Source organism: Cryobacterium frigoriphilum, from assembly GCF_004403305.1.
Classification (GTDB): Bacteria; Actinomycetota; Actinomycetes; order Actinomycetales; family Microbacteriaceae; genus Cryobacterium; species Cryobacterium frigoriphilum.
In genome coordinates this window covers 1-56,683 of the sequence record NZ_SOHE01000046.1, presented here as the reverse complement: position 1 = coordinate 56,683, position 56,683 = coordinate 1, and the positions used below count along the sequence as shown (strand labels likewise).

Sequence of the window (56,683 nt, the reverse complement as noted above, 5' to 3'; positions counted from 1 at the left end):
GCCGATGCGCGGTAGCTGCGCCGGGCTGACGCGGCGGGCGGATGCGCGCGTTGCGAGCTGCGCGGTACCTGCGCCGCTGCGCTATGGGCGTGCCACCCGCGCAGCGGCGCAGTACCCGCGCTCGACCCGGTGCCCGCGTAAAACGCACCACTCGCCGTGCGCTGCGCGGGTGCTGCGCCGCTGCGCGGTAGTTGCGCCGCCGCGCTGGTGCTGCGCCACGGTTGTGCGGCGAGCGGATGCCGCACCCGGCCACCGCTCTCCACCCGCGAACCCGGCCGGCGGCATCCGTCAGTCGGAGTCCGATCTGACCGCGCGCCCGGAGAGCTTGCCCGGCAGGATCGGCACGATCCACGAGATGGATTCAGTCATCGCTCTCCCGTTTCTGCACGTGGCCGGTGCCATTGTGCAGCCGACATTTTATTCCTCCTGCTGCCCGCGGCCAGGCGTGGTGCCAGCGCCGGGCTAGACAGTCAGACTAACTAGTGTCACTATGTAGTGACGCAGACAACGAAGGGCCGGCGGGATGAGTGCGAAGCAGTGGCCGAGCGACTGGATGCGCGCCGCCCTCGGGCTGTGTGTGCTGCGCACCCTCGCCGCCGGTCCCACCTACGGCTACGCCATCGCGGCCGCGCTCGAAGAAAACGGGTTCGGTCAGGTCAAAGGGGGCACGCTGTATCCGCTGCTGACCCGCTTCGAAGCGGCCGGCTGGATCGCCGTCGACTGGCGGGTGGGCGCCGGCGGCCCGGAGCGCAAATACCTGTCACTGACGGATGCCGGACGCCGCGAACTCGAGGCCCAAACCGCCGCCTGGCGCGACTTCACCGGCACGGTCTTCGCGCACCTCGACAGCGCTGATCTGCCCAGCACCGCAGCACCGAAGGGGACGGACGCATCATGACCACCAACATCCGCGAGAACGAGAAGTGGCTCGAGAACCTCACCATGGAGTTGCGCCTGCTCGACGTCAACGGCACCCGCATCGGCGATGCCGTCGCGACGGCCCGGGAGTTTCTCGACGACTCGGGGGAGCTCGCCGAAGACTCCTTCGGCAGCCCGCAGCACTACGCCGCCGAGCTGAACCTGCCCGCAATACCGGAGGCCGCGCAGGGTGTGCGTCTGGCCGTCGTGCGCGGCGGGTTAGGAGTGCTTGGCATGTTCGCGCTGGTCGAGGCGGTCGTTCCGCTCCTGAACGATGAACCGGTCATCTTGGGCCCCGTGGTGCTCGCCATCTATCTGTTCACGCTGATCATGATCGCGCTCCTGCCGACCCTCGTCCCCGTCATGGTAAGGATGCGGCGGCGCGGCGCGATCATCGGAATCGTCACTGCGGCGCTGCTGGGCGGCACGATCCCCGCCCTGCTGGCGCTCTGGGCGGGCGATCTGGTGCTGCTCAGCCTGCCCGCCCTGCCGGTGGCGATCGTCGGCGCCGTGCTGCTGCTCGCGCCGGCCCTCTGGAGCCAGCTGCGGCACTCTCTCACCGATGACCCGATCATCGCCCCGGGCCACACGCCGTCGCCACGCGCCGCGTTTCGCGCGCGGCTTTTTCTCGTCGTCACCAACTGGCTTCTCGTGTTCGGCGCCATCGGCCTCTGTGCCATGAGGCTCCTGCTGGAGTCACTGACCCGCTGAGCCCACACCTGAAGAGCACCGTATTACCGAAGGGGACGGACGAATCATGACCACCAACATCCGCACAGCAGCGAACGAGCAGTGGCTGGAGAGCCTGATCATCGAGCTGCGTCTGCAGGGCGTCAACGGCACCCGCATCGGCGACGCGATCGCGAGTGCGCGAGAGTTTCTCGTCGACTCCGGGGCGGCCGCCGAAGACTCCTTCGGTAGTCCGAGGCAGTACGCCGCTGAGTTGAACCTTCCCGTCGAACCCGATGCCCGCCAGGGCGGGCCTGGCACCCTCGTGCGCGGCGCCATCGGCATGCTGGGCATGTTCTCGGTGGTCCAGGCGGTGGTTCCGCTCGTCTACGGCGAATCGCTGACGGTCGTTGCGCCGGTGCTCGCCATTATGGTCGTCGCGTTCATCGCCATCGCGTGCCTGCCGAGACTCATGCCCGCCATGGTGCGGATGCGGAAGCGAAGCGTCCTGGTGACCTTCCTGCTGGGGGCGGCGCTCGGCCTGGTCGTCACCGTTCCCGGTGTCCTGTTGGTGGTGTGGGCGGGCGACCGAATGGCCCTCAGCCTGCCGGCGCTTCCGGTCTTCATCGTCGGCGCCGTGTGCCTGATCGCCCCGGCGCTGTGGGGTCAGCTGCGGCACTCCATCACGGACGACCCGATCGTCGTGCCTGGTGTCACGCCGTCCGCCCGCAGCGCGCGCCGCACTCGCCTGTTCCTGGTCGCCATCAACTGGCTACTCGTGCCCTTTACCGTCGCCCTCTGCGGGGTGAGCCTGTTGATGGACTCGTTCTCGCGGTAACGTACCGCTTCAGCAGCAGCGGCCCTGCGGGTTCTTGTCCTGGCGGTCGGTCTGGTCGCGCCAGAACTCCCGCTCGGTCATGACCTCGTGCGCCGCGCAGGACGGGTCTGACGCGCGGGCCGCGTGGTGGGCGGCGTACTTCTCGTACGCGTCCTCCCCGAGCATGGCCTTCAGATACCAGGCCACGCCCCGGGCGCCGCGCTTGACCGCACCCACCACGCCGCCACTCATCAGTGCCCGGTCCGGGTGTATTTCTTGTCGGCCGGCAGGGCGTCCCACTCGGCCTGCAGCTTCTTCTCCGGCGGCGTCACGATGAGCCCGGCCGGCGCGAAGATCTGCGACTGCACGGCGGGGTCCTCGCTCGACGAGTTCGCCTTGGTGCGATATGCCTTCCAGGTCGCCTGAATCGCCGTGAAGATCACGATGATCGCGAGCGTCACGAACACGATCGACAGCACGCCCTGCACCATCGTGTTGCGCACCACGGCTTCCATCGCCAAGACGGATGTCGCGGTACCGAAGCTCGTCTCGCCCGCCTCGAGCGCCCCCGAGAAGGCCCGGTTCTGGGCGAAGTAGCCGACCGCCGGCACCGTGGAGAAGATCTTCATGAACGACGCCGCGATCGTGACGACGGCCGCGAACGAGAGCGGCAGCGCGACCACCCAGAGGTACTTGAACAGTCCGCGCTTGGCGACGATCGCCATGCACACGGCGAGGGCGATCGCGGCGAGCAGCTGGTTGGCGATGCCGAACAGCGGGAAGAGCGTGTTGATGCCGCCGAGCGGGTCGGTGACGCCCATCAGCAGCACGGCGCCCCAGGCCGCGACCATGATCGCGGTGGCCGCCCAGGCGCCGGGGCGCCAACCGGTGTTCTTGAACTTCGGGAAGAAGTTACCGAGGCTGTCCTGCAGCATGAAGCGCGCGACGCGGGTGCCGGCATCCACTGCCGTGAGAATGAACAGCGCCTCGAACATGATCGCGAAGTGGTACCAGAAGCTCATCATCGAGGTGCCGCCGATGAGCTGCTGCATGATGTGCGCGAGGCCAACAGCGAGGGTCGGGGCGCCGCCGGTGCGGCTCACGATCGACTCTTCGCCGACGTTCTTCGCGGTCTCGGCGAGCAGGTCGGGCGTGATGTTGACGCCCGTCATGCCGAGCCCGTTGACGAAGGCCACGGCCCCTTCGATGGTGCCGCCGGTGAGGGCGGGCGAGGAGTTCATGGCGAAGTACAGGCCACGGTCGATCGACAGCGCGGCGACGAGCGCCATGATCGCCACGAAGCTCTCCATGAGCATGCCGCCGTAGCCGATGAAGCGGGTCTGGCGCTCTTTCTCGATGAGCTTCGGCGTGGTGCCCGAGGCGATCAGCGCGTGGAAGCCCGAGAGGGCGCCGCAGGCGATGGTCACGAACAGGAACGGGAAGAGGGTTCCGCTGACGACCGGTCCGGTACCGCTCGAGGCGAACTCGCTCACGGCGGGAGCGCTGATTTCTGGGCGGATGATGATGATCGCGACCGCGAGCATGCCGATCGTGCCGATCTTCATGAAGGTCGAGAGGTAGTCGCGCGGGGCGAGCAGCAGCCAGACCGGCAGGATCGCGGCGATGAAGCCGTAGATGATGATGCCCCAGGCGATGGTCACCTTGTCGAGCAGAAAGAATGTCGAGCCCCACTCGGTGTCTGCGATCATGCCGCCGCCGATGATCGCGGCGATCAGCAGCACGAAGCCGATGATCGAGATCTCGGTGATCTTGCCCGGGCGGAAGAAGCGCAGGTAGCACCCCATGAACAGGGCGATCGGGATGGTCATGCCGACGGAGAAGACGCCCCACGGGCTCTCGGCGAGGGCGTTGACGACGACGAGGGCGAGGATCGCGACGATGATGATCATGATCACGAGGGTCGCGATGAGGGCGGCGGTGCCGCCGACCACGCCGAGCTCGTCGCGGGCCATCTGGCCCAGCGATCGGCCGCCGCGGCGCATCGAGAAGTACAGCACGAGGTAGTCCTGCACGGCGCCGGCGAGCACGACGCCGACGATGATCCAGATCGTGCCGGGCAGGTAGCCCATCTGGGCGGCGAGCACGGGGCCGACGAGGGGGCCGGCGCCGGCGATGGCCGCGAAGTGGTGGCCGAAGAGCACCCGACGGTCGGTCGCGGCGAAGTCCTTGCCGTCGGCCTTGTACTCGGCGGGCGTGGCGCGGCGGTCATCGGGCTTCAGCAGGTGCTTCTCGATGTAGTTCGAGTAGAAGCGGTAGCCGATCAGATAGGTGCAGATCGCGGCGAACACGAACCAGATCGCGTTGACGGTTTCACCGCGCACCACGGCGAGCATGACCCAGCTGAGGCCACCGAGCAGCGAGATACCGGCCCAGATCGCGATCTTCAACGGGGTCCACTTGCGGTCGTGGGCCTCGGTCTCGGCGGGGTCGACGGCCACCGCCAACTCGTGCGGAATCTGCTGCAATACCAGTGAATCGCCGGTCGAACCTGTCGACCGATTGGACGTGACGCCCATGTCTCCCCCTTGAGTGACCACGCATTGTGGCCCTGTTCCTGAAGCAACGTTAACACCGTGGCGTGGCATCCGTGCCTGACGCGCGCGAAAACGCGACCGCCCGAGCGCGTAAAATGGCTAAATCGCCATCTGGGCACTCGCCCTTCTCCCTCTTCGACCATTGGAGCCACCGTGGCCGCGCCCACTCATCTTGATTCCGTCATCGCCCTCGCCCGCCACCGCGGCTTCGTCTTTCAGGCCGGTGAGATCTACGGCGGCTCCCGCTCCGCGTGGGACTACGGGCCCCTCGGCGTCGAACTCAAAGAGAACATCAAGAAGCAGTGGTGGCGCTCGATGGTCACCGGCCGCGACGACGTCGTGGGCCTCGACTCGAGCGTGATTCTGCCCCGCCAGGTCTGGGAAGCATCCGGTCACGTCGAGGTTTTCAGCGACCCGCTGATCGAGTGCACCAGCTGCCACAAGCGTTTTCGCGCCGATCACCTCGAAGAAGAGTACGAGGAGAAGAAGGGCCGTGCGCCCGAGAACGGCCTCGACGACATCGCCTGCCCCAACTGCGGCAACCGTCACACCTGGACCGAGCCGCGCGCCTTCTCCGGCCTGCTGAAGACTTTCCTCGGCCCGGTCGATGACGAGGCCGGCATGCACTACCTGCGCCCCGAGACCGCGCAGGGCATCTTCGTGAACTTCGCCAACGTGCTGCAGGCATCGCGCTCGAAGCCCCCGTTCGGCATCGGCCAGATCGGCAAGAGCTTTCGCAACGAGATCACCCCCGGAAACTTCATTTTTCGCACCCGCGAGTTCGAACAGATGGAGATGGAATTCTTCGTCGAACCGGGAACGGATGAGACGTGGCACCAGTACTGGATCGACACGCGCCTGGCGTGGTACACCGACCTCGGCATCAACCCCGAGAACCTGCGCCTGTTCGAGCACCCGAAAGAGAAGCTCTCGCACTACTCCAAGCGCACCGTCGACATCGAGTACCGTTTCGGCTTCGCCGGCGGAGCCTTCGGCGAGCTCGAGGGTGTGGCCAACCGAGGCGACTTCGACCTGTCGACGCACGCCAAGGCATCCGGTAAGGACCTGTCCTACTTCGACCAGACCAAGAACGAGCGGTGGGTTCCGTGGGTCATTGAGCCCGCGGCCGGCCTCACCCGCTCGCTGATGGCGTTCCTGGTCGACGCGTACCACGAAGAAGAAGTGCCCAACGCGAAGGGCGGCGTGGACAAGCGCACGGTGCTGAAGCTCGACCCGCGGCTCGCTCCGGTCAAGGCCGCGATTCTGCCGCTGTCGCGCAACGAGAAGCTCTCGCCGATGGCCCGCGAGCTCGCGGCCCGCCTGCGCCAGTCGTGGAACGTGGACTTCGACGACGCCGGCGCGATCGGTCGCCGCTACCGCCGCCAGGATGAAATCGGCACCCCGTACTGCATCACGGTCGACTTCGACTCGCTCGACGACCAGGCGGTCACCGTGCGTGACCGCGACACGATGCTGCAGGAGCGCGTGCCGCTCGCCGAGCTCGACGCGTATCTCGCGGTGCGTCTGCGCGGCGCGTAACCAGCCTCGCGCGCTCGCCCCGCTCGCGCGGGGGCCCGGCGCTGAGTCGCGGACTTCGCACCCTTCTTGGGCAGAGAAGGGTGCGTTCTCCGCGACTCAGCCCCGCTCCCCGCTCAGAGCGTCAGGTCGATCAGGGTCACTCCGCTTGCGGGCACCGCGGCACTCATCTCGGCCAGGGCTGCGGGTGCGTCTTCGAGACGGATGCGCCGGGTCACCAGATCCTGCGGCCGCAGCGCCCCGCTTTCCACCAGCGCGAGAAGTTCGGGGTAGTCGTGTGCGGGCATCCCGTGACTGCCGAGAATGGCCAGCTCGCCGGCGATGACCGTGCCGAGCGGCACCCGCGGGTCCTCGGCCAGTAGCCCGATCTGCACGTGGCGACCCCGGGTCGCGAGCGACCTGATCGCGATCGCGACCGTGTTCTCCCGGCCGAGCGCCTCGACGCTCACCTGCGCTCCCGAACCGTCCGGTGTCAGCGCCCGGATGCGCGCGACGACCTCGGCGTCGGTCAGGCCGGCCGAGTTGACCGTGTGCACCGCCCCGACCCTGGCCGCGGTCGCCAGGGCCGAATCGCTGATGTCGACGCCAATGACGCTCGCGCCGAGGGCCGCACCGATCATCACCGCGCTCAGCCCGACCCCGCCGCAGCCGATCACCACGAGGGCCTCGCCGGCCAGCAGGTGCGCCTGGTGCACGAGTCCGCGGTACGACGTCGCGAACCGGCAGCCGAGCAGCGCGGCCGCACCGGCGTCGAGGTCGTCGCTGATCGCGATCAGGTTCACGTCGGCATTGTGCAGCGCGACCCGCTCGGCATAGGAGCCCCAGTGAGTGAAACCGGGCTGGGTCTGATTGCGGCAGACCTGCCCGTTTCCGGCGTCGCACTCCGGGCAGGAGCCACACGCGCAGACGAACGGAACGGTCACCCGCTGCCCGACGGCGAATCGGCGAACGGATGCCCCCACCGACTCGATCACGCCGACCAACTCGTGCCCGGGCACGTGCGGCAGGCCGATGTCGGAGTCGTGACCCATCCAGCCGTGCCAGTCGCTGCGGCAGAGGCCGGTGGCCTCGACGCGCACCACGACGCCCGCGTCACTCGCGACCGGGTCGGCGACCTCTCGTACGACGGGGAGCACACCAAATTCGTCAAACCAGACAGCCTTCATGCTGCCAGTCTGCCCGATCCGCGGGCCGGCTCGCCGCGGGGCCGTGGCCGCGTTCAGGGGCCGCAGATGTTGAGTCGCGGACTTCGTGCCTTCGTTCAGCTCGAGAAGGTGCGTTCTCCGCGACTCAGCCCCGAGCGGCCCGCTGCGGCAGCGGATGTGCGAAGTGATCTAGGGTGCAACCCTCGACAAACCCCGCGTATCTGAATCAGGAGGCGGCGGAACCGGTCCGGCCCGCGGCATCCGCTGACGCAGACGAGGAGGCAGCAGCCGACGCAGTGCCGACCGCGGGAAGCTCCACGTCGAGGTCGAACAGGGCCGACAGCCCGGTCAAGAAGTCGTCCTGATCGCCGGCGCGGGCGAGTTCGCGGGCGCGCACCATGGGAGTGTGCAGCAGCACGCCGGTCAGGTGCCGCAGGGCCGACTCGGTGGCCTCGCTCGAGTCGCCGCGGCTGCGGGCCCGGGCGATCTCGGCGTCGCGCAGCTCGAACATGTAGTTGCGTAGGGCGACGACGGCCGGCGCGAGGCTCTGCTCCTCGGCGACGGCGCTGAACTTGCGGGCTGCCTTTCCCACGATTTCGCGAGCCTCGTCGTGCGCGTTCAACTCTTCGAGCGGCGCGTGGATGCTGATGGTTTCGAGGTCGAGCAGTTCGACGCCGGGTACGTCGATCACGTCGGGCGCCACGTTGCGGGGCAAGCCGAGGTCGATGATGAGCTGCGGCGGGGCCTCGGGGGAGACGTCCGCGGGGCACAGCTTCACGGCGGCGAGGCCGAGCGCGGTCTCGGGGGCATCGGGGTTCACCCCGACGAGAGCGCGACCGGCGCGAATAATGGACGCGTCGATCACATGGTCTTCGCGCAGCGTGCACGTGACGACGACGTTCGCGGTCGCCACGGCGGCGGCGAATCCGTCGACGGATACGGCCTGAATGCCGTGCGAGGCGGCGAAGCCGAGGGCGCGCCCCGAGGGGGAGTAGACCCGCACGTTCTCGGCACCGCGGTCGCGCAGGGCGGCGAGTGAGGCTCCCGCGTAGCGGCCGGTGCCGACGAGCAGGATTTCGGCCTTGGACCAGTCGATGACGCGGCTTTCGGCCAGTTCGAGGGCGAGGCGCACAATCGAGCGCCCGGCCGAGCCGATGCCGGTGCGGTTCTTCACTCCGCGGGAGGTCTGTGAGGCCCGCTGAAAGAGGCGCTCCAGCTCGGGGCTCGTGGTGCCGTCGGAGCGGGCCTGTTCGAGGGCGCGGCGTACCTGGCCGGCGATTTCGCCCTCACCGACGACGACGGATTCGAGGCCGCTCGTCACGGCGAACAGATGTTCGGCGACGAGGTTGCCGTGCACGAGTTCGAGGTTGTCGCGCAGGGTGTCGGCGCCGACACCGGTGTTCGCGCTGACGGCGTCGATCGCGGCGTAGACGGCCGGCAGCGGCGAGACGCCGAAGGGCTCATCGAGGTCGAGGTAGGCCTCGAAACGGTTGCAGGTGGCGACGATCACGGCGCCGCTCAGGCGGGGGTGTTCCTCGACCATGCGCGAGGCTGTGGCGCCAGCGCCCACAGAAAGCTTCTCCAGCACATCGAAGGTGGAGTTCTTGTGGCTCGCGGACAGACAAATCAGCACCATTTGATTCTACGACCCGTAGAGGCCTCGTTCTACTCAGTGCATCGGTGAGCGTCGATGCAGGGCGTGCGAATCGTCACATTCAGGGAAGTTTGGCAGAATCGACAGCGTGAACCTTGATGCGCAACACCCACTCAACACCGGCCTGACCGCCGACTCCCGCCTCATTCAGGCCTACCAGGGCACGCGCCCCGCGGTCACCCCGGTCTGGTTCATGCGCCAGGCCGGTCGCAGCCTGCCCGAATACCGCGACCTGCGCGTCGGTACGCGCATGCTCGACGTCTGCCTCGATCCCGAACTGGCGAGCGAAATCACCCTGCAGCCCGTGCGTCGCCACAGCGTCGACGCCGGCATTTTCTTCAGCGACATCGTCGTTCCCCTCAAGCTTGTCGGCGTCGACGTGGAGATCGTGCCCGGCAAGGGCCCCGTGCTCGGCAAGGCCGTGCGCACCGCGGCGGATGTCGCCGAACTCACCGCCCTCGACCCGGCCCAGCTCGACACCGCCCTCGCCCCGATCACGCTCGCGGTCAAGCGCGCGGTCGCCGAACTCGGCACGACCCCGTTGATCGGGTTCGCCGGCGCTCCCTTCACCCTGGCCGCGTACCTCGTCGAGGGCGGCCCGTCGAAGGACCACATCCACGCCCGCACGCTCATGCAGTCCGACCCCGACGCCTGGGACGCCCTGATGACCTGGACCGCCGACGTCACCGGCCGCTTTCTGCGCGCCCAGGTGATGGCCGGCGCGAGCGCCGCCCAGCTCTTCGACTCCTGGGCCGGCGCCCTGTCGCTGCAGGACTACTCCCGCTTCGTCGCCCCCGCCTCGACCAAGGCCATCGCCCACGTGCGCGACCTCAGCTACGCCCTCGCTCCGGCCGCCGACGCGGCAACGGATGCCCCCCTCACCCACCGCAACGTGCCCATCGTGCACTTCGGCGTGGGCACCGGCGAACTGCTGAAAGAGATGCACAACATCGGCGCCGACGTCGTCGGTGTCGACTACCGCGTGCCCCTCGACGAGGCCAACCGTCGCCTCGGCGGCACCGTGCCCATTCAGGGCAACGTCGACCCGGCCCTGCTCGCGGCCCCGTGGCCCGTGCTCGAAGCGCACGTGCGCGACGTCATGAAGCGCGGCGAGTCCGCGCCCTCCCACGTGGTCAACCTCGGCCACGGCGTGCCGCCCGACACCGATCCCGACGTTCTCGGCCGCATCGTCGAGCTCGTGCACACGGTCAGCGCCGGCGAATAGCCCATGCTGCCCTCCCGGCCGACGAACACACCAGTCGACGTCATCGTGATCGGCGGCGGCGTCGCCGGCCTCGTTGCGGCCCGCGAATGCGCGCACGTCGGCCTGCGCGTCACCGTCGTTGAAGCCACGGATGCCCTTGGCGGCCCCGTCGCCGGCCACGAACTGGCCGGACTCCACCTCGACAGCGGTGCCGAGAGCTTCGCCGTGCGCGGCGGAACCGTGAGCGCCTTCGTCGAGGGCCTCGGCCTGACCGACCAGATCGTCTCGCCGAACCCGGTCGGCGCCTGGCTGCACCTGCCCTCCACCCCCTACTGCAAGGGCCCGGCCGCGGGGCCGGCCGCCGGATCGGTGAGCGTGCCGCTGCCCAAGGCCGGCGTGCTCGGCATTCCCGGATCGCCGCTCGCCGACGACGTGCGCCGGGTGATCGGCTGGCGCGGAGCCCTCACGGCCTACCTCGACCGCCTCAAGCCGGTGCTGACGATCGGCCGGGAGCACAGCCTCGGCGAACTCGTGCTCAAACGCATGGGGCCCCGCGTGCTCGAGCGCCTCGTCGAACCCGTCGCCTCCGGCGTGTACACCGCCTCCTCGAACGACCTCGACATCGACGTCGTCGCGCCCGGCCTCAACAACGCGCTCACCACGACCGGATCGCTCTCCGGCGCCGTCTCGATGCTCCGCGGCGGCGCGGCCGCGGGATCCTCGGTCGGCGGCCTGCTCGGCGGCATGTCGACCCTCGTCGCCGCGCTGCGCGCCGATCTCGAGCTCTACGAGGTCGAGATCCTCACCGGCACCCGGGTCGAGTCCCTCTCCCGCGTTCAGCCCGCACCCCAGGCAGCGGATGCGGCGTCGCCCGCCGCCTGGACCGTCGCGCTCGCAGCACCGGCCGCGTCCGGGGAGTCGGCCGGGGCATCCGCCGCCGTCGACGACGACCCGACCGTGACCGACCCGCCGGCCCCGCTCACCGCCCGCTTCGTGATCGTGGCGACCCAGGGCGCCCAGGCGCTCAGCCTGATCGCTCCGCTCGACGCCGCGCATGCCGCGCTCAGCGACCTCGACTGGCCTGCCCCGACCGCCGTCACGCTCACGAGCCTCGTGCTCGACGCGCCCGTGCTCGACGTGCATCCGCGCGGCACCGGCGTGCTCGTCGCCGCCGACGCACCGGGAGTCACGGCCAAGGCCCTGACCCACGTCACCGCGAAGTGGCCCTGGGTCGCCGCGGCGGCCGGCCCCGGCGTGCACGTCGTGCGTCTGTCATACGGACGGGCCGACGAGCCCAATCCCACCGACGACCTCGACGACACGGCCCTGCAGGCCCTCGCGCTGAAGGATGCGGCGACCCTGCTGGGCGTCACCCTCGAGGCCGGCCAGGTGCGCGGATTCGCCCGCACCGAGTGGCGCGACGCGCTCTCGCCCGCCACGATCGGCGCGCGCGAGCGGGCCTTCCGGGTGCGGGAGGTCGTCAACGCGGCCCCCGACCTCGCGATCGCCGGTGCCTGGCTGTCGGGCACCGGGCTGGCCTCGGTGATCCCGGATGCGATGGCCGCGGCCGCGCGCATCCGTCACGCCGCCCTCGGGCTCGTCTGACCGCTGACCTCGTTCGGTGCCCGAGCCGGCACAAGGGCTGATCGGGGCGCATGCCGCATAGCGCATATTCATGAAGGTTCGGTCGTGCACCTTCAGGGTGTTCGGGGTTACTCTGTGGAGACGTGAACTCGAGGAATGGAGTGACAATGCGGGGAAAGCTTCTCTTTATCACCGGCGGACTTGTCGGCTACGTGCTCGGTGCTCGCGCCGGACGCAAACGCTACGAGCAGATCGCCTCCACCGCCAACAGCGTCTGGAACGCCCAGCCCGTGCAGCGCCGGGTCAACGAGGTGCGAGACTTCGCCCTCGAACTGGTCGGCGACGTGCCCTCCGTGCTGTTCGAAGCCGGCAAGAAGGTCGTCAACAAGGCCACCGCCACCAAGACCCCCAAGCCCGGTGCGCCGAAGTCGCGGCCCACGCCCGACAAGGCGCCGCGCCCGACCCCAACGACCTCGTTTCCGGCGGCGCAATTTCCGCCCGATGAGGCCGACCTGCCCAGCACGAACTAGCTCCGCAGTCTGATCCACCCGACACCGTACCGACGACACCGGAAGGGGAATCCGTGACTGGATTCAACCCCAAGAGCAGGCAATCCCTGTTTACCCTGATCGGGGAGTTGCCCGGCCAGATCAGCGACCTGGTCAAGGCCGAACTCGACGCCTTCAAGGCCGAGTTTGCCAGCAAGGCGAAGAACATTGGGCTCGGCGCCGGCCTGTTCATCGTGGCGGGCGTCTTCGCGTTCTTCGCGACCGGCGTTCTCGTCGCCCTCGCGGTCATTTTGCTCGCGCTCGTGCTGCCGCTCTGGCTCGCCACGCTCATCGTGGCGGTGGTGCTGCTGCTGCTCGCGGCGGTTCTCGTACTGATCGGGGTCAACCGGGTGAAGGCGGCGACCGCACCCGACCCCGGCGGCGTGCACGCCAGCATCCGTCACGATGTTGATGCTTTCAAGGGAGTGGGCGAATATGAAAAATAACACAGAGGTAACGCGCCGCACCGACGGCGTCAATCAGGTGCAGGGCTACACGAGCGGCGACGAGTCGCACTCGAGCAAGGCCGAGCTGCGCGCCAAGGCGGCAGACGCCCGGGCCGCCCTCGCGAGCACCCTCGACGCGATCGAGTACAAGTTCAACATTCCCAAGCAGCTGCGCATCACGCGTCGCCGCCTGAGTCGGGCGCTGCACGAGCTGGGCGAAGAGAACGGTCTGGCACTGATCGGCATCGCGCTCGGCGCGGCGACGGTCGTCGGCACGGTCGTCTGGTTCGGGGCGAACGCCATCGTGCAGGCCCGGGAAAAATAGACTGCGAAGTTGCCGCAGAAATAGCATCGTTTCACCCCCGGACGGGTCGATTCCCCACGCGCATTTTGGTGCGCGGGCCAAATCGGAGCAGACTAGGGATTATGACTCACCCGGCTGCCGGAGAGGCAGTAAACACCAGCCAGCCCGCCACTCCCATCGATAGCGAAACCCCCGAGGTTTCGCCGCAGGGTTTCACCCTGTTCACCGTGTTACGTAAGGATCCGCGCAATCCCGACGACCTGGATGGCCGGGATGTGCCGCACGCGGTCAACGAACTCGACGACGTCATCGCGCTCATCGAGGCCGAGGGCGTCACCGTCCGTGGCTTCTATGACGTGTCCGGCCTGAAGGCCGACGCCGACGTCATGATCTGGACCCACGCCGACGAGGCCGATACCCTGCAGTGGGCCAACCGCGAGCTGCGCCGCAGCCGCCTGCTCAAGAGCCTGCTGCCGACCTGGAACGCCATGGGCGTGCACCGCGAGGCCGAGTTCAACAAGCACCACGTTCCCGGATTTCTGCGCGGCGTCGAGCCCAAGGCCTGGATGACCATCTATCCCTTTGTGCGCAGCTATGAGTGGTATCTGCTGCCCGACGCCGAGCGCAGCACCATGCTCGCCGACCACGGCCGCAAGGGCGCCGCGTACAAGGGCGCCATCGCGAACACGGTCTCGGCCTTCGCCCTCGGCGACTACGAGTGGCTGCTGCCGATCGAGAGTGACGAACTCACCGAACTCGTCGACCTGATGCGGGGCCTGCGCGACACCGAGGCTCGCCGCCACGTGCGCGAAGAGGTCCCGTTCTACACCGGTCGTCGCATCTCGACCGCCGAACTCGTCGAGGTTCTGCAGTAATGACCGACTACGACGCAATTCTGCTCGCCGGCTTCGGCGGCCCAGAGGGCCAGGACGACGTCATCCCGTTTCTGCGCAACGTGACCGGTGGCCGCGGAATCCCCGAGGCCCGCCTCGAAGAGGTCGCGACCCACTACCGCCACTTCGGCGGCATCAGCCCGATCAACGACCAGAACCGGGTGCTGAAGGCCGCGCTGCAGGTCGAAATCGACCGCCGCGGCATCAACCTGCCCGTGATCTGGGGCAACCGCAACTGGGCGCCGTACCTGAAAGACACCATCAGCGAGGCCCACGAGGCCGGCCAGGACCGCCTGCTCGCGATCGCGACGAGCGCCTACAGCTCATACAGCGGATGCCGCCAGTACCGCGAAGACTTCGCCGCGGCCCTGACCGAGAAGGGTCTGAACGATGTGGTGCACATCGACAAGATCCGCCAGTTCTTCGACCACCCCGGCTTCGTCACCCCCTTCATCACCGGGGTCACCCAGGGGCTGAAAGATGTCGCCGCGGCCATCCCCGGCATCGACGTCGACACCGAGGTCGAGATCCTGTTCTCGACCCACTCGATCCCGATGACCGACGCCAACAAGAGCGGCCCCGCCGAGCGCGGCTTCGGCGAGGGTGGCGCCTACGAGGCGCAGCACCGCGCCGTCGCCCAGGTCGTCATGGACGCCCTGGTCGAGCCCTCTGCGCTGGTCGAACCCCCTGCGCTGGTCGAACCCCCTGCGCTGGTCGAACCCCCTGCGCTGGTCGAACCCTCTGCGCTGGTCGAGCCTGTCGAGACCAAGCTCAAGACGCAGTGGCAGCTGGTGTACCAGTCCCGCAGCGGACCCCCGAGCATGCCGTGGCTCGAGCCCGACATCAACGATGCGATCGCCCTGCTGCCGGCCCGCGGCATCCGTGCGATCATCATCGTTCCGCTCGGCTTCGTGAGCGATCACATGGAGGTCATGTGGGACCTCGACAACGAGGCGATGGAGACGAGTGAGAAGTTCGGCATTCACGCCGTGCGCGTGCCGACCCCCGGCGTCTCGCCCGACTTCGTGAACGGCCTCGTCGACCTGATCGAAGAACGCCTCAGCGACACTCCGGTCGAGGATCGCCCGCGGGCGACCAACCTCGGTCCCTGGTACGACGTGTGCCGCCCGGGTTGTTGCGAGAACGTGCGCCTCGGGTTCAAGCCCGCCGTCGCGGGGATGGCTCCGTGAGCGCAATTCGAGTGGGCACGCGCGGAAGCGCCCTCGCCCTCGCCCAGACCCAGACGATCGCCAACCGAATTGCCGCTTCCGCCGGCGTCGAAGTCGAGATCGTGCCGATCGAAACCCACGGCGACGTCTCGACCGAGTCGCTCGCGAGCCTCGGCGGCACCGGCGTCTTCGCCAGCGCGCTGCGCGAGGCCCTCGTGCGCGGCGACTGCGATGTCGTCGTGCACTCCCTGAAAGACCTGCCGACCGACCCGTTTCCGGGCCTCGTCATCGGCGCCACCCCCAAGCGAGCGGATGCCCGCGACGCGCTCTGCGCGCGCGCCGGCTTCACCCTCGACTCGCTCCCCGAGGGAGCCCGCGTGGGCACCGGCTCGCCCCGCCGTATGGCGCAGCTGCGCAAGGCTCGCCCCGACCTCACGGTCGTCGACCTGCGAGGCAACATCGACACCCGCCTGGGTCGGGTCGCCGAAGGCGATCTCGACGCGGTCGTGCTCGCCGCAGCCGGCCTCGGCCGGCTCGGGCGTCTCGACGATGCCTCCACCGAGCTGCTCTCGCTCTCGGACTGGCCGACCGCGCCCGGGCAGGGCGCCCTCGCCCTCGAGGTGCGCGACGAGAAGCTTGACCATCTGCTGCACACGGCCCTCGCCGCGATCAACCACGGCTCGACCGAGGGAACCACGACCGCCGAGCGCCTGGTGCTCGCGCACCTCGAAGCCGGCTGCGCCGCTCCCATCGGCGCGACCGCGGTCATCGACGACGGCCTGCTCTTTCTCACGGCCACGGTCTACAGCCCCGACGGGCTGCGCTCCGTCACGAGTTCGCACGCCGCGACACCCGATTCCCACTCCGCACTCCATCTCGTTGAGGCCGCGCGCGACGTGGCTGGGCGGGTCGCCACCGATCTTCTGGCCGGTGGCGCCGCCGACTTCGCACCGCTGAAGGTAAGTAAGTGACCGCTCAATTGCATCAGCCCAAAACGACTGTCGCCAAGCCGCTCGCCGGCTGGAAGGTGCTCGTGCCGCGCGGCGGCCCCTGGGGCGACCAGGTCGCCGCCAACCTGCGCGCCCGCGGCGCGCAGCCGATCGTGGCGCCCATGATCAATTTCGCTCCGACGGATGACGCCCCCGCGCTCGAGGCGGCGCTCGCCCGCCTCGCGGCCGGCGACTTCGACTGGATGACCGTCACGAGCGCGACCACGGTCGACGTGCTGCAGTCGCACCGCGCGGTCGTCGCCCCCGGCACCCGCATCGCCGCGGTCGGCGAGACCACCGCCGCCGCGCTGATCGCGGCCGGCTACCACGTGGACATCGTGCCCTCCGAGGACAACTCCGCCCGCGGCCTGCTGCTCGAGTGGGAGAACGCCACCCAGGGCGTCATTCCGCTGCGCGTGCTGACCCTGCGGAGCGAGATCGCCAAGCCGCTCTTGACCGAGGGCCTGCGCCGCGTCGGCCACGACGTGGAATCCGTCGTCGCCTACCGCACCGTGGGCGTCGCCGTCAGCGACACCGTGATCGCCAACGTGAAGGCCGGCCTCGTGCAGGCCGTGCTCGTCACCTCCGGCAGCGTGGCGCAGCAGGTCTTCGACCAGCTCGGCCCGATTCCGGAGCAGACCCTGGTGGCCTGTATCGGCCCGCGTACCGCGAAGGACGCGACCGCGATCGGCCTGCGCGTCGACGTGATCGCCGACGAACGCAGCGCCGAGTCGCTCATCGAGTCGCTCGTGAGTGCCGCCGAGGCTCGCGCGCTCGCCGCCCAGCAGTAGCGTCGCCCAGCAGTAGCGTCGGCGAGCATCCGCCCCCGTCGCGGCACTCCTAACGTGACCCTGCGCCACCGGCCGCGCTCTGCGCCCTCGAGGAGCCCTGCGCCCTCGAGGAGCCCTGCGCCCGCTAGACCACCTCAGCCCGGGCGGCCCACTCGACCCGCACGGCCAGGATCGCGTCGTCGAGGGTCAGCCCGGACACTGCCGCCACGTAGCGGCGGGCCGCCTCTCGCGCCTGGCTCGGCAGCGGCTCGACGGCGCGCACACGGGTGCCCAACCGGGTGGACTCGAGCAGCCCGTTGCCCTCCAGTGCAGAATACGCGCGGGCCACGGTGCCCGCCGCGATCCGCAGGTCACCGGCCAGCTGGCGCACCGACGGCAGCCGGTCGCCGGGGGCCAGATTGCCGGAGCGGATCTCGTCGGTGAGCTGCTGGCGAATCTGCTCGAACGCCGGGGTCGGATCAGCGTCGTCGATCGTGATCATGCGGCATCCGCTTCAGGTCGGCCCGAGACGATCGAGGCGTCCCCGGCCGTGAACGGCGGCTTCAGGGCGTCGATCGCGGCGAGCACGAGCAGCACGCAGCCGACCACGAGCAGGAGCAGCCCCGTGATCAACCCCACGGGCGCGAGGGTATACCACGGTTCGATGTGCACGTAGACGGTGTTCTGCCACTGGTTGGACGCCGACATCATGGCCTTGCTGCCGAGGAGGAGGAGACCCCCCAGGTAGGCGACGAATGTCCCGGACGTGAGTTTCATGATGATGCGGGTGGCGAGCACCCGCATCACCCGGTCGACCTGCCGGAGCGATTCGTCGGTCGGGCGAGAGGATGCCGCCACGCGCGCCAGCGCGACGGCCGCCGCGATCGTGATCAGCGCCACCAGAAGAGCCAGGGGGAGCCCGTAGTACCAGCCCGGGTAGGGACCGGCCGTATTGCTGTACGGGGAGTCGGTGAGTGTGAGGGATCGGTCTAGGCCGTCCTCCTGCGGCGATGACGTCACGCCGAACGCGACGATCGCGGCGAGCAGCAGTAAGCCGCTCGCGGCCGGCAGCACCAGCGCCCAGGCCGGCGCGTAGCTCCAGGGTCGGCGCCGCGCCAGATCAGCGCTGCGCTTCGCGCCCACCTCGGGGACGAGTACCTTCGGCAGGGCGGCGACGACGACCAGAAAGAAGCCGGTCATCAGGCCCGGGGTGAGCAACCAGGTCAGCCCGTAGCCGTTTCCGATCGTGGTGTGGACGATGTTCATGGCGCTGAAGGCAACCGCTGAGGCCGCGAACGCAATCCCGATGCGGCCCGCGAACGACTTCCTCGCGTCACGGACCGCGCCGGCAAGGTTCGCGGGCACGGTGACGCGGCGAAAGGCTTCGGAGGCGCGGCCGCGCACGACGGCGGCCCAGATCAGCCCGATCGTCGCGGCCAGTATCGCGATCAGAAGGAATATCACCATGGTCAGGTCCTCTCTTCGCTGACGGACTGTATCAACTTATAGACACAGTAACACCTGTATCACTCGACTGATACAGCCGAGCCGAGCCGACGCGGGCCGGGCGCACAGCCGCGCGGCGTAGGCTCTGACCGTGACGAATCCCGTAATCCGCCCGCGACGCCTGCGCACCACACCCGCGCTGCGTCGCCTGGCGAGCGAAACCCGTGTCCACCCGTCCGAGCTGGTTCTGCCGATGTTCGTGCGGGAGGGCAGCGAGAGCGTCGCGATCAGCTCCATGCCCGGGGTCGTGCAGCACAGCATCGACAGCGCCCGCCGCGCGGTCGTCGAAGCGGCCGAAGCCGGCATCGGCGGCGTCATGCTCTTCGGCGTGCCCGACGTGCGCGACGCCATCGGCTCCGGCGCGACCGACCCCAACGGCATCCTGAACCTCGCCACCCGGGCCCTCGTCGACGAGGTCGGCGGAGCCCTCACCGTGCAGACCGACCTGTGCCTCGACGAATTCACCGACCACGGCCACTGCGGCGTGCTCGCCGCCGACGGCCGCATCGATAACGATGCCACCCTCATCCGCTACCAGGACATGGCCCTCGCCCAGGCGCGCGCCGGCAGCGACCTGCTCGGCCTGAGCGGCATGATGGACGGCCAGGTCGCCGCCGTGCGCAGCGCCCTCGACGCCGAAGGCCTGCAGGACACCGCCGTGCTGAGCTACTCCGCCAAGTACGCCTCCGCGTTCTACGGCCCGTTCCGCGAGGCCGTCGCCAGCACCCTCGTCGGTAACCGCCGCACCTACCAGCTCGACCCTGCCAACGGCCGCGAAGGCGTGCGCGAGAGTCGCCTCGACATCGCCGAGGGCGCCGACATCGTCATGGTTAAGCCCGCCGGCAGCTACCTCGACGTGCTCGCCGCGGTTGCGAGCATGAGCGAGGTTCCCGTCTGGGCCTACCAGGTCAGCGGCGAGTACGCCATGATCGAGGCCGCCGCCGCCCAGGGCTGGATCGACCGCCGCCGTGCCGTCGAGGAGTCGGTTCTCGGCATCCGTCGCGCCGGCGCCGACGCCGTGCTCACCTACTGGGCCGTTGAGCTCGCCACCTGGCTGAAAGAAGACCGCGCATGACTCACACGCTCACCCACAACGACGAACTCTTCGACCGCGCGCAGCGCTCGATTCCGGGCGGTGTGAACTCGCCCGTGCGCGCGTTTCGCTCGGTCGGCGGCACGCCGCTGTTCCTCGTGAAGGCCCAGGGCGCCTACGTGACGGATGCCGACGGTCGCGACTACGTGGACCTCGTCAGCTCCTGGGGCCCCGCGATCCTCGGCCACGCGCACCCCGGTGTCGTGAAGGCCGTGCAGGACGCCGCCGCCCTCGGACTGTCGTTCGGCGCCTCGACGCCCGGCGAGACCGAACTGGCCGAGCTCGTCAAGGGCCGGGTCAGCGCCGTCGAGAAGCTGCGGCTCGTCTCGACCGGCACCGAGGCGACCATGACCGCCATCCGGCTCGCCCGCGGCTTCACCGGCCGTGAGCTGCTGATCAAGTTCGCCGGCCACTATCACGGCCACTCCGACGGGCTTCTGGCCCAGGCCGGCTCCGGCCTCGCGACCCTCGCCCTGCCCGGATCGGCCGGCGTCACCGCCGCGACCGCCGCGCAGACCCTCGTGCTGCCCTACAACGACCTCGAAGCCGTGCAGGCCGCGTTCGACGCGCACCCCGGTCAGATTGCCGCGGTCATCACCGAGGCCGCCGCCGCCAACATGGGTGTCGTCGCGCCCGACCCCGGCTTCAACGCCGGGCTCGCCGCGATCGTGCACGCCGAGGGCGCGCTGCTCATCATGGACGAGGTACTGACCGGATTCCGCGTCAACCCGGCCGGCTACTGGGGCCTCGAAACGGATGCGTCCACGACCGCCCCCGAGACCGCCTACCGCCCCGACCTGCTCACCTACGGCAAGATCATCGGCGGTGGCCTGCCCGTCGCCGCCCTCGGCGGCCGAGCCGACGTGATGGACTTTCTGGCCCCGACCGGCCCGGTCTACCAGGCCGGAACCCTCTCGGGCAACCCGGTCGCCGTGGCCGCGGGCATCGCGACGCTGAACGCACTCGACGCGGCCGTGTACGCGCACGTTGACGCGACATCCGCTCTGCTGTCGAACGCCGTGTCGGAAGCGCTGACGGCCGAGGGCGTCGCGCACAGCGTGCAGCGCGCCGGCAGCCTGTTCAGCTTCGTCTTCGGTGCGGAAGCGGCCGCCCAGGCGCCCCGCACCTACGCCGAAGTGCAGCGTCAGGAGGCCTTTCGTTACGGACCGTTCTTTCACGCCATGCTCGACGCCGGAGTGTCGCTGCCGCCGTCGGTGTTCGAGGCCTGGTTCGTCAGTAACGCACACGACGAACAGGCCGTCGGCCGCATTCTCGAGGCGCTTCCGGCCGCGGCCAGGGCGGCCGCGCAGGCCACGAACGACTGAGTTCACTGACTGCCCACTCGTTTGAACCGGAGCACTGCACGACTTCCACACTCGGGTCGTTACTGCTTTGTGAGGTTCCGACGAGCGGAATGTCGGGCGACCGGGCAGACTAGGGGAATGGCTTCCCTGAGCGTGCACTCCGATCGGCTCGAGATCCGCCTGACGCGCGCCGAAAGGGCGTTATCGCGTCGCAAAGACGACATCGTCGTCAAACGCGAGAACATCCGCACGGTCATCATCACGGAGGATCCGTGGATCTGGCTGCGCGGCATCCGTGCCCCCGGATCGATCGTGCCGGGCGTCGTCGCGGCCGGAACCTGGTCGTTTCACGGCGGCAAGGACTTCGTGGCGATCAAGCGCCAGCGCATGGCGGTCGTGATCGACCTCGCCGACGAAGAGTTCTCGCGGGTCATTCTGACCAGCCAGTTCGCGCCCGACCTGATCGCGTCGCTCAAGCTCGAACCCCGCGAAACCGCCTGACGATCCGCGCCGTCGTGCGGCAGGGACACGACGATGCCGGCGCGAGCGATCAGGGCGACCGCTACCCGCGCACGTCGACGACCGTGCGGCCGTGGTGCCGGCCGGCCAGAATCTGCTCGGCCGCGAGCAGCGAATCGCCCAGCGGAATGATCGTGGTCAGGCCGTCGAGCGCCTCGAGGTCGAGGTCGCTGGCCAGCCGTGCCCAGGCCCGTTCGCGCTGCTCGCGGGAGGCGTCGACCGAGTTGATGCCGATCAGGCTGACCCCACGCAAGATGAACGGCATGACGGTCGTCGGCAGGTCCGCGCCCTGGGCCAGACCGCAGGCGGCGACCACGCCGTTGGCGTGCATCTGCGCGAGAACGGATGCGAGGGAGCTGCTGCCCAGGGAATCGATCGCGCCGGCCCAGCGCTGCTTCTGCAGCGGCCGTCCGGTGCTGGCGAGCACTCGGCGCTCCACGATTTCGGTCGCGCCGAGGTCGCGCAGGTAGGCGCCCAGGGCCTCGGGCCGACCGGTCGTGGCGTGCACCTCGTAGCCGAGCCGGGCGAGCAGACTGATCGCGATGCTGCCGACACCGCCGGTGCCGCCGGTGACGAGCACCGGGCCGCTCGCGGGGGTGAGGCCGCCATGTTCGAGGGCGAGCACCGCGAGCTGAGCCGTGAACCCGGCGGTGCCGATCGCGGCGGCCTGCGCGGCGCTGACGTTCGGCGGCAGGCGCACGAGCGGGTCGCCGGCGACCCTGGCGCGCTCGGCGAGACCGCCGTGGTGGTTCTCGCCGCTGCCGGCACCGGTGAGAATCACGCGGTCGCCCGGGTTCCACCGCACGTCGGCGCTCGCCTCGACCGTGCCGACCAGGTCGACGCCGGCGATGAGCGGCCAGACCCGGGCGACCCCGGGGCGACCCAGCAGCGCGAGGGCGTCTTTGTAGTTCAGGCTGGAATACTCCACGGCGATGGTCACGTCACCCGGCATCAGAAAACCGTCATCGACCACGCGCAGCGCGGCCCTCTGCCGGGCGTTGCCCTCGGCATCCGCTGCCTTATCGACGACGATGGCCCTGAATTGCGTCTCTGCACCCATGCCCGTAGCCTACGGGCTGTTCGAGTGGGCGGCTCAGGTCACGTCACGTTTCCAGCTGACGGCATAGCCGCCGACGGTGGCCGCGAGGGCGTAGGCGAGCAGCACGAGGCCGCCCTGCCACCAGTCAAGGGCCTCGGCGGCCCCGCCGGTCGGCGACGCCATGGTGAAGACGCTCGCGCCGACGAGGGCATCGCTCGCCGCGCCCGGCAGGAAGTTGCCGATGCGGGCCGTCACCTCGAGAAAGCTCGCCGCGAGCCGCAACAGCGGTTCGACGAACTGGGTGAAGGCGAGCACGATCACGATCGACGCCACCTGATTGGGCACGAGCACTCCGAGGCCGACGCCGATGATCGCCCACAGCCCCATCGCGAGCACGATGCGGCCGATCAGCCACCAGGTGGCGGCGTCGCTGAGCATCGGGTCGACGTCGAACGCGTTCATCACCGGTGCGCCGATGCCGACGGATGCGGCCAGCGCCACCACTCCGAACACCGCGCCCACCACGAACAACGCGATCACCTTCGCGCCGAGCACCTGACCGCGCCGAGGCGAGGCGAGGAACGTGGGCGTGAGGGTCTGGTGACGAAACTCGCCGGTGGTGGCGAGGGCACCGATCAGCACGGGAAACACGTAGCCGACCGAGCTCGCGAAGCTGTAGACGAGCGGGGGCAGGGTGCCGAAATCGGGGATGCCGCCGCTCGAGGTTCCGGCAGCGTCGGGGCTGATCGCGCCGGACTGGATTCCCGCGAACAGCGCGGCGAGGCCGCCGGCGAGCAGGCCGATGTAGCCAAAGAGCACGAGGGCGAGAATCCACCACAGGCGGGTCGTGAGAATCTTGGCGAATTCGGCGCCGATGGCGTTCAACAGCGAGCTCACAGCGTGTGTCCTTCCCCGACGAGGGCGAGGAACGAGTCTTCCAGACCCGCCTTCTGTCGGTGCAGCGAACTGATTTCGACTCCGGCGGCGAAGGCGAGGTGCCCGACCAGGGCGGGGTCGGGTGTGGCCACGAGCAGGCCGGTGCGGCCGACGCTGAACGTGAGGCCGGCCTGACGCAGCGCGGCGCCGAGGGCCTCGCGGTCGGGGGAGTCCACGACGATCTGGGGGGCGGCATCCGTTTCGAGGCTGGACAGCGGGCCGAGGTGCACGAGGGCGCCGCGGGCGATGATGACGACGTCGTCGACGCTCTGCTGCACCTCACTCAGCAGGTGCGAGCTGACGAGCACGGTGCGACCCTCGGCGGCCATGGCCCGCAGAAAGCCGCGGATCCACTTGATGCCCTCCGGATCGAGGCCGTTGATCGGTTCATCGAGCACGAGCACACCGGGGTCGCCGAGCAGCGCGTAGGCGAGGCCCAGGCGCTGGCGCATGCCGAGCGAGTAGCCGCCGACACGCTGCTCGGCGTGCGCGCCGAGTCCGACCTGTTCGAGTACCGCCGTGACGCGGGTGCGGGGCAGGCCCGCGGCCCTCGTGTAGACGCCGAGGTGGTTGGCCGCCGAACGGCCGGGGTGAAAACTCGCCGCTTCGAGCGCGGCGCCCACGGTGTGCAGCGGCTGCGGCAGGTCACGGTAGCGGATGCCGCCAAACGTCGCGGTTCCGCTCGTCGGCGCCACGAGACCGAGCAGCATGCGCAGGCTCGTGGTCTTGCCGGCGCCGTTCGGGCCGAGGAACCCGGTCACCCGGCCCGGCTCAACCGTGAAGGACAGATCGTTGACGGCGGTGGTGGCGCCGAAGCTCTTGTGAATGTGGCTGAACTCGATGGTTGTGCCGATCGGCATGCGGTCCCCTCTCGCAGAACCCCAGCCTATTGCTGGCCGTGTCGGTGGCGCGAACTTCTCGGCGGCACGTCACGCGAACAAACATGGGCCGCCGTTCTCTTACGCCATGTTGCGGCGCCTCTGGCCGCCACCCCGACAACGCCCTAGCGTCTAGGAATGACGACCCAGACATCCGCCTCGTGGAACAAGCACGACGGCCAACCTGCCCGGCTTGACGGCGGCGAGGATTGTCCGCTCGTGCCCGTGGTGGGCGGCGACGTACGCGTGCCGCTCGTCGGCGGCGGTGAGACCCGCTACATCAACCTCGACTACGCGGCGTCGGCGCCCGCGCTCGAGGTCGTCGCCGCGCACATTGCCGAGGTGCTGCCGCTCTACGCGAGCGTGCACCGCGGCGCCGGCTATGCCTCCCAGATCAGTACCGCCGTGTATGAGAACGCCCGTGTCGTGGTCGGCGATTTCGTCGGGGCGCGTCCCAAAGACAGCGTCATCTTCACCCGCAACACCACCGATTCGCTTAACCTGCTCGCCTCGGTCGTGCCGGGGGAGACCGTCGTTCTCGACCTCGAACACCACGCCAACCTGCTGCCGTGGATCGGCGGGGCATCCGGTGCCCGGGTGCTGCGCTCGGCCGCGACGCTCGACGAAACGCTGCGGCTGCTCGAGGCCGAGCTGACCGCCCGCCCCGCCGCGCTGCTCGCCGTGACCGGTGCCTCCAACGTCACTGGAGAGGTGCTGCCGCTGCGCCGCCTCGCGACCCTCGCTCACCGCCGCGGAACCCGTATCGCCGTCGACGGCGCCCAGCTCGTGCCGCACCGCCGGGTCGATATCGCCGCCCTCGGCATCGACTACCTGGCCTTCTCCGGCCACAAGACCTATGCGCCCTTCGGCGCCGGGGTGCTGGTCGGGCGCAGCGACTGGCTCGATGCCGGCCCCCCGTACCTGCTCGGCGGCGGCGCCGTCATCTCGGTCACGCTCGACGCGACGCAGTGGCGCGTCGGCCCTGCCCGCCACGAGGCCGGCTCGCCCAACGTGCTCGGCGTCGCGGCCCTCGCGCGTGCACTGCAGGAGCTCGACACCCTTGACCCGGTTGCCTGGACCGCTCATGAGAACCGGCTGCGCGCCCGCCTGGTGAGCGGCCTCGAAGCCCTGCCCGGCGTGACCAGCTACCGAATCTTTCCCGACCTCGACGATGCCGTCGGTGTCGTCAGCTTCAGCGTGGCCGGGCTCGACAGCCGCCTGGTCGCCGTCGTGCTCTCGGCCGAGTGGGGAATCGGTGTGCGCGATGGAAAATTCTGTGCGCATCCGCTTCTGGAACGCCTCGGCGTGGCCGGCTCGGCCCTGCGCGCGAGCGTTGGCGTGGGTTCTCGGCAAGCGGATGTCGACGCCCTGCTGACCGCTCTCGCCGGCATCCTGACCGAGGGCCCGCGGGGCGAGTATGAACTTGAAGCCGGCCACTGGCAGGTCGTGGGCGACACCCGCCCGCGCCCCGACTGGGCGCCCGAACTCGCCCCCGCCGCCGGCTACTACGGCTGCGCCGGCTGACCCGCTTTTCGCGCGTACCATTCGACGGAGTTCGGGCCCGAGAACGCGCGTGTCACGCCGGAATCATGCCCAGCGGCGTTGAACACCGTCGAATGGTACGCGGCGGCCAGCGTCGAGGGTCAGTCGGCGCCGACCTCGAGGGGTGCGTCGGCATCCGCTGCCCATTCATTGAGGGAGCCGTCGTAGATGGCGACGTTGTCGTGGCCGGCGAGGGTGAGGGCAAGGGCGCTCGCCGCGGAGGCGATGCCGCCCGAACAATAGGCGACAACCCGCGCGCTGCCGACGACCGGAGCCATGCGGGTGGTGAGTTCTTCGCCGCGGTGGAACGTGTTCGTGGCGCGGTCGATCAGGCGGCCGGCGGGAATGCTGATGCTGCCCGGAATGTGTCCGCGGCGGGCCCGGTCGCCGGTCTCGCCGGAGTAGTCCTTGGCCGGGAGCGCGCAGACGAGTGCGGCATCCGTCTCGCCGGCGACGATGCTGGCGATGAAGTCCTTGTCGACCCAGAGTTCGGGCCGCGGGGCGGCGGTGAATCCGGCGACCTCGCGGGGTTCGTTGTAGCCGGTTTCGGTCTCACGGCCCTCGGTGCGCCATTTGGTGAGGCCACCGTCGAGCACGTGCACGTTGTCGTAGCCCGCCGCGCGAAACTGCCACCAAATGCGGGCCGCCCACTGATTGAGCGAGCTGTCGTAGACGACGACCGTGGTGTTGTTGTCGATGCCGACGGATGCCGCCCCCTGCGCGAACAGGTCGTCATCGGGTCGCGCAAACCCGAACGATCCCGACGGGTCCGAGAAGACCTCGAACAGTTCGGCGAAGATCGCGCCCGGAATGTGGCCGTCGATGAGGTGCTCGTCGAGGCCGCTGAGGTAGCGCGCCTTGCCGCTCGGAGTGCCGATCAGTACGACCGTGGCGTCGAGCACCACGAGCGACTCCGCGCCGAGGTGGTCGGCCAGCCACTGCGTCGACACCAGCGGCTCCGGCACGGGCGTCGCGGGCGCGTTGGCCGCAGCCGTGGCCAGGGGAGCGGTGGTCGCGGGCTTCGTGAGCGGAGGAGTCATGCCGCCACGCTAGTCGCGCGGTCGTTTCGCCACGCGTCGCTCCGCAACGCGAGGTAATACACTCCGCCCTCGTCGTCTCGGCACGCGTCGGCAAGTCCGTGTGCTCAGCCGTTTCCAGCCCGCCAGGGGCGTTCCGTGACACTTCGTGACGCGGGAACCACACGATCGGGTGGGGCTCAGAGGCTCGAATACTCAAAACCGTGTGACGAGCCTCATCGAGCTCGGCGAGAGCACAAGCCGGGTCGCCGACCTCGCGGCTCTTGCGCCCAAAGACGTGAAGCGGATGCGCAGCATCGCAGCTCCGACCCCACCGAAGCCTGCCAATTTCTAGAACTCGTACCTATCTCCGCTGCTCAGTCGTGCAAAAGTCCATACCGATGATTCCTTCAAAGCCCACTGCGACGTACCTCTTTCAGGAGCTCTTAAGTCAGGTCTGATCCGAGCATTTTCCTCGAATCCGGATGTCTCCGAGTATTTCTTGTTGAAGCCGCGAGCCATTTAGGCCATTCTCGGTTTCACGCGATAATCGATTCGTGAACTACTTGGGGGAAAATTGACTGATGCGACAGAGCCGTGGTATCACCTCGACATGCTCCGCGAGATAGCTGCTGAATTAAGGCATCTGGCCTCGTACGTTCTCCTCTCACGCGCCTAAGCCGACCCGACCGTTGAACTTACGGGGTCAGAAAATTCAATGGAAGTCCTCGCAGCTCCTATCGGCATCAATCGTCCTCGCAGCGCCCCTTCTCCTGTCCGGCTGTATGCCGGCACACAACACTGTGTCCATTCAAAAAAGTGTCAAGATCGCGATAGTTGATAGCGGCCTCAATGATGGCTCTGCCGACTTCAGCTGTTTCGACGTCGTGGACAGCGACGACGACGTCCAGGGTCACGGAACGATTGTCGCCTCTGTCGCGGTGGGACTTGTCGACGATGAGTGTCCGTTGTGGGCCGACAAAGTCAGCATAATCACATACTCCGTTTTTGGGGATGAAACTGCCTCGCCAAATGAAATGGCGACTGCAATACACACAGCCATCGAGGACAAAGTGGATCTCATCAATATCAGTATTGCTATTGGGACAGACGTCAAGGCCCTTCGTGTCGCGGTCAGACGTGCCATCGATTCAGGAATCATTGTTATAGCAGCTTCAGGAAACAATCTTGGAATGCGAGCGGGGTACCCTGCCCGCTACCCAGACGTCATATCCGTCGGCTCGCTGGATACCGAAGGCCGACCATCGAGTTTCTCTGCGATCGCTGACGTGGACTATTTCATTGTCGGCACGGATGTCCCTTCTGTCGACCGTGCAGGGATTCAACAGTTTTCCACTGGCACCTCAATAGCTGCAGCAAACACATCCAACCAAGTATTGAAAGCCCTTCTCGGTGTAGTCAAACTTGACTCCACGCTGGCCGAATTGATCGCAGACCAACGAAAGCAGAGCACTAGATGAAAAAAGTCACTATTGGACTCGTTACAGCGCTACTGCTGTCCGGGCTGACCTACTCACCGGCATTCGCAGAATCAGACTCCTACCCGGGCACGACATCCGCGGAACTCGTGAACGAGGAAGAGCTGCAGATCGCTCTTGAGGACGAAGGAATTTCCCTGTCAGACTTGGAGGCAACCGCAGACGAAATCTCAGTCGAAACTACTTCAGACCTTGGCTCTGGTGAGATCGTTCGCTCGACGACAACGCTGTCTCTTGAGGACAACAACGGTCTGTTTTCTCTGACGAGCGAGAACGCTGCCTACAGTGCCAGCTACTCCATGGAAATCCAAGAGATGAGCGACAGCGCCGTCGCTTTCACCATGACGGATTTGGAAACCGGAGAGTCCGAGTCCTACGCGGACGACGTCGGGTATGCCTCCGTAGTGCCAGTCCTAGTTCTCGGCATTCCGATTGCTCTGGAAGTACTAAAAGCGCTCGTTGTGTCGACAGGGGTAGTTATTCTTGCTGGCGTTACGTGGATTGCTGCGACAAGCGCAATCGATGCGCTGACCAAGAAAGGCTCAACACATCAACACTTTCGTGCCTTGATTTTCAACGGGAAGCTTGTTCTAGGGAGTGGTATGACCCTCAACTCCGCGGTCACGTGGGGACGGGGAGGTAGTAATACCTGGTCGCGCACTCAAGCAGGTGCACAGGCAGTCGCCAAAGGAGTGAAAAATGGACTGACCCCAGTCGGACCGGAGCGGGACGCGGGCGGCCGGGGGAAGTTCGCGCATTATCACCCGAGTAACCGCTCGCCTGCAATGCACGCTTTCTTTGGCATGCCCAATTGAACGACATGGTTGAAGGCGACGATCCGAAAAACCGTCTCACTCGATGGAAGAAGGCCAAACCCCAACCTTTGAGGATTGGGTCAATGGAAAATCTACTGGCACAGGAATTCCGTGCATATGAAATTCCCTTGGCAGCGATTACCCCGACTGACTATCTAAACGATGAAGAGGTCCGTGAAGACCTCATCTACAAACTTTTGACAATCACACATCCCGACGTTCTAGCTCGCATTTATAGCGCAGAAGAGCAGGAGATGAAAGACATTGGTGCGGAAGCGTATGAACAGAGCTGGCGGAGTCTTTTTCTGGGAGAAGACACGAGCTTGGGCTCTCCGCAGAAAGACGTCTCAACTTTGGACGACGCATCATGGCTCGCCTACAACCTGCTGAACATTCAGCACTCAACAGGCCAACGCACGTCCATCGTCCTCGAACAAGAGGACGGAGACGTAACGGGCGCCAAGGTGTACGGCATATCTGACTACCTCAGCACATTCATGGTTGCGGTCACGGGCTACCGAGAGTCAAGAAGCGCCGACGAGCGCAACTACTACTCGATGGCCACAGGAGATCTGAACAACGAAGCATTCAGCTATTACCTTGAGTGTTTAGATCGTCATGGATTAATTTAGCCTGGCTTGCGGGGATTCTCATCGTGTCGGAGACAAAACGCCCCTTGAGGCTCGGTTCAGCACCGTGAGGTGGCACAGATGGCCCCTTGAATCCGCCGCCCGCGAAGGGGCGTTCTTCGACACTTCACGGCTGCCTCGACGTGGCCATGGGGCGTTCTCTGACACTTCGTGCACGAGGTGTCAGAGATGGCCCCTTGGCAGGAACTGGCCCCGCAATACCCTGGCCGGGGACGCTGCCCGGGGGTGGGCGGTCAGGCGTGGGCGGGGCAGGCGGGCGCGACGCGATCGACGCACGCCGGGCACACGACGAGCTGCTCGCGGCAGGCCAGGTCGCGACAGTTCACCATGTGCTTGGTCGCCTCGCCGCAGTTGCGGCAGCGGCCGAGCACGGCCGTGTGGTCGCTGAAGTCGAGCGACATCCGCTGATCGAAGACGTACAGCGAACCGTCCCAGAGGCCGTCGTCGCCGTAGGCCTCGCCGTAGCGAACCACTCCGCCCTCGAGCTGGTAGACCTCGTCGAATCCGCGCGCCTTCATCAGGCCGCTCAGTACCTCGCAGCGGATGCCCCCGGTGCAGTACGTCACGACCGGTTTGCCCTTGAGATGGTCATACTTGCCGCTGTCGAGTTCGGCGACGAACTGCCGGGTGTTGCTCACGTCGGGCACGACCGCGCCGCGAAACCGGCCGATGTCGGCCTCGAAGGCATTGCGGCCGTCGAAGAAGACGACCTCGTCGCCGCGCTCGGCGACCAGCTCGTGCAGCTGCGCGGGGGCGAGGCGCGTGCCGCCGCCGACAACACCCGACGCTTCCACGGTCAGCTCACCGGGGGCGCCGAAGCTCACGATTTCCTCGCGTACCTTCACGACCAGGCGGGGAAAGTCCAGGCTCCGGCCGGCCGGATCGAGTCCAGAGCCCTCGCTCCACTTGAAGTCGATCGTCTTGAAGGCCGGGTAGTCGCGGGTCTTGCGGATGTAGCGCTTCAACGCGGGCAGGTCGCCGCCGAGGGTGCCGTTGAGGCCGTCGGCCGAGATCAGGATGCGCCCGCGCAGCCCGAGCGACTCGCACAGGTCGCGCTGCCAGAGGCGCACGGCGTCGGGGTCGGCGAGCGGCGTGAAGACGTAATAGAGAAGAATCTTCGGAATGGCCACCAATCGAGTGTAGGCCTGGCCCGGGTGAGCGGATGCCCGCGGCGCCCTTCTCAGCAAGGCTGTCAGACCCTGAGGCTAGGCTTTTCGCAGGCCGGTTCATCCCGATTCACCCCGATCCGCAATCGAAAGGAACCCGATGACTACACCAGACCCGCTCGCCCGCTTCGGCGCGGTGCCGCAGTTCACCCTCACGAGCACCGACATGACCGACGAAGAACCGCTGGCCGCCGCCCAGTACGGCGTCGACGTCGGCGGTGCCGGGCAGTCCCCGCAACTGTCCTGGTCGGGGTTTCCACCCGAAACCCAGAGCTTCGCGATCACCGTCTTCGACCCCGATGCCCCGACCGGCTCGGGCTTCTGGCACTGGGCCGTCGGCAATCTGCCCGTCACGGTCACGAGCCTGCCGACGGATGCCGGATCGCCCGGCAGCGGCGCCCTGCCCGCCGAGGCCCTCGTCTTGCCCAACGAAACCCGCCAGGCTTCGTTTGCCGGGGCTGGCCCACCCGAGGGCACCGGAACCCACCGCTACCAGTTCATCGTGCACGCCGTCGATGTGCCCGTACTCGCCATCGACCCGCAGTCGACGCCGGCGGTTCTCGGCTTCAACCTGCACTTTCACACCCTCGCCCGCGCCGTGCTCGAGGCGACCGGAACCTTCGGCGGTGCCAACTGACCCGGCACCGGTTCACCCCCAAACTGAGGTGCTCTCAGCTTGCTCACGGCCGCACGACCTAGGGTCGGCAGGTGATCCAGAACCGCAGCACCAGCACCAGCACCAACACCAGCCTCGGCACCAACCGCAGCACGCCATGATCGGCCACTCCATCGGCGGCGGCACCCTGCACTCCTACAAAGAGACCATCCTCTCCCGCATCCCGGTCTGGTTTTGGCGCGCCATCATGCTGCGCGTCAGCACCGAGGTACACAAGTACAACCTCGAACCGATCGGCACCGTCGACTACCACCACGACTTCGACTACGTGGGTGACGGCATCCGCGACCACCGTCTGGACGTGCTCGTACCGCGGGGCGCTTCCTCGGCCGCGCCGCTGCCGGTCTACGTCTACTTTCACGGCGGCGGCTGGACCAGCGGTGACAAAGACCCGCTGACCAAGTACTGCGCGAGCCAGGCCTCAGAGGGGATGGTCGTCGTCAACGCGAACTACCGCATGGCCACACGGTTTCAGCTGAGCCACATGATGCATGACGGCAACGCCGTACTCGACTGGGTCGTCGACAACATCGCCGACTTCGGCGGCGATGCGAGCCGCATCGTGCTCGGCGGCGACTCCGCCGGGGGACACATCGCCGCCCTGCTGACGGCGGCCACGTACGACTCCGACCTCGCCGAGCACTACGGCATCCGCCCGCGAATCGGTCCGACAGACCTGCGCGGCCTCGTTCAGCACTGCAGCATCGCCGATGTCTCGGTCATGTTCGAGCGCGGTTTTGTGCTCAGCCTCAATTTTCTGCGGATGCTGTTGCCCGAGCGCGGGCGCGGGCTGCACCTGCGCACGGCGGCGCGATTCATGTCCCCGATCGAGTGGCTCGGCAAGGGCTTTCCGCCGGTGTTCGTGAGCACCTCGGAGCGCGACTACTTCTACCGCGCCAACCTCAACTTCATCGCCGCCCTGCGGCGCAAGAGCATCAGGGTCGACACCGTGATCTACGCCCGCAACCGGGTGAATACCCGCCATACCTGGCAGCAGGACTCAAAGCATCCCGAATCACAGGAGGTCTACCGCCGACTCGCCGCCTTCGTGCGTCGAGTCGCGGCCGCGCCGACAGCGAAAGCCGCGCCGACAGCGCCCGCCGCGCAGGCCTCGGCCGTCGCACCGCTGACGATCGTCGTCGCCGTGCCCTGACGGGCGCCCGAACCGACGCCACGAACCCGCACCGGGGCTGACGAACCGGGGCTGGTGACTACGAGGTCGCGCCGGTCGCCGCGAGGGCGCCCCCGAGGCCGATCATCATCACGCCGCCGGTCGCGCCGAGGCGCTCCACCCGTTTCGGCGACGACGCAAACCAGTCCCGGGCCGTGCCGGCCGCGAGGGCCCAGGTGCTGTCGCCGATCAGGGCGAGCACGACGAAGACCAGGCCGAGGGTGGCCAGCTGCAGGGGCACGGCCCCGGCCGAATAGTTCACGAACTGTGGCAGCACGGCCACGAAGAACACGATCGACTTCGGGTTGCTGATGCCTACGAGAAAACCCTCGCGCAGCAGTCGCCAGGGCGACTTGGGCAGCAGGGCCGCGCCGCTGATGCCCGAGGTGGTGCGTCGGTGCCGGATCGCCTGCACGCCCAGATAGATGATGTAGGCCGCTCCGACGAGTTTGACGATCAGAAACAGTACCGCCGATTGGGTGACGAGGGTGCCGAGGCCGAAAGCCACGGCCGCGATCACCGGGATCAGGCCGAGGGCGTTGCCCAGCACGCTCAGCAGGCCGCCGACCCGGCCCAGAGCAAGCGACCGGCCGATCACGAACAGCACCGTCGGCCCCGGCAGCACGACAATTGCGATCGCGGCGAGGGAGAACGCGAGCAGCGTCGGAAGCGAAACCATTCCTGAATCGTAGACCCGCTGGTCACGGCAAGGCCACACCACCCAAATTGCCCATCGCGCACGCGCCCACAACCTGATTGAATCGTCTTCAGATTCCGGCGAGATCGGGGCAGCGAGTTCGGGGCAGCGAGGAGCATCATCATGAGCGACCCACACGAGTCCGTTTCGGCGCCCGCTCCCGGCGGCCCGCTGCATCCGGTACCGTCAGCGGAGGCATCCGCCCCCGTCATCCACAAGGGGCTGGTGGGCGTGGCGGTCGATTACACCGCCATCTCCATGGTCAACTCCGACACCAACTCACTGCTTTATCGCGGCTACCCCGTTCAGGAACTCGCCGCGAACTGCAGCGTCGAGCAGGTCGCCCTGCTGCTCTGGGAGGGCGAACTGCCCAGCCCCGACCACCTCGCCGACTTCGAAGCGCTCGAACGCGCCGGCCGAACGCTCGCCCCCAACGTGCGCCGGGCGATCGACGACCTGCCTCTCACCGCGCACCCGATGGATGTCTGCCGCACGGCGGTCAGTATCATCGGCGCCAACGACCCCCAGGCCGACGACCGCTCGCCGGCCCAGAACCTGCGCAAGGCCCAGCACCTGTTCGCTCAGCTGCCCGCGATCGTTGCCTACGACCAGCGTCGCCGTCACGGGCTGGCGCCGCTCGCGCCGCGCAGCGACCTCGGCTACTGCGAGAACTTTCTGTACATGACCCTCGGTGTGGTGCCCGAACCCAAGGTCATCGACGCCTTCCGGGTCTCGCTCATCCTCTACGCCGAGCACTCCTTCAACGCCTCCACCTTCGCCGCCCGGGTCATCACCTCGACCCTCGCCGACATCTACTCGGCCGTCACCGGGGCGATCGGTGCGCTCAAGGGCGCGCTGCACGGCGGCGCCAACGAAGAGGTCATGCGCACCTTCGGCCAGATCGGCACCCCCGACCAGGTTGAGGGCTGGCTCGACGACACCCTCGCGCACAAGCGCAAGGTGATGGGCTTCGGGCACCGGGTATACAAGCACGGCGATTCCCGGGTGCCCACGATGCACGCCGCGATGGTGACGATGCTCGAACACTACGCCCGGCCCGACCTGCTGCAGATGTACGACCTGCTCGAGGCCGGTATGTTGGCGCGCACCGGCATCAAGCCCAATGTCGACTACCCGACCGGTCCGGCCTATCACGTGATGGGCTTCGACACCGAGACCTTCACACCGATCTTCGTCGCCGCGCGGGTGATCGGCTGGACCGCCCACGTACGGGAACAGACGGCGGCGAACGCGCTCATCCGCCCGCTCTCGGTCTACAACGGTCCCCACCAGCGCGCGGTCCCGGAGCAATTCACGCTCTAGCTGGCTCGACGGCGCCGATAGACGGTCACGGCGGCAGACCCGCTAGCATCGAGCGGTGCACATGTTCTGGCGAACCATCCTCCACTCGATCATTTCCCGCTTCGGGCCGCGCCTTGATCACTTTGAGGTCGCGCGTACCAATTTCGTGACGCTGCCGACCGATCAGGACATCCTGCGGCACATGAACAACGGCGTGTACCTGTCGATCATGGACGTCGCCCGCTTCGACATGCTGCACCGCAACGGCGTCTGGAAGATCTTCCTGGCCCGCGGCTGGTACCCCGTCGTCGTTGCCGAGACGATCAGCTTTCGTAAATCGCTCACCCTCGGCCAGCGGTTCACCGTGGAATCGCGCATCCTCGGGTTCGACGAGAAGGCCGTCTACGTTGAACAGCGTTTCGTGCGACCGGATGCCGAGGGCCGCCCCGAAATTTACGCCCACGGTTTCATCCGCGGTCGCTTTCTGAAACGTACCGGCGGTGTCGTCACGATCGACGAACTGCTGGAGGCGATCGGGGTGGCCCCCGACAACGTGACCGTGCCGCAGTGGCTGCTCGAGTGGAGCGACGACGTCACCATGCCGGCGACGCGCGCCCCCGCTCCGAGCCTCTGGTCTTAGCCGCCCCGCTCCGCCCGCGTATCGAAACCCCGCGAGCCGATCCTCCCGCGGTTTGACGGTCGGCTCGCGCGGTTTCGACCGCTCCTTCGTCGCGCCTCAACCAGCGAGAGCCCACCTGCGCTGGTTGAGCCGCCCCTCTCCCGCTGGTTGAGCCGCCCCTCTCCCGCTGGTTGAGCCGGCGCGCACAGCGCGCCGGTCGAAACCAAGGCGAGCCGATCTTCGGTGCCGGCCCGGGGCATCCGCTCGTGTCAGACGGCCGGTGCCGGCACGAACAGGCCGCGGTAGAAGTCCGAGTGCGCGGTGGAGTAGTGACTCCACTCGGGCAGCGCACGCCCGGCGCGCACGGCGACGAGGCGGTCGAGGTAGTAGTCCCAGCCGGGTCCGACCGTCGCGGCTTCGGCCGCCGTGTGCAGACGCTGGCCGAAGGTGAGGGTGGTCATGCCGTCGCCCTCGACGAGGTGGAACAGCGCGTGCCAGGCCTTGGGGCCGGTGCCGAAATCTCCGGTGAAGCGGTGCGGCGCGACGCACTCGCGAATGTTCACGTACTCCCATTCGGCTTCGGCCTCAGCGGTCATCCGAAACCGCACGGCCCCGGTGGTGGGGGAGCCGGTGTAGGTGCCGATCCACTTCTCCAGCTCGGCCGGGCGGGACAGGCTCGCCCAGACCTTCTCGATGGGCTCGTTGAAGAGCCGATCAAACATGATGTAGAGACCGTCCTCGCGCTGGGCGAGCCGTCCGGTGGGCTTGGCTGTCATGGTGACCTCCGCTGTGAGTGAAACCGCTGCCCGGGTATTTCGGGCCTGATCTCAGGCTATTCCCCTTTGGGGTGCCGTGCCACTTCCGTCGTTCCGACCCGTTTACCTGCGCGTCATGCGCGCCCCTTATACAGGGGAGGCAGCCCACTTACGACCCCCTGGAGGACGAAAGCATGACCGCACCACAGCACGCACCTGCCTCACAGAGTTCTGATCAACCGGCATCATCGCCCCGCCGTCGCACCGCGTTCGGCGCGCTTGCCGCCACGCTCGGCGTCGTGCTCGCGACCGGCCTGATCTCGCCGATCGCACCGGCCGCCGAGGCCGCCGTCGTCGACGCGCCGATCACCTCGTCGAGCGACACCACTCGTCTCGAGCTCAGCCCGATCGGCAGCTATGACACCGGCGTCTTCGACGCATCCGCTGCCGAAATTGTCACCTACCACGCGGGCAGCCAGCGCCTCTTCGTCGTCAACGCCGCGCAGGGCGCCGTCGACGTGCTCGGCATTGCCGACCCGGCCAACCCGGTGAAGCTCACCTCGCTCGCCGCGGAGGGTGTCGCCGTCTCGGGCGGCGACACGATTCCGGCCGGGAGTGCCGCGAACTCCGTCGCCGTGCGCGCTGACGGCCTCGGCGCGGCCGCGATCGAATCGCCGACGAAGACGGATGCCGGCTGGCTCGTCTTCTTCGACGCCAACTCCAACGACCCCGACTCCGCCGTGCTCGGCGCGGTCGAGGTCGGTGCCCTGCCCGACATGGTCAGTTTCTCTGCCGACGGCACGACCGCCGTCGTCGCCAACGAAGGCGAGCCCAACGACGAATTCACCGTCGACCCTGAGGGCAGCGTGAGCGTTGTGGCCCTGCCCACGACCGTCACCGCCCCGGTTCAGGCCGACGTATCGACCGCCGACTTCCACGCCTTCGAAGCGGGCGGCACCCAGACCCTGCACGAGGACGTGCGCGTGTTCGGTCCGACCGTCAACACCGAGTTCCCGGTGTCGGCGAACCTGGAGCCCGAGTATGTCGCGATCGACGCCGACAGCGCGCTCGCCTACGTCGCCCTGCAGGAGGCGAATGCCGTCGCCGTCGTCGACCTCGACACCGCCGAGATCACCGACATCTGGCCGCTCGGCTTTCAGGATCACGGACTCGAGGGCAACGGAATCGATGCGTCCGACCGTGATCCGGAAGACGCCTCGACCATCAACATTCAGACCTACGAGGGCCTGAAGGGCATGTACATGCCCGACGGCATCAACGCCTATTCGGCGACGGATGTTGCCACCGGCACCGCAGACACCTATTTGGTCACAGCCAACGAGGGTGACGCCCGTGAATGGGGCGACTACGTCGAGGGCGTGCGCGCCAAGAGCCTCGGCAAGAAGGGCATCGCACCTGTCTGCGAGACCAGCCCCCTGGCTGACAAGCTCGGCGACGCCGACCTGGGCCGCCTGAACGTGACCACCGCAAACGGCCTCAATGCCGACGGTACCTGCTACGAGGAGCTCTACCCCTTCGGTTCCCGCTCGTTCTCGATTTGGGACACCGACGGCACGCAGCTCTTCGACTCCGGTGACGACTTCGAGCAGATCACCGCCGCCGCCAACCCTGAGTGGTTCAATTCCAACCACAGCGAGTCCAACCTCGAGGGCCGCAGCGAGGACAAGGGCCCCGAGCCCGAAAACATGGCCATCGGTGAGGTCGACGGCCGCACCTACGCCTTCATCGGCCTCGAGCGTGTCGGTGGCGTGATGGTCTACGACATCAGCGACCCGACGAACGCGGTGTTCTCGACCTACATCAACAACCGCGACTTCTCCGTGTCGATGGAGCAGTCCGTGGCTGCCGGTACCGGCGAAGCCGACCTGCTCCGCGCGGGCGACCTCGGCCCCGAGGGCCTGGCCTTCATCTCGGCGGCAGATTCGCCGACCGAGCAGCCGATGCTCGCCGTGGGCAACGAGGTCTCCGGAACGACGAGCATCTTCAGCATCGCCAGCGTCACCCCGCCGTCGGTCGATATTCAGGTTCTGGGCATCAACGACTTCCACGGCCGCATCGAAGAGAACGCCTACAACGAAGAGGCGGGCGCCGCCATTCTCGCGGGAGCCGTCGCCCAGCTGAAGCGTGAGAACCCGAACACCGCGTTCGTCTCCGCCGGGGACAACATCGGCGCGTCGACGTTCACGTCGTTCTCGCAGCAGGACGAACCGACCATTGAGGCGCTTCTGGCCGCCGGGCTCGACGCATCCGTCGTCGGAAACCACGAGTTCGACGGGGGCTTCGCTGATATCAGCGAGCGGGTCACCGAATCGTACGGCGACCCGCGCTATTCCCTCGGCGCGAACGTCTACGAGAGGGGCACCACAAACCCGGTGCTCGACGAGTACTGGATCACCGAGATGGACGGAGTGACCGTTGGCTTCATCGGCACCGTCACCGAGCAGACCGCGTCGATGGTCTCGCCCGACGGCATTGCCGGCATCGAATTTGGCGACCAGCTCGAGGCCGCGAACCGCGTGGCCACCGAGCTGACCGACGGCAACGCCGACAACGGTGAAGCCGACGTCATCGTGCTGCTGACCCACGAGGGCAGCGCGAGCACCGACCCGGCCAGCGCGGTGAACGCGGTGGCCAGCTCGGCCGAGTTCTGCGCGACCATCGAGGCCGAGGACACGCTGTTCGGCGAGCTCGTGCGCGACGCGCACCCGTCGATCAACGCGATCCTCTCCGCCCACACCCACTCGACCTACAACTGCAGCTTTGCTGTTGCCGATCAGGCCGTTGAACGCCCGGTGCTGCAGGGCGGCCAGTACGGCATGAACCTTGATCAGGTCACGTTCACGGTCGACACGAGCGACAACTCGATCACCGCCGTGAACAGCCAGATTCTGAAGCTGCACAACGGCGTGACCGGCAACTACCCGGCTGACACCGACGTTGCGGCACTCGTCGATGCGGCTGCGGTCGCGGCCGATGAGGTCGGTTCCGTCGAGGTCGGCGCCATCAGCGCCGACATCACCCGCGCTCAGGGCGGGGCCGATCGCGGCTCCGAGTCGTCGCTGAGCAACCTGCTCGCCGACATTCAGCTCTGGGCCACGTCCAACGCCGACTTCGGTGGCGAGACCCCGGCCGAGATCGGCATCATGAACCCGGGCGGGGTGCGCGCCGACCTGCTCTACGGCGAGGACGGCAAGGTGACCTACAAGGAGGTCGCCGACGTGCAGCCCTTCGCAAACACCCTCGTCACCGTGGGCCTCACGGGCGCTCAGCTGAAGCAGATTCTCGAAGAGCAGTGGCAGCCGGCAGGCTCCTCCCGGGAGAAGCTGCACCTGGGCCTCTCCGAGGGATTCGACTACGTCTATGAGCCCGCCGCCGCCCGCGGTGAGCGCATCGTGTCGCTGAGCCTGAATGGTGAGCCGATCGACGCGAACCGCGTCTATACGGTCGTCACGAACTCGTTCCTCGCCGCCGGCGGAGACAACTTCGTGACCTTCGCCGACGGTGTTGACCAGACCGACACCGGCCAGGTCGACCTCGCGGCAACCGTCGCGTACTTCGAGGCGTTCGCGCTTGTCGAGCCGGCCGAGATCGGCCGCGCCACGCTCGCCGACACCGACACCGACCCGACCCCGACCACGGTGACCCTGGGATCCACCACGGTCACCGCGGGCCAGCCCGTGTCCGTAACGGTCGAAGGCCTCGATGCCGCACAGCAGATCACGGCAACGCTGCACTCGACCCCGGTGGACCTCGGAACCTTCACGGCGAACTCCGCGGGAACCGCCGCCTTCTCGGTCACGATCCCGGCGAACACGGCTGCCGGGGCTCACACCCTCGTGATCAGCGCAAACGGTCTGCCGTCGATCTCTGCTTCGCTGACCGTCGTCGCTGCCGTGCCGGACCCGGAAACGGACCCCGAGACGGGCACCGACACGGGCACCGACACGGGCACTGACACGGGTACCGAGACGGGCACTGACACGGGTACCGAGACGGGCACGGGCACGGACTGGGCCGACGTCACCCTGGGTGCCGGCGTTGTCCGGGCCGGGCAGCCGCTTGCCATCTCGGTCGACGGCCTCACCGACGGCCAGCAGGTGACGGCAACGCTGCACTCGATCCCGGTGCACCTCGGCAACTTCACGGCGAACGCGGCGGGAGTCGCGAAGTTCAGCGTCACGATTCCGCTGGACACCGCCGCGGGCCCCCACCACATCGTGATCAGCGCTGCGGGTCGCCCCGACATCAGCATTCCGGTCACGATCACAGTCTCGGCCGTCGGCTCAACGACGGAACTGACCACGGCGGGCTTTGAGTTGGCGCCGGCCGCGCTCGCCGCGGGCCTGCTGTTGCTGCTCGGAGGCGCACTGCTCGTCGCGNCGCCGCGGGCCTGCTGTTGCTGCTCGGAGGCGCACTGCTCGTCGCGCGTCGCCGCCGGGGTGCCGCCACCCCCGCGTAACGACCCGCAGCATCCGCTTGCTTCATCATCGGCGAGCCCTTGACGAGCGCGTTCGGTGCCCGGGCGCAGGTTAGATTCGCGGGCGCAGGTTCTATACTGCGCCCGCGAATCTAACCTGCGCCCGGGCGGCCCTGCGCTCGGTGCGGGCGACTCAGGCGGGCGGGGGGAGCGGATTGGTGACCGTGGGGGCGGCGACCTTGGTGACCGCGCGCGCGAGGGCCTCCCGCACGGCGATCACCCCCGGTCGATGGGCGCTCGAGCGCCTGGCCGCGCTGAACAGGGTGCGGTGCGGGGCTCCGGGCAGGTCGAGCAGCCGCAGCGCGGGTGCTTTGCCGGCCCAGACCAGGTCGGGCAGCAGTCCCACGGCGTTTCCCGACTCGATGAAACGAATGTGGGCCATCAGGTCGGCGGTCTCGAACCGCACATCGGGTTCGAACCCGGCCGCCCGGCAGAGCTGGGTGGCCCACTCGCGGCTCGCGGTGCCGCGGGGTTCCATGACCCACGGCAGAGCGGATGCGTCGTGCAGCGAGTCGAGGCCGCGCAGCCGGTCGTACCCGGCCGGGGTGTCGAGGCCGCCCGGCAGGGCTCCGGCCGGGCGCGGCGGGGCCGCGAGGCGCAGGGCATCCGTCGCCAGGTAGACCCGATCGAGATCGGGCCAGTGCGCCCGCGTGTGGCCCGGATACTGCTCGGCCAGCACGAGGTCGAAGTCCCGCGCGGATACCTCGAAGAGTCCGCGCTCCGGCTCACGCTCGGTGATCTCGATGCGTAGGTGCGGAAAGTCCTCGGCGAGGTAGCTGAGCGCCCGGGGGATGAGCGCGTGGGCCGCGGACTGGAACACGGCAACCCGCACGGTGCCCGACACGGTCGTCAGCGACGCGGTGATCTCGGCCTCGGCGCGCTCCAGCCGCTCGAGCAGGTGCGTCGTGTGCTCGACCAGGATCTCGGCCTGCGGGGTCAGCTGCACGCGGCGGCCGACCTTGTGCAGCAGCGGCACACCGACCTCTTTTTCGAGCAGTGCGAGCTGCTGCGACACCGACGAAGGGCTGTACTGGAGTGCCTCCGCAACACCGGCCAGGGTGCCGCGAATCTTCAGTTCGCGCAGCAGACGAAGACGGCGTACGTCCAGCATCCACTCACCTCCCCGCAATCAGTCAGCAACAACTCAGCAACACCAAACAATTCATCAATAATTCTAATGAATACTGTGCATGAACAATCGCTTTTGTTTAACGATCGTGCGGCCACAGACTGGCAAGACACACTGACGTACACACAGGCGCCCACGGCGAACGAAAGGCTAGTCTCGTGACCATGACCAACCCCATTTCTTCCCGCACTCAGCACGACCTGGGCGCCCCCGTTGTTGCCCTGGTGCGCAAGTGGCTGGCCGAAAGTTCAGCAATTCCCACGGATGCCTCCGCCGAGCGACTCGCCGGCGTGCTGAAAGACCCGAACGGTCTCGATTTCACGGTCGGATTCGTCGACGGCGTCATGCGCCCCGAAGACAAGATGGTGGCCGGCTACAACCTGCAGAAGGTCGCCGGTATCGCCCCCGAATTTCTGCCGAGCTACATGAAGGCCGCGATCGGCCTCGGCGGCGTGCTCGGCCCGGTGCTGCCATGGGTCGTCATTCCCGCCGCGCGCACCGTGCTGCGCCAGATGGTCGGTCACCTCGTCGTCGACGCGACCCCCGACAAGCTTGGGCCGGCGATCGCCGCCCTCAGCGCCTCGGGCAACCGCCTCAACATCAACCTGCTCGGCGAGGCCGTGCTCGGCGAGAAAGAGGCCGACCGCCGCCTGGCCGGAACCCGCGCCCTGCTTGAACGCCCCGACGTGGACTACGTCTCGATCAAGGTCTCCTCGATCGCCAGCCAGATCTCGATGTGGGCCTTCGACGAGTCCGTCGAACGCATCGTCGCGCGCCTGACCCCGCTCTTCGAGCTGGCGGCCAACTCGTCGACGACGAAGTTCATCAACCTCGATATGGAGGAGTACCGCGACCTCGACCTCACCATCGCGGTGTTCGAGCGGCTTCTCGACCAGCCCCAGCTCGCGAAGCTCGAGGCCGGAATCGTGCTGCAGGCCTACCTGCCCGACGCTCTCGGCGCCCTGCAGGGCCTCACGCACTGGGCGCAGGGTCGCCGCGCCTCGGGCGGCGCGCCCATCAAGGTGCGCGTCGTGAAGGGTGCCAACCTCGCCATGGAGCACGTCGATGCGGCCGTGCACGACTGGCCGCTCGCGACCTTCGGTACCAAACAGGACACCGACACCAACTACAAGCGCGTGCTGGACTGGGCCTTGACCCCGCAGAACACGGATGCCGTGCGCATCGGCGTCGCCGGCCACAACCTCTTCGACGTGGCCTGGGCGCACCTGCTCTCGGTACAGCGCGGCGTTGACGATCGAGTCGAATTCGAGATGCTGCTCGGCATGGCGACCGGCCAGGCAGCCGCCGTCAGCCGCGACGTCGGCAAGCTGCTGCTCTACACGCCGGTGGTCAACCCGGCCGAGTTCGACGTGGCCATCAGCTACCTGATTCGCCGCCTCGAAGAGAACGCGAGCCAGGAGAACTTCATGTCGGCGGTGTTCGAGCTGACGGCCCAGCCGGCCCTGTTCGAACGCGAGAAGGACCGCTTTCTCGCCTCGCTCGATTCTCTGACCGTGTCGGTGCCGCGCCCCAACCGGCGCCAGGACCGAGCCGCCGCGAGCGAACTGCGGGCCCGCGAACTCAAACTCGCCAACGAGCCGGCCGCGCCGGTCGCCGAAATGGACTCCGACCTGACCGGGCTGCTGCTCGGCCTCACCCGCGGCTCGGTGCCGCTGCACCACGGCTTCCACAACGAGCCCGACACCGACCCGTCTCTGCCGGCGAACCGGGCATGGGCGCGCCGCATCCTGGGCCGGGTGCAGACATCCGATCTCGGCCGCGACACCATCGCCGCCGCCCGCATCGACACGGTCGGCTTTCTTGACGGCGTCATCGACACCGTCGTGCGGGCCGGAACCGTCTGGGGTGCCAAGACCGGTTCCGAACGGGCCGCCGTGCTGCACCGCGCCGGGCTCGCACTGGCCGGCAACCGTGACCGCCTGATCGAGGTCATGGCCGCCGAGTGCGGCAAGACCATCGCCGAGGGCGACCCCGAGGTCAGCGAAGCCATTGACTTCGCCCACTACTACGCCGAACGCGCCAAGGACCTCGACCGCGTGCAGGGCGCCACCTTCGTGTCGTCGAAGCTTGTCGTGGTCACCCCGCCGTGGAACTTTCCGGTCGCCATCATCGCCGGCGGCATTCTTGCCGCGCTCGCGTCGGGTGCGGGCGTCATCGTGAAGCCCGCCACGCTCGCCCAGCGCAGCGGCGCCATCGTCGTCGAAGCGCTCTGGGAGGCCGGCGTTCCGCGCGAGCTGCTCTACCTGGTCGACTTCAAGGACCGCGCGCTCGGCACCCACCTGCTCTCGCACCCGGCCGTCGACCGGGTTATCCTCACCGGTGGCTACGAGACCGCCGAGCTGTTCCGCAGCTTTCGCAGCGACCTGCCGCTGCTGGCCGAGACGAGCGGCAAGAACGCCATCATCGTCACCCCCTCTGCCGACTTCGACCTCGCCGCGGCCGACGTGGTCAAGAGCGCCTTCGGTCACGCCGGCCAGAAGTGCTCCGCCGCGAGCCTGCTGATTCTGGTCGGCTCCGTCGCCCGCTCCAAGCGCTTCATGGGGCAGCTCGTCGACGCCGCCACCTCGCTCAAGGTCGGCTACCCGAGCGACCCGACGAGCCAGATGGGCCCGATCATCGCCCCGGCCGAGGGCAAGCTGCTGCACGCCCTCACCACCCTCGGCGCCGAAGAGGAGTGGCTCGTCGAGCCCACACAGCTCGACGACACGGGCACGCTGTGGTCGCCCGGCATTCGCATGGGAGTCACGCCGGGAAGCTACGCCCACCTCACCGAATTCTTCGGCCCCATGCTGAGTGTGATGCACGCCCGCACGCTGGAGGAGGCCATCCGCCTGCAGAACGCGGTCGACTACGGCCTGACCAGTGGGCTGCACTCGCTCGACGCCGACGAACTGTCGCTCTGGCTCGAGACGATCGAGGCCGGCAACCTGTACATCAACCGCGGCATCACCGGTGCCGTCGTGCAGCGCCAGCCCTTCGGCGGCTGGAAGAAGAGCGCCGTCGGCCCCGGCACCAAGGCAGGCGGTCCGAACTACCTCTACGGGTTCGGCAGTTGGGTCAGCGACCCGGGCCGGAACAGCTCGACGCTGCACCTGCGCGGCCTCGACAGCCACGTGACCGACGTGATCGAGGCCTCCCAGACGGTGCTCGAGTACGCCGACTTCGACGTGCTGCGCCGCTCCGCGGTGAGCGATGCGCTCGCCTGGCGCGAAGAATTCGGCACCCGAAAAGACGTCTCCGGCCTCGGCCTCGAGCGCAACGTGTTCCGCTACCGGGCGCTGCCGGTGACCGTGCGACTCACGGATGCCGGCACCCTCTCGCACCTGCTGCGCGTGCTGGCCGCGGCCACCCTGTCGCGGTCGAAGTTCCACCTGTCGAGCTCGCAGCCGGTGCCGCTCAACGTGCGCGCCGCGCTCGAGGCCCGCGAGGTACCGATTGTCGTCGAGGGCGACGCCGAGTGGCTCGAACGCGCCGCGGCCGGCGGCATCGCGACGACGCGGGTGCGGCTCGTGGGCGACCCGAGGCTCGGGGCCGACGTTGAGGCATCCGCTCTTGCAGCGGCCCTCGGTGGCCGCCCCGACGTGGCGGTCTACAGCCACCCGGTCACCCAGGCCGGCCGGGTCGAGCTGCTGCCGTTTCTGCGGGAGCAGGCCATCTCGATCACCGCGCACCGCTTCGGCAACCCGAGCACGCTCTCGGACGGCCTGATCTAGCGGCTGGGGGACACCCCCGGGTGCGTTCGTTCGTCGGCGCACCCGGGTTGTCGCCGAGCGGGCGCACAGCCGAGCGGGCGTACAGTTGTCCCACGGGTACGGGCCACTATGTTGGGTCAGTACTCGGGGCCGGGCCGTTCATGCCGGGGCAGACCGGTCACAATTCGATAAGGGAATCACAGTTGAATGGAAACGCGACGACTCGGCACAGCAATGTCGCTTTGCTGTCGGTAGCCAGCACCATCGCGCCGCGTGTCACCACCTCGGAAGAGATCGACCGCCAGCTGCAGCCCGTGCTCAGTCGGCTGCGCCTGCCGAAGCGACTGCTACAGCGCGTCGCTGGAGTGCAGGAACGCCGCAATTGGGGTGCCGATCAGGGTTTTGATGACGCCGCGGTCTCGGCCGGACAGCGTGCGCTGGCCCAGGCGGGCATTGACGCCTCGCAGGTCGGCCTGCTCATCAACACGTCCGTCACCCGCAAGCACCTCGAACCATCCGTCGCCGTGCGCATTCACCACGGACTCGGCCTGCCCTCATCGGCGACCAACTTCGACATCGCCAACGCCTGCCTCGGCTTCGTCAACGGCATGACCCTCGCCGCGCAGCTCATCGACTCCGGCCAGATCAAGTACGCGGTCGTCATCGACGGTGAAGACGCCGACGAGATCCAGACCAACACCATCGACCGACTCGGCCGCGAGGGCATCAATCGCACCGACTTCATGAGCGAGTTCGCGAGCCTGACCCTCGGCTCCGGCGCCGCGGCGGCCGTGCTCGGCCCGGCCGATGCGCACCCGGAGGGGCACCGCATGCTCGGCGGCGTGACCCGCGCGGCGACCCAGTTCAACGCCCTCTGCGTGGGCAGCGTTGACGGCATGTTCACCGACGCCCGCGCGCTGCTCAAGGGCGGCATGGAGCTCGTCGTCTCGGCCTGGACCGAGGCGCGCCGCGACTGGAACTGGTCGAACATGGACCGCTACATCGTGCACCAGGTCAGCGACGTGCACACCAACGCGCTGCTCAAGGCGACCGGCATGGACCGCAGCAAGGTGCCGCTGACCTACCCGACCTATGGCAACGTGGGCCCCGCGTCGATCCCGATCACCCTCGCCCAGGAGGCCCCCGGGCTCGAAAAGGGCAACCGGGTGCTGCTCATGGGCGTCGGCTCGGGTCTGAACACCGCGATGATGGAAATCCTCTGGTGACTTCGGTGTCACGCGGTTCCCGGCGTCTTCCGCGGGCGGCCGCCCTGCGCGCCCCGGCGACCCTGCCGCCGACCGGGTTGCCGGGCCTCGTGCCCGAGTTCTCCCGGCTCGTCGAGGTGCCCGAGACCAGCCTCGCGCCCGGTGGCTCGACCCTCGCGCTCACCCGCACCTGGCACCTGCTCGACAACGGGCCAGAGCTGCTCTCGCACGGCAGGCCCATTCTCGGCACCGTGCTGTGCGTGCACGGCAACCCGACCTGGTCGTACCTGTGGCGTGACCTCGTCGCCCAGGCGACGGATGCCGCGGCCAGCGCGGTCGGAGCCGCCGCCGGCCCCGCTGCTCGGGGCGCCTGGCGCGTCATCGCCGTCGACCAGCTCGACATGGGCTTCTCCGAGCGCACCGGGATCGCCCGGCCGCTCGCCCGCCGGGTGCGAGACCTCGCCGACCTCACCGATGCCCTCGGCCTCGAAGGCCCAGTCGTCACCTTCGGGCACGACTGGGGCGGATCCATCTCGCTCGGCTGGGCCGTCGACCACCCGGAGCTGCTCGCCGGCGTCATGCTGCTCAACACGGCGGTGCATCAGCCGGCCGAATTTGCGGTTCCGGCACCGCTGCGCCTCGCTCTGCGCCGCTCGGTACTCGGCACGGCGACCGTCGCGACGCCCGCGTTTCTGGCCACGACGCTCGCGCTGGCGCATCCGTCGCTCGGCGCCGACGTGAAGGCGGCCTACGCGGCGCCCTACCGCAGCGCCGCCCGCCGCGGCGGTATCGGCGCGTTCGTCGCCGACATTCCGGTCGCCCTGACCCATGAGAGCCGTCCCGAACTCGACCGCATCGCCGAGGCGCTGCGCAACCTGACCGTTCCCGCACTCATGCTCTGGGGCCCGCGGGACCCGATCTTCAGCGACCGCTACCTCGACGACCTCGTCGACCGCCTGCCGCACGCCGACGTGCACCGCTTCGAGGGCTCGGGGCACCTCGTGATGGAGGATTCCCCCTACGCGCCGATGGCGCTTGGCTGGCTCGCGGCGCGCGTTTCACCGGGCGCGGGTGCGGCCGTGGACGCTGTCGTGACCGGCAGCGCGGCATCCGCTGCCGCCATCGACCCGGCCACGATCGCCTACCGGCCGCTCTGGCACTTCCTCGACGAGCTGCAGGGCAGCGACGAGACCGCGCTCGTGGACATGAACCCGCTCACCGGCTCCGGCCCGCGTGTCGTGACCTGGCGCCTGCTGTCGCGTCGGGTGCGACAAATTGCCGTCGGCCTCGTGAGCATCGGCGTGAAACCGGGCGACCGGGTCTCGCTGCTCGTGCCGCCGGGCGCCGACCTCACCGCGGTGCTCTACGCCTGCGTGCGCATCGGCGCGATCGTCGTCGTCGCGGATGCCGGCCTCGGCCTGCGCGGGCTGACCCGCGCCGTGCGCGGTGCGCGCCCCGACCACGTGATCGGCGCCGCTCCCGGGCTCGCCGCCGCCCGCGCGCTGGGCTGGCCAGGGCAGAAGATCGCGACCGCCCGCTTTCCGGCCGCCATCGCCCGCACCCTCGGGGTGAAGCACACCCTCGCCTCGCTGATCGCGCTCGGCCGCGCCACCGGGGCCGTGCTGCCGCCGGAGCCCGCACCCACCGACGTGGCCGCGGTGCTGTTCACGAGCGGATCGACCGGCCCAGCCAAGGGCGTCGTCTACACGCACGATCAGCTGTCCAAGGTCGGCTATGCCCTGTTCGCACAGTACGGCGTGGGCCGCGGCACCGGCCTCGTCGCCGGCTTCGCCCCCTTCGCCCTGCTCGGCCCGGCCCTCGGCGCCCGCTCGGTCACCCCCGACATGGACGTGACCTCGCCCAAGACCCTCACCGCCACCGCGGTCGCCGCAGCGGTGGCGGCAATCGACGCGACCGTGGTGTTCCTCTCTCCGGCCGCGCTCGCCAACGTCGTCGCGACCGCCGACGCTCTGACCGCGGCCGACCACACGGCCCTCGCCGGTGTGCAGAGCTTTCTCTCGGCCGGCGCGCCCGTGTCGGAGCCACTGCTCGCCGCCGCCGCCCAGCTGATGCCGGGCGCGACCGCGCACACCCCTTATGGCATGACCGAGGGGCTGTTGATGGCCGACATCACCCTCGAGGGCATCCGCGCGGCCGCTCCGGCCTCTGGCTCGGCCACGACGATGACGGATGCCGCGCCCGGCTCGGTTGCGGGCGCCGGCGGAGTCTGCGTCGGCACGGCGACGGCGACCACGCGCATCCGCATCAGCGCGCTCGACGCTGCTGGGCTGGCTGTCGGTGAGCTGAGCGAAACACCCGGCGTGACCGGGGAAATTGTTGTCTCGGCCCCGCACGTGAAAGACCACTACGACCGGCTCTGGTCGACCGATGCCGCCTCCAAGCGCGGGAGCCTGACGGGGGAGCGCTGGCACCGCACGGGCGACGTCGGGCACCTCGACGCCGCCGGCCGGCTCTGGGTCGAGGGGCGCATGCAGCACCTCATCGTGACCGCTGACGGCGTCGTGACTCCGGTCGGCCCGGAGCAGCGCGTGGAATCCGTCGCTGCGGTCGCGCGTGCGGCCGTCGTCGGCGTGGGCCCGGCCGGCACGCAACACCTCGTCGCCGTCGTCGAGACCGTGGTGGCGGCGCGGCGGGTCGCGCTCGCCGAGCCCGAGCTCGCGGACGCGGTGCGGGCATCCGTCGCCGCCGACGGCGGGCCGAGCCTCGCCGCCGTGCTCGTCGTGCCTCGCCTGCCGACCGATATTCGCCACAACTCCAAGATTGATCGCAGCGCACTCTCGCGCTGGGCGGGCGGCGTGCTCGCCGGTGGCCGGATGCGCCAGCCGTGAAGGTTCTGGTCACCGGAGCGAGTGGGTTCCTCGGCCGCGCGGTCGCCGCCGAGCTGGTCGCGGCCGGGCACACGGTCACCTGCTTCCAGCGCCGCCCGTCGGGGGTGGCCGACGCGACGGATGCACTCGGCTCGATCACCGACGCCGCCCGCGTCGCCGAGGCGGTCGCCGGGCACGACGCGGTCGTGCACCTCGCTGCCAAGGTCTCCCTCGCCGGCGACCCGGCCGAATTCGAAGCCGTGAACGTCGGTGGCACCCGCACCCTCCTGGCCGCGGCGGCGGATGCCGGCGCCTCCCGTTTCGTCTACGTCTCCTCTCCCTCGGTGGCACACGCCGGGGCATCCCTCGTCGGCGCGGGCGCCCTGCCCGCCGACCCGAAGCGCGCCCGCGGCGACTACGCCCGCACCAAGGCTCTCGCCGAACTGCTCGCCCTCGCCGCGGACTCGCCCGCCCTGCGCGTGGTCGCGGTGCGCCCGCACCTGGTCTGGGGCCCCGGCGACACCCAGCTCGTCGCCCGCATCGTGGAGCGCGCCCGCGTCGGTCGACTGCCGCTGCTCGGCCACGGCGCCGCGCTCATCGACACGACCTACGTCGACAATGCCGCTTCGGCCATTCGCGCCGCCCTCGACCGCGTGGACACTGTGCACGGGCAGGCCTATGTGATCACCAACGGAGAACCGCGCCCGGTCGCCGAACTGCTCGCGGGCATGTGCCGCGCAGCGGGGGTGCGGCCGCCCGCGTGGCGGGTGCCGGCATCCGTCGCCCGCGGTGCCGGATCGCTCATCGAAGCGGCCTGGCGGCTGCGCCCCGGCGTCGACGAACCGCCCATGACGAGGTTTCTGGCCGAACAGCTCTCGACCGCGCACTGGTTCGACCAGCGACGCACCCGCGCCGACCTGCAGTGGATGCCCGCGGTCACCCTCGACGAGGGCTTCGCCCGCCTCGAGCGCTCGTACCGCGGCGCTTGAGCCGCCGCGCCCGCCCGCCCCACCGTCCCTCGCGCGGCGCATGGGGCCATTTGTGGCATCTCGTCAGCGAGAAGCCAACAAACGCCCCTTGACCCAGGCTGATCCCTCACGAGACGCCAAAATACGCCCCTTGAACTCGATCCAAGGGGCCTATTTTGGCGTCTCGCGGTACCGCGGGGTGTCCCAAGGGGCCATTGTTGGCATCTCGTCAGCGAGATACCAACAAACGCCCCTTGAATCACTGCGGCGCGGTCAGCGGATGCCAAGGGCCGCGCTCACGACGCGCCGTGCCTCTTCGGGGGCGACGCCGAGTTGCGCGGCACGATCGGCGAAGGCTCGCGCCGCGACCTGCAGGTGCCGCTCGGTCGCGTCGCCGGTCGCCGAGACGAAGGAGCCATTGCGGCCGCGGGTCTCGATGACTTCATCCTGTTCGAGCTCCCGGTAGGCGCGTGCGACCGTGTTCGCAGCCAGACCCAGGTCGGCGGCGAGCTTGCGCACCGTCGGCAGCTTGTCGCCCGCCGCCATCTCGCCCGAACGCACCGCCGCGATGACCTGCGCCCGAAGCTGCTCGAACGGCGGGGTCGACGACTTCGGATCGATGACGAGCATCAGCTCGCCGCACCCCGCGCGAGCGCGTCGGAGTACTCGACAGCAAGGTCCGGCCAGAGCCGGCGCAGATAGTACGTCGTTGCGGCGCGGCGGTTGGAAAGGATCATGAAGGCGACCAACGCAGCGAGAACGCCGAACAGCGTCCACATCATCACGTCGGACAGCCCCGGGAGCGTGCCCAGCGTGAACAGGGTCGCAGCGAGACTCGCCACGCCGATTGTCGCGGGAATCTGCACCATGCTGCGCAGGGTGGCGCCGCGCAGGGCGTCGTCCCAGGCAAGCTCGTCGACGGATGATGCCGGCTGGCCACGTCGCATCAGCGCGCCTCCCGCGAAGTGCGACACCGCGGCGGCGACGACAGCGGCGGCCGCGAGCACTGTCGCGGGGACGAGCGGCCAGAGCCCGAGGGGTGAGGCTGCGAGGGCAGCGCCCAGCGCGAGGGCCGCGACCAGGATCACGACGGGGCTGGCCCACATCTCCCACGGCGACACATAGTCAGTGACGGCGGGAGCCGTCGGCCGGGCGATCCGCGGCTGGTCGGGAACCTGCGCGAACGCTGCCCGCCACTCCACGATTACAACACCGGCGACCGCACCGATCGCGATGATCGCCACCAGCACGATTCCTGACCACTCGGTCGTGGTGCCGGTGATCGACCAGAAGCCAATGCCGACCACTGCGGTCATCGCCCCGATCGTGTAGCCGCGCTCATGAGCGGTGATGCGCCGGGTCACTGCCGGCTCGATTTCAGGGGTCAGGGCCAGGCCCGCCTCACGGGCGAAGCGTTCGAGTACCCGCCGCTGTGGTCCGGAACGAAAACTGCGGGCCAGTTTCATTCCGAAACCGGCGAGCACGATCACGACAACCGAGAGTGTGAACCAATCCATGGGAGCCCCCTACCTTTGTACTGTGTTTGTACCAAGGTAGCACTGCGCCGCGCACTGTGCGGCAGCGGATGACGCGGGTCAGGCCCTGGCGTGCTGCCTGAGGGCATCCGTCACCAGGGCGAGGGCCTCGTCGGGGCCGACACCGAGTTCGTGGATGCGCACGGCGAACGCCGTTGCCGCGAGTTGGGCGTGCCGCACTGCCGTATCGCCGGTCGCGGCGATGTACGAACCGGAGCGGCCGCGGGTCTCGATGACGCCGTCGCGCTCGAGTTCACGGTAAGCGCGGGCAACGGTGTTCGTGGCCAGGCCGACGTTGTCGGCGAGACCGCGCACGGTCGGCAGCCGGGTGCCGGGTTCCAGCCGGCCCGAGCGCACCGCATCGAGTATCTGCAGGCGCACTTGTTCGAATGGCGGGGTCGCCACGAGCGGATTGATATTGAGAAAGGTCTCTGGCACGGGCACTCCCTGGGACGGCGACTTCGCCAGTGTGCCAAGACTCGGCACTTGGCGCAAGCACCATTCTGACCGAATATGCGTCACCCGAACGGGGGGCGCGCCGGTTCGAACCTGAGCAGTCGCTCGGTAGGCTCGCTGAATGACGTTGTCCGAACCCTGGCTGGCCGCCTGGTCGACCGCCTGGTCTACCCTCCTGGGGCTCTGGCCCACCCTGCTCGGCGTCGTTCTGCTGGTGGTGCTCGCGGGCCTCGTGCTGCGCGGCTACCGCACGCAGCATCCGTGGGCCCCGGCCTTCGCCCTGCTGCGCGGAACCCTGCAGCTGGCGGCGATCAGCCTGGTTCTCAGCGGAATTATCACTAACCCGCTGTGGGTTGGTGTCGGCCTCGTTGTGATGTTCACCGCCGCGGTCGTGACCGTGACTCGGCGCATCGGCACGAGTCGGCAACACGTCGCCTGGGTCGCCGCGGCGATGGGGGCCGGCGTCGGCGCGACGCTCACGATCGTCTTCACCACCGGGGCGATCGAATTCTCCCCGCGCTATGTGCTCGCGATTGGCGGCATCATCATTGGCAACGCCATGTCGATCGCGACCCTGAGCGGCCGCCGCTTTCGGGAGGGAGTCTCTGAGCACTGGGACGAGGTCGAGGGGTGGCTGGCGCTCGGAGCTCGGCCGCGGCAGGCGACCCGCGAACTCGCCCGTCGGGCGGTGTACTTCGCCATGATCCCGTCGACCGATCAGACTAAGACGACCGGGCTCGTCACCCTGCCCGGAGCTTTCGTGGGCGCGATCTTCGGTGGTGCGTCACCGCTCGAGGCCGGACGGTTTCAGATCGTGGTGCTCGCCGGCATCCTCTGTGCCGGATCGATCGCCGCGGTCACGCTGCTGCACCTGCTCGCCCCGGTGCGCCACAAACCGGTGGCGCAGATGGCCTGACTGTAGCAGCGGCCGCCGCGGCGATTTCGTGCGTCTACTCCGTCGCGCGGTGAATCAGCCGCGACAGCACGATCGCGCTGCGGGTGTGGTCGACGTTCGGTGCCAGCCGCACCTTCTCCAGTGCGGCCTCGAGCGCCGGAATGTCCCGAGCTCGAATGTGCACCATCGCGTCGGCGCTGCCGGTGATCGTGCCGGCTTCGACGACCTCCGGCACGCCGGAGAGGATGCGCAGCAACTCGTCGGGGGCGACCGTGCCACGGCAGAACAGCTCGACGTAGGCCTCGGTGCTGAGCCCGTCGACGGCCGGGTCGACCTGAATCGTGAAGCCGCGAATCACCCCGTCGCTCACGAGCTTGTCCACCCGACGCTTCACGGCCGAGGCGGATAGCCCGACGACCCCGCCGATATCGCCGTACCCCGCACGCGCATTGCGGCGAAGCAGGTCAAGGATTCCGCGATCGAGGTTGTCCATTCAGCGAGTCTAGGCGGGACGGTGGATATTCGTTGCGCAAACATCCGTCACGACGCAGAAAAAGTGCGCAACCCGGCGTGAAACGTCGATTCAGGCTGTGTGAGACTGAGAACGGCGTCCCGTCAGTTTCTGCCGGGCTCTCGTGAGCGACCTGGTCCGCCATTCACCCCGATGACGGATGCCGCGCATCCGTTTCCGAAGGAGACCGCATGTCGACCACACTCGACGAACTCGCCACGCCCAGCGTGCCGGTTCGCACCCCCCTGAAGCGCACGGTGCTGATGTGCAAGCCGACGCACTTCACCGTTGTGTACCGCATCAACCCGTGGATGGACCCGGCGCTGCCGACCGACACCGCGCTCGCCGTGGCCCAGTGGCAGACCCTCTACGACACCTACATCGGCCTCGGCTACGACGTGCATCTGATCGACCCGATCGCGGGCCTGCCCGACATGGTCTACGCGGCCAACGGTGGCTTCGTCATCGACAACGTGGCCTACGGCGCCAAGTTCACCCACCCCGAGCGCCAGCCCGAAGGCCCCGCCTACATGGAATGGTTCGGCGCGAACGGCTTCGACGTGCGCGACCCCGCCGAGATCAATGAGGGCGAGGGCGACTTTCTGCTGGTCGGCGACGTCATTCTCGCCGGCACCGGATTTCGCAGCGCCTCCGACAGCCACGCCGAACTGGCCCGCATCTACAACCGCCCGGTGATCACGCTTACCCTGATCAACCCAAGTTTTTACCACCTCGACACCGCGATCGCGGTGCTCGATTCCGGCACCCCCGATGGCGGCGGCGAGATCGCCTACCTGCCGAGCGCCTTCGACGAGGCCAGCCTCGCCGTGCTGCGTGAGCGCTTTCCGACCGCGATCATCGTCTCCGAAACGGATGCCGCGATCCTCGGCTTGAACAGCTATTCCGATGGCTACAACGTCGTGATTGCCTCCCGCGCGGTCGGCTTCGAGCAGCAGCTGCGCGAACGCGGCTTCAACCCCATCGGCGTCGACCTGTCCGAGCTGCTGCTCGGCGGCGGCGGCGTCAAGTGCTGCACCCTCGAGCTGCGGAGCTGATGATGACCATTCCCCTGACCCACGCCGACGCCGCCGAAGCGCAGCCGACATCCGCTGCGCAAGCGTCGCTTATCGGCCTCGAAGCCGAACACGCCGCCCACAACTACCACCCGCTGCCGGTCGTCGTCGCCACCGGCGACGGGGCCTGGGTGACCGACATCGATGGTCGCCGTTACCTCGACTGCCTCGCCGCCTACTCCGCCGTGAACTTCGGGCACTCCAACCCGGTGCTGCTGGGCGCGGCGCGAGCGCAGCTCGGCCGCATCACCCTCACCAGCCGCGCGTTCTACAACGACCAGCTCGGCCCCTTCGTGACCGCGCTGGCGAAGCTCGCCGGCAAAGACATGGTGCTGCCCATGAACACCGGCGCCGAAGCGGTCGAATCCGGCGTCAAGGTCGCCCGCGCCTGGGGCTACCGGGTCAAGGGCGTCGCCCCCGACCGCGCCAACATCATCGTGGCCGCCGGCAACTTTCACGGCCGCACGACGACGATCATCAGCTTCTCCGACGACGAAACGGCCCGCAAGGACTTCGGACCCTTCACCCCCGGATTCCGCACCGTTCCCTACGGTGACGCGGAGGCCCTCGAGGCCGCGATCGACGAGAACACCGTCGCCGTGCTGCTCGAGCCGATCCAGGGTGAGGCCGGCATCGTCGTGCCGCCGGCCTCGTACCTGCCGGCCGTGCGCGAGATCACGACCCGCCTGCGCGTGCTCTTCATCGCCGACGAGATCCAGTCGGGGCTCGGCCGCACCGGCTCGACCTTCGCCTGCGACCTCGTGGGAGTCGTGCCCGACCTGTACCTGCTCGGCAAGGCCCTCGGCGGCGGCATTGTGCCCGTCTCGGCGGTTGTCGGCAACGTCGACGTGCTCGGGGTGCTGCACGCCGGCGAGCACGGCTCGACCTTCGGCGGCAACCCGCTCGCGGCCGCGGTCGGCCTCGCCGTCGTGCGGATGCTCGAGACCGGCGAATACCAGAAACTCGCCCGCCAGCGCGGTGCGCGCCTGCACGCCGGTCTCAGCGAACTCGTCGGCCACGGCGTCATCGCGGTGCGCGGCGCCGGACTCTGGGCCGGTATCGACATCGACCCGGCACTCGCTCCGGGCCGGGTCGTCTGTGAGGCCTTGCTCGCCCGCGGGGTGCTGGCGAAAGACACGCACGGCTCGACGATTCGGCTCGCGCCGCCGCTCGTTGTCAGCGACGAGGACATCGACTGGGCCGTCGCCCAGCTCGGCGCCGTGCTCACCGAGCTCGGCGCCTAGCCCCGCCCCGGCATCCGCTCGCATGGCACCCGGCGCTCAATCGAGCCGGGGCAGGTGGCTAATTCAGGAGATCCGTCGCCGGGTTGACGCTCGACCGCTGTATTCCGCGGGCAGCGTGGCCGGGCAGGCGTGGATCTCCTGAATTCGCCACCCACGCGGGCGGCGCAGCCACCCACGCGGGCGGCGCAGCCACCCACGCGGGCGGCGCAGTCACCGGGCGGGCGGCGAGCGGGGCCAGGGTGAC

Annotated in this window: 52 protein-coding genes; 33 read left to right on the top strand and 19 right to left on the bottom strand. The window is 68.5% G+C overall.

Features of this window, described 5'->3' with window-relative positions:
• Window positions 1-523: 523 nt before the first annotated feature.
• Genes E3T55_RS10630 through E3T55_RS10620 form a run of 3 tightly spaced genes read left to right on the top strand, consistent with a single transcriptional unit; the run spans window position 524 to window position 2,425 of the window.
• Window positions 524-898: a PadR family transcriptional regulator gene (locus E3T55_RS10630; RefSeq protein WP_134519545.1), complete on the top strand. Its 375-nt coding sequence runs from the start codon at window positions 524-526 to the stop codon at window positions 896-898.
• The gene (locus tag E3T55_RS10625; RefSeq protein ID WP_134519544.1) at window positions 895-1,629 is read left to right on the top strand and encodes a DUF1129 domain-containing protein; all 735 of its coding nucleotides are present in this window, start codon (window positions 895-897) and stop codon (window positions 1,627-1,629) included. The genes E3T55_RS10630 and E3T55_RS10625 overlap by 4 nt, the downstream gene beginning before the upstream one ends.
• A gap of 46 nt (window positions 1,630-1,675) precedes the next feature.
• Window positions 1,676-2,425, top strand: a complete 750-nt coding sequence (locus E3T55_RS10620; protein WP_134519543.1) for a DUF1129 domain-containing protein — start codon at window positions 1,676-1,678, stop codon at window positions 2,423-2,425.
• A 9-nt stretch (window positions 2,426-2,434) separates the two neighbouring features.
• On the opposite strand, the gene E3T55_RS10615 is transcribed toward E3T55_RS10620, so the two are convergent.
• Together E3T55_RS10615 and E3T55_RS10610 are read right to left on the bottom strand one after the other, a co-directional pair.
• Window positions 2,435-2,656 carry a YbdD/YjiX family protein gene (locus tag E3T55_RS10615; protein WP_134519542.1) on the bottom strand — a complete coding sequence of 74 codons (222 nt, stop codon included), beginning with the start codon at window positions 2,654-2,656 and terminating at the stop codon, window positions 2,435-2,437.
• Window positions 2,656-4,941, bottom strand: a complete 2,286-nt coding sequence (locus E3T55_RS10610) for a carbon starvation CstA family protein (protein ID WP_134519541.1) — start codon at window positions 4,939-4,941, stop codon at window positions 2,656-2,658. Before E3T55_RS10610 ends, E3T55_RS10615 begins: the two co-directional genes overlap by 1 nt.
• A gap of 171 nt (window positions 4,942-5,112) precedes the next feature.
• On the opposite strand from E3T55_RS10610, the gene E3T55_RS10605 reads away from it, so the two are divergent.
• A complete protein-coding gene (locus E3T55_RS10605) occupies window positions 5,113-6,498 on the top strand; it encodes a glycine--tRNA ligase (RefSeq protein ID WP_134519540.1) in 1,386 nt (461 codons plus the stop codon).
• A 113-nt stretch (window positions 6,499-6,611) separates the two neighbouring features.
• Here the strand turns inward: E3T55_RS10605 and E3T55_RS10600 are convergent, their stop codons facing one another.
• Together E3T55_RS10600 and E3T55_RS10595 are read right to left on the bottom strand one after the other, a co-directional pair.
• Window positions 6,612-7,661, bottom strand: coding sequence for a zinc-dependent alcohol dehydrogenase family protein (locus E3T55_RS10600; protein ID WP_134519539.1), 1,050 nt, complete (start codon window positions 7,659-7,661; stop codon window positions 6,612-6,614).
• 205 nt (window positions 7,662-7,866) lie between these two features.
• Window positions 7,867-9,273: a glutamyl-tRNA reductase gene (locus E3T55_RS10595; RefSeq protein ID WP_134519551.1), complete on the bottom strand. Its 1,407-nt coding sequence runs from the start codon at window positions 9,271-9,273 to the stop codon at window positions 7,867-7,869.
• Window positions 9,274-9,382: 109 nt separating this feature from the next.
• On the opposite strand from E3T55_RS10595, the gene hemE reads away from it, so the two are divergent.
• The 9 genes from hemE (at window position 9,383) to E3T55_RS10550 (ending at window position 17,222) form a co-directional block, all read left to right on the top strand.
• The gene (gene hemE / locus E3T55_RS10590; protein ID WP_134519538.1) at window positions 9,383-10,519 is read left to right on the top strand and encodes a uroporphyrinogen decarboxylase; all 1,137 of its coding nucleotides are present in this window, start codon (window positions 9,383-9,385) and stop codon (window positions 10,517-10,519) included.
• A 3-nt stretch (window positions 10,520-10,522) separates the two neighbouring features.
• Window positions 10,523-12,103, top strand: a complete 1,581-nt coding sequence (locus E3T55_RS10585; protein ID WP_134519537.1) for a protoporphyrinogen/coproporphyrinogen oxidase — start codon at window positions 10,523-10,525, stop codon at window positions 12,101-12,103.
• A 146-nt stretch (window positions 12,104-12,249) separates the two neighbouring features.
• Window positions 12,250-12,612, top strand: coding sequence for a YtxH domain-containing protein (locus E3T55_RS10580; RefSeq protein WP_134519536.1), 363 nt, complete (start codon window positions 12,250-12,252; stop codon window positions 12,610-12,612).
• A 53-nt stretch (window positions 12,613-12,665) separates the two neighbouring features.
• A complete protein-coding gene (locus E3T55_RS10575; RefSeq protein WP_134519535.1) occupies window positions 12,666-13,076 on the top strand; it encodes a phage holin family protein in 411 nt (136 codons plus the stop codon).
• On the top strand, window positions 13,066-13,401 hold the full coding sequence (locus tag E3T55_RS10570; protein ID WP_241993005.1) for a hypothetical protein: 336 nt from the start codon (window positions 13,066-13,068) through the stop codon (window positions 13,399-13,401). Before E3T55_RS10575 ends, E3T55_RS10570 begins: the two co-directional genes overlap by 11 nt.
• Before the next feature lie 101 nt (window positions 13,402-13,502).
• Complete coding sequence (hemQ, locus tag E3T55_RS10565; RefSeq protein WP_134519534.1) at window positions 13,503-14,255, top strand: hydrogen peroxide-dependent heme synthase; 753 nt, start codon at window positions 13,503-13,505, stop codon at window positions 14,253-14,255.
• Window positions 14,255-15,463: a ferrochelatase gene (locus E3T55_RS10560; protein ID WP_134519533.1), complete on the top strand. Its 1,209-nt coding sequence runs from the start codon at window positions 14,255-14,257 to the stop codon at window positions 15,461-15,463. The genes hemQ and E3T55_RS10560 overlap by 1 nt, the downstream gene beginning before the upstream one ends.
• A complete protein-coding gene (hemC, locus tag E3T55_RS10555) occupies window positions 15,460-16,413 on the top strand; it encodes a hydroxymethylbilane synthase (protein WP_134519532.1) in 954 nt (317 codons plus the stop codon). The genes E3T55_RS10560 and hemC overlap by 4 nt, the downstream gene beginning before the upstream one ends.
• Window positions 16,410-17,222: a uroporphyrinogen-III synthase gene (locus E3T55_RS10550; protein WP_241993004.1), complete on the top strand. Its 813-nt coding sequence runs from the start codon at window positions 16,410-16,412 to the stop codon at window positions 17,220-17,222. Before hemC ends, E3T55_RS10550 begins: the two co-directional genes overlap by 4 nt.
• Before the next feature lie 124 nt (window positions 17,223-17,346).
• Here the strand turns inward: E3T55_RS10550 and E3T55_RS10545 are convergent, their stop codons facing one another.
• Both E3T55_RS10545 and E3T55_RS10540 read right to left on the bottom strand, forming a co-directional pair.
• Window positions 17,347-17,703: a GntR family transcriptional regulator gene (locus E3T55_RS10545; RefSeq protein WP_134519531.1), complete on the bottom strand. Its 357-nt coding sequence runs from the start codon at window positions 17,701-17,703 to the stop codon at window positions 17,347-17,349.
• Complete coding sequence (locus tag E3T55_RS10540) at window positions 17,700-18,668, bottom strand: hypothetical protein (protein WP_134519530.1); 969 nt, start codon at window positions 18,666-18,668, stop codon at window positions 17,700-17,702. Before E3T55_RS10540 ends, E3T55_RS10545 begins: the two co-directional genes overlap by 4 nt.
• 130 nt (window positions 18,669-18,798) lie before the next feature.
• On the opposite strand from E3T55_RS10540, the gene hemB reads away from it, so the two are divergent.
• The 3 genes from hemB to E3T55_RS10525 all read left to right on the top strand — a co-directional run bounded on the left by hemB (window position 18,799) and on the right by E3T55_RS10525 (window position 21,605).
• On the top strand, window positions 18,799-19,782 hold the full coding sequence (gene hemB, locus E3T55_RS10535; RefSeq protein WP_134519529.1) for a porphobilinogen synthase: 984 nt from the start codon (window positions 18,799-18,801) through the stop codon (window positions 19,780-19,782).
• On the top strand, window positions 19,779-21,125 hold the full coding sequence (gene hemL / locus E3T55_RS10530) for a glutamate-1-semialdehyde 2,1-aminomutase (RefSeq protein ID WP_134519528.1): 1,347 nt from the start codon (window positions 19,779-19,781) through the stop codon (window positions 21,123-21,125). Before hemB ends, hemL begins: the two co-directional genes overlap by 4 nt.
• 117 nt (window positions 21,126-21,242) lie before the next feature.
• Window positions 21,243-21,605, top strand: a complete 363-nt coding sequence (locus E3T55_RS10525) for a hypothetical protein (protein WP_134519527.1) — start codon at window positions 21,243-21,245, stop codon at window positions 21,603-21,605.
• Between the two features lie 61 nt (window positions 21,606-21,666).
• Here the strand turns inward: E3T55_RS10525 and E3T55_RS10520 are convergent, their stop codons facing one another.
• From E3T55_RS10520 to E3T55_RS10510, 3 genes are read right to left on the bottom strand one after another with little or no spacing between them, the layout of a single operon-like run.
• Entirely contained in the window at window positions 21,667-22,683 is a 1,017-nt protein-coding gene (locus E3T55_RS10520) for an MDR family oxidoreductase (protein WP_134519526.1), read from the bottom strand.
• A 33-nt stretch (window positions 22,684-22,716) separates the two neighbouring features.
• Window positions 22,717-23,559, bottom strand: coding sequence for an ABC transporter permease (locus E3T55_RS10515; RefSeq protein WP_134519525.1), 843 nt, complete (start codon window positions 23,557-23,559; stop codon window positions 22,717-22,719).
• Entirely contained in the window at window positions 23,556-24,458 is a 903-nt protein-coding gene (locus E3T55_RS10510; RefSeq protein WP_134519524.1) for an ATP-binding cassette domain-containing protein, read from the bottom strand. The genes E3T55_RS10515 and E3T55_RS10510 overlap by 4 nt, the downstream gene beginning before the upstream one ends.
• Window positions 24,459-24,614: 156 nt before the next feature.
• Between E3T55_RS10510 and E3T55_RS10505 the strand changes: the two genes are divergently transcribed.
• Window positions 24,615-26,000, top strand: coding sequence for an aminotransferase class V-fold PLP-dependent enzyme (locus tag E3T55_RS10505; RefSeq protein ID WP_134519523.1), 1,386 nt, complete (start codon window positions 24,615-24,617; stop codon window positions 25,998-26,000).
• A gap of 119 nt (window positions 26,001-26,119) precedes the next feature.
• Here E3T55_RS10505 and E3T55_RS10500 read toward each other — a convergent pair whose 3' ends face one another.
• A complete protein-coding gene (locus E3T55_RS10500; protein ID WP_134519522.1) occupies window positions 26,120-27,058 on the bottom strand; it encodes a sulfurtransferase in 939 nt (312 codons plus the stop codon).
• Between the two features lie 202 nt (window positions 27,059-27,260).
• Between E3T55_RS10500 and E3T55_RS20945 the strand changes: the two genes are divergently transcribed.
• From E3T55_RS20945 to E3T55_RS10485, 4 genes are all read left to right on the top strand, one after another.
• A complete protein-coding gene (locus tag E3T55_RS20945; protein ID WP_255455390.1) occupies window positions 27,261-27,389 on the top strand; it encodes a hypothetical protein in 129 nt (42 codons plus the stop codon).
• Window positions 27,390-27,837: 448 nt separating this feature from the next.
• Window positions 27,838-28,515, top strand: a complete 678-nt coding sequence (locus E3T55_RS10495) for a S8 family peptidase (protein ID WP_166791741.1) — start codon at window positions 27,838-27,840, stop codon at window positions 28,513-28,515.
• Window positions 28,512-29,348: a hypothetical protein gene (locus tag E3T55_RS10490; RefSeq protein ID WP_134519520.1), complete on the top strand. Its 837-nt coding sequence runs from the start codon at window positions 28,512-28,514 to the stop codon at window positions 29,346-29,348. The genes E3T55_RS10495 and E3T55_RS10490 overlap by 4 nt, the downstream gene beginning before the upstream one ends.
• Before the next feature lie 83 nt (window positions 29,349-29,431).
• The gene (locus E3T55_RS10485; RefSeq protein ID WP_134519519.1) at window positions 29,432-29,980 is read left to right on the top strand and encodes a hypothetical protein; all 549 of its coding nucleotides are present in this window, start codon (window positions 29,432-29,434) and stop codon (window positions 29,978-29,980) included.
• A gap of 251 nt (window positions 29,981-30,231) precedes the next feature.
• On the opposite strand, the gene trhO is transcribed toward E3T55_RS10485, so the two are convergent.
• Window positions 30,232-31,128, bottom strand: coding sequence for an oxygen-dependent tRNA uridine(34) hydroxylase TrhO (trhO, locus tag E3T55_RS10480; protein WP_134519518.1), 897 nt, complete (start codon window positions 31,126-31,128; stop codon window positions 30,232-30,234).
• A gap of 136 nt (window positions 31,129-31,264) precedes the next feature.
• Here trhO and E3T55_RS10475 point away from each other — a divergent pair, with 136 nt between their 5' ends.
• Complete coding sequence (locus tag E3T55_RS10475) at window positions 31,265-31,801, top strand: YbhB/YbcL family Raf kinase inhibitor-like protein (protein WP_134519517.1); 537 nt, start codon at window positions 31,265-31,267, stop codon at window positions 31,799-31,801.
• 136 nt (window positions 31,802-31,937) lie between these two features.
• Entirely contained in the window at window positions 31,938-32,993 is a 1,056-nt protein-coding gene (locus tag E3T55_RS10470) for an alpha/beta hydrolase (RefSeq protein ID WP_241993003.1), read from the top strand.
• A gap of 58 nt (window positions 32,994-33,051) precedes the next feature.
• Here E3T55_RS10470 and E3T55_RS10465 read toward each other — a convergent pair whose 3' ends face one another.
• On the bottom strand, window positions 33,052-33,690 hold the full coding sequence (locus E3T55_RS10465) for a LysE family translocator (RefSeq protein ID WP_134519516.1): 639 nt from the start codon (window positions 33,688-33,690) through the stop codon (window positions 33,052-33,054).
• A 141-nt stretch (window positions 33,691-33,831) separates the two neighbouring features.
• Between E3T55_RS10465 and E3T55_RS10460 the strand changes: the two genes are divergently transcribed.
• Both E3T55_RS10460 and E3T55_RS10455 read left to right on the top strand, forming a co-directional pair.
• A complete protein-coding gene (locus E3T55_RS10460) occupies window positions 33,832-35,031 on the top strand; it encodes a bifunctional 2-methylcitrate synthase/citrate synthase (protein ID WP_134519515.1) in 1,200 nt (399 codons plus the stop codon).
• A gap of 61 nt (window positions 35,032-35,092) precedes the next feature.
• Entirely contained in the window at window positions 35,093-35,650 is a 558-nt protein-coding gene (locus E3T55_RS10455) for an acyl-CoA thioesterase (protein WP_134519514.1), read from the top strand.
• Between the two features lie 248 nt (window positions 35,651-35,898).
• Here E3T55_RS10455 and E3T55_RS10450 read toward each other — a convergent pair whose 3' ends face one another.
• A complete protein-coding gene (locus E3T55_RS10450) occupies window positions 35,899-36,405 on the bottom strand; it encodes an SRPBCC domain-containing protein (RefSeq protein WP_134519513.1) in 507 nt (168 codons plus the stop codon).
• Between the two features lie 173 nt (window positions 36,406-36,578).
• On the opposite strand from E3T55_RS10450, the gene E3T55_RS10445 reads away from it, so the two are divergent.
• Entirely contained in the window at window positions 36,579-40,907 is a 4,329-nt protein-coding gene (locus tag E3T55_RS10445) for a choice-of-anchor I family protein (RefSeq protein ID WP_194092217.1), read from the top strand.
• A 108-nt stretch (window positions 40,908-41,015) separates the two neighbouring features.
• On the opposite strand, the gene E3T55_RS10440 is transcribed toward E3T55_RS10445, so the two are convergent.
• A complete protein-coding gene (locus E3T55_RS10440; RefSeq protein WP_134519512.1) occupies window positions 41,016-41,993 on the bottom strand; it encodes a LysR family transcriptional regulator in 978 nt (325 codons plus the stop codon).
• Between the two features lie 182 nt (window positions 41,994-42,175).
• Between E3T55_RS10440 and E3T55_RS10435 the strand changes: the two genes are divergently transcribed.
• From E3T55_RS10435 to E3T55_RS10420, 4 genes are all read left to right on the top strand, one after another.
• Complete coding sequence (locus tag E3T55_RS10435) at window positions 42,176-45,745, top strand: proline dehydrogenase family protein (protein ID WP_134519511.1); 3,570 nt, start codon at window positions 42,176-42,178, stop codon at window positions 45,743-45,745.
• Window positions 45,746-45,885: 140 nt separating this feature from the next.
• Window positions 45,886-46,950 (top strand): 3-oxoacyl-ACP synthase III, encoded by a 1,065-nt coding sequence (locus tag E3T55_RS10430; RefSeq protein ID WP_134519510.1) that lies wholly within the window; start codon window positions 45,886-45,888, stop codon window positions 46,948-46,950.
• Window positions 46,947-49,778, top strand: coding sequence for an alpha/beta fold hydrolase (locus E3T55_RS10425; RefSeq protein WP_241993002.1), 2,832 nt, complete (start codon window positions 46,947-46,949; stop codon window positions 49,776-49,778). Before E3T55_RS10430 ends, E3T55_RS10425 begins: the two co-directional genes overlap by 4 nt.
• Complete coding sequence (locus tag E3T55_RS10420; RefSeq protein ID WP_134519509.1) at window positions 49,775-50,746, top strand: NAD-dependent epimerase/dehydratase family protein; 972 nt, start codon at window positions 49,775-49,777, stop codon at window positions 50,744-50,746. The genes E3T55_RS10425 and E3T55_RS10420 overlap by 4 nt, the downstream gene beginning before the upstream one ends.
• Before the next feature lie 252 nt (window positions 50,747-50,998).
• Here the strand turns inward: E3T55_RS10420 and E3T55_RS10415 are convergent, their stop codons facing one another.
• The 3 genes from E3T55_RS10415 to E3T55_RS10405 form a co-directional block, all read right to left on the bottom strand.
• The gene (locus tag E3T55_RS10415; RefSeq protein ID WP_134519508.1) at window positions 50,999-51,355 is read right to left on the bottom strand and encodes a GntR family transcriptional regulator; all 357 of its coding nucleotides are present in this window, start codon (window positions 51,353-51,355) and stop codon (window positions 50,999-51,001) included.
• Complete coding sequence (locus E3T55_RS10410; RefSeq protein WP_134519507.1) at window positions 51,355-52,242, bottom strand: hypothetical protein; 888 nt, start codon at window positions 52,240-52,242, stop codon at window positions 51,355-51,357. The genes E3T55_RS10415 and E3T55_RS10410 overlap by 1 nt, the downstream gene beginning before the upstream one ends.
• Window positions 52,243-52,320: 78 nt before the next feature.
• Window positions 52,321-52,698, bottom strand: a complete 378-nt coding sequence (locus E3T55_RS10405; protein WP_174775460.1) for a GntR family transcriptional regulator — start codon at window positions 52,696-52,698, stop codon at window positions 52,321-52,323.
• Between the two features lie 139 nt (window positions 52,699-52,837).
• On the opposite strand from E3T55_RS10405, the gene E3T55_RS10400 reads away from it, so the two are divergent.
• Entirely contained in the window at window positions 52,838-53,632 is a 795-nt protein-coding gene (locus E3T55_RS10400) for an ABC transporter permease (RefSeq protein WP_134519506.1), read from the top strand.
• A gap of 34 nt (window positions 53,633-53,666) precedes the next feature.
• Here the strand turns inward: E3T55_RS10400 and E3T55_RS10395 are convergent, their stop codons facing one another.
• Window positions 53,667-54,104 carry an Lrp/AsnC family transcriptional regulator gene (locus tag E3T55_RS10395; RefSeq protein WP_119975032.1) on the bottom strand — a complete coding sequence of 146 codons (438 nt, stop codon included), beginning with the start codon at window positions 54,102-54,104 and terminating at the stop codon, window positions 53,667-53,669.
• A gap of 209 nt (window positions 54,105-54,313) precedes the next feature.
• On the opposite strand from E3T55_RS10395, the gene ddaH reads away from it, so the two are divergent.
• The gene (gene ddaH, locus E3T55_RS10390; RefSeq protein ID WP_134519505.1) at window positions 54,314-55,177 is read left to right on the top strand and encodes a dimethylargininase; all 864 of its coding nucleotides are present in this window, start codon (window positions 54,314-54,316) and stop codon (window positions 55,175-55,177) included.
• Window positions 55,178-55,179: 2 nt separating this feature from the next.
• Window positions 55,180-56,439: an ornithine--oxo-acid transaminase gene (gene rocD, locus E3T55_RS10385; RefSeq protein ID WP_134519504.1), complete on the top strand. Its 1,260-nt coding sequence runs from the start codon at window positions 55,180-55,182 to the stop codon at window positions 56,437-56,439.
• A 58-nt stretch (window positions 56,440-56,497) separates the two neighbouring features.
• Here rocD and E3T55_RS20605 read toward each other — a convergent pair.
• On the bottom strand, window positions 56,498-56,683 hold a 186-nt coding region (locus E3T55_RS20605), incomplete at its 5' end, for a hypothetical protein (RefSeq protein ID WP_206751383.1).

Excerpts from the sequence above, each read along its gene's own strand:
- E3T55_RS10560 (WP_134519533.1), top strand. The coding sequence starts at position 14,255 with ATGACCGACTACGACGCAATTCTGCTCGCCGGCTTCGGCGGCCCAGAG.
- E3T55_RS10600 (WP_134519539.1), bottom strand. The coding sequence starts at position 7,661 with ATGAAGGCTGTCTGGTTTGACGAATTTGGTGTGCTCCCCGTCGTACGA.
- E3T55_RS10625 (WP_134519544.1), top strand. The coding sequence starts at position 895 with ATGACCACCAACATCCGCGAGAACGAGAAGTGGCTCGAGAACCTCACC.
- E3T55_RS10455 (WP_134519514.1), top strand. The coding sequence starts at position 35,093 with ATGTTCTGGCGAACCATCCTCCACTCGATCATTTCCCGCTTCGGGCCG.
- E3T55_RS10500 (WP_134519522.1), bottom strand. The coding sequence starts at position 27,058 with ATGACTCCTCCGCTCACGAAGCCCGCGACCACCGCTCCCCTGGCCACG.
- E3T55_RS10490 (WP_134519520.1), top strand. The coding sequence starts at position 28,512 with ATGAAAAAAGTCACTATTGGACTCGTTACAGCGCTACTGCTGTCCGGG.
- E3T55_RS10505 (WP_134519523.1), top strand. The coding sequence starts at position 24,615 with ATGACGACCCAGACATCCGCCTCGTGGAACAAGCACGACGGCCAACCT.
- E3T55_RS10465 (WP_134519516.1), bottom strand. The coding sequence starts at position 33,690 with ATGGTTTCGCTTCCGACGCTGCTCGCGTTCTCCCTCGCCGCGATCGCA.
- E3T55_RS10475 (WP_134519517.1), top strand. The coding sequence starts at position 31,265 with ATGACTACACCAGACCCGCTCGCCCGCTTCGGCGCGGTGCCGCAGTTC.
- E3T55_RS10410 (WP_134519507.1), bottom strand. The coding sequence starts at position 52,242 with ATGGATTGGTTCACACTCTCGGTTGTCGTGATCGTGCTCGCCGGTTTC.
- E3T55_RS10630 (WP_134519545.1), top strand. The coding sequence starts at position 524 with ATGAGTGCGAAGCAGTGGCCGAGCGACTGGATGCGCGCCGCCCTCGGG.
- E3T55_RS10460 (WP_134519515.1), top strand. The coding sequence starts at position 33,832 with ATGAGCGACCCACACGAGTCCGTTTCGGCGCCCGCTCCCGGCGGCCCG.
- E3T55_RS10395 (WP_119975032.1), bottom strand. The coding sequence starts at position 54,104 with ATGGACAACCTCGATCGCGGAATCCTTGACCTGCTTCGCCGCAATGCG.
- E3T55_RS10525 (WP_134519527.1), top strand. The coding sequence starts at position 21,243 with ATGGCTTCCCTGAGCGTGCACTCCGATCGGCTCGAGATCCGCCTGACG.
- hemL (WP_134519528.1), top strand. The coding sequence starts at position 19,779 with ATGACTCACACGCTCACCCACAACGACGAACTCTTCGACCGCGCGCAG.
- ddaH (WP_134519505.1), top strand. The coding sequence starts at position 54,314 with ATGTCGACCACACTCGACGAACTCGCCACGCCCAGCGTGCCGGTTCGC.
- E3T55_RS10435 (WP_134519511.1), top strand. The coding sequence starts at position 42,176 with ATGACCAACCCCATTTCTTCCCGCACTCAGCACGACCTGGGCGCCCCC.
- E3T55_RS10580 (WP_134519536.1), top strand. The coding sequence starts at position 12,250 with ATGCGGGGAAAGCTTCTCTTTATCACCGGCGGACTTGTCGGCTACGTG.
- E3T55_RS10400 (WP_134519506.1), top strand. The coding sequence starts at position 52,838 with ATGACGTTGTCCGAACCCTGGCTGGCCGCCTGGTCGACCGCCTGGTCT.
- E3T55_RS10415 (WP_134519508.1), bottom strand. The coding sequence starts at position 51,355 with ATGCTCGTCATCGATCCGAAGTCGTCGACCCCGCCGTTCGAGCAGCTT.
- E3T55_RS10545 (WP_134519531.1), bottom strand. The coding sequence starts at position 17,703 with ATGATCACGATCGACGACGCTGATCCGACCCCGGCGTTCGAGCAGATT.
- E3T55_RS10470 (WP_241993003.1), top strand. The coding sequence starts at position 31,938 with ATGATCGGCCACTCCATCGGCGGCGGCACCCTGCACTCCTACAAAGAG.
- E3T55_RS10510 (WP_134519524.1), bottom strand. The coding sequence starts at position 24,458 with ATGCCGATCGGCACAACCATCGAGTTCAGCCACATTCACAAGAGCTTC.
- E3T55_RS10520 (WP_134519526.1), bottom strand. The coding sequence starts at position 22,683 with ATGGGTGCAGAGACGCAATTCAGGGCCATCGTCGTCGATAAGGCAGCG.
- E3T55_RS10540 (WP_134519530.1), bottom strand. The coding sequence starts at position 18,668 with ATGGTGATATTCCTTCTGATCGCGATACTGGCCGCGACGATCGGGCTG.
- E3T55_RS10585 (WP_134519537.1), top strand. The coding sequence starts at position 10,523 with ATGCTGCCCTCCCGGCCGACGAACACACCAGTCGACGTCATCGTGATC.
- E3T55_RS10430 (WP_134519510.1), top strand. The coding sequence starts at position 45,886 with ATGCCGGGGCAGACCGGTCACAATTCGATAAGGGAATCACAGTTGAAT.
- rocD (WP_134519504.1), top strand. The coding sequence starts at position 55,180 with ATGACCATTCCCCTGACCCACGCCGACGCCGCCGAAGCGCAGCCGACA.
- hemQ (WP_134519534.1), top strand. The coding sequence starts at position 13,503 with ATGACTCACCCGGCTGCCGGAGAGGCAGTAAACACCAGCCAGCCCGCC.
- E3T55_RS10450 (WP_134519513.1), bottom strand. The coding sequence starts at position 36,405 with ATGACAGCCAAGCCCACCGGACGGCTCGCCCAGCGCGAGGACGGTCTC.
- E3T55_RS10620 (WP_134519543.1), top strand. The coding sequence starts at position 1,676 with ATGACCACCAACATCCGCACAGCAGCGAACGAGCAGTGGCTGGAGAGC.
- E3T55_RS10570 (WP_241993005.1), top strand. The coding sequence starts at position 13,066 with ATGAAAAATAACACAGAGGTAACGCGCCGCACCGACGGCGTCAATCAG.
- E3T55_RS10440 (WP_134519512.1), bottom strand. The coding sequence starts at position 41,993 with ATGCTGGACGTACGCCGTCTTCGTCTGCTGCGCGAACTGAAGATTCGC.
- E3T55_RS10615 (WP_134519542.1), bottom strand. The coding sequence starts at position 2,656 with ATGAGTGGCGGCGTGGTGGGTGCGGTCAAGCGCGGCGCCCGGGGCGTG.
- E3T55_RS10485 (WP_134519519.1), top strand. The coding sequence starts at position 29,432 with ATGGAAAATCTACTGGCACAGGAATTCCGTGCATATGAAATTCCCTTG.
- E3T55_RS10610 (WP_134519541.1), bottom strand. The coding sequence starts at position 4,941 with ATGGGCGTCACGTCCAATCGGTCGACAGGTTCGACCGGCGATTCACTG.